Genomic DNA, 53,699 nt, shown 5'->3' on the forward strand with positions numbered 1-53,699 from the left:
GAGTCGTACTCCTTCTCGACGGCGGCGTCCCGGGCCGACTGCGAGGCCGAGGGCATCACGCCGACCCGGTAGGTCACGTGGGTCGGGAACGGGTGGCTGGCGCCGGCGGCGGTGGCAGTGGCGGGGGCCGCGCCGGCCAGGCCGAGGCCGAGCGTGGTGGTGGCGAGTGCGGAGCCGGCGGCCACGAGCCGGCGGATTCGAGGGGACGGTCGAGGGGACATCAGCTCTCCGGTGGGGAGGAGGGAGTTAGGAAAGTTTCTTAACTTAGCCAAGGGCATGTCAATACCCGTGCATGACCCCGCGCCGGACCCGACACGGCACCCCACGCGGCGCCGCGTGATCGATGATGGGAGCCGCGCGGGCCGTGGTGGTCCGTCAGGGACGCCCACCGGCAGATCGGGGCACGGTTATGACGGAGCATCTGGTGGTCATCGGCGCGGACGCGGCGGGCATGTCCGCGGCCTCCCAGGCCCGGCGGCGACGCGGGCTCGACCAGCTGCGGATCACCGCCTTCGAGCGCGGCACGTTCAGCTCGTACTCGGCCTGCGGCATCCCGTACTGGGTCGGTGGCGAGGTCCCCGGGCGCGACGCGCTGATCGCCCGGACACCCGCCGAGCACCGGTCCCGCGGCATCGACCTGCGGCTGGGCACCGAGGTGGTGGAGATCGACCCGGTCGGCCGCCGGGTGCGCGGTCGCGAGCTCGCCACCGGCGCCGAGCAGTGGACCGGGTACGACCACCTGCTCATCGCCACCGGCGCCGAGCCGGTCCGCCCGGACCGTCCCGGCTTCACCGCGCCCGGTGTGCACGGGGTGCAGACGCTGGACGAGGGTGCGGCGCTGCTGGACTCGCTACGACACGGGGTGCGGCAGGTGGTGGTGGTCGGCGGCGGCTACATCGGCGTGGAGGTGGCCGAGGCGATGCTGCGCCGTGGCCTGGAGGTCACCATGCTGCACCGCACGCCGGAGCCGATGCCCACCCTCGACCCGGACCTCGGCCGGCTGGTGCGCGAGGGGCTGGAGAGGCTCGGCGTCGCGGTGCTGCCCGGCACCGAGGCGCTGGAGGTGCTGCTCGGGCCGGACGGGCGGCCGCGCGCGGTGCGCAGCACGGCCGGCGAGCACCCGGCCGACCTGGTGGTGCTGGGGCTCGGGGTGCGGCCACGGACGGCGCTGGCCCGGGCGGCCGGCCTGCCGCTCGGCGTCTACGGCGGGCTGCGCACCGACGAGACGATGCGGGTGCTCGGCACCGAGGACGTCTGGGCCGGCGGGGACTGCGTCGAGGTGCTCAACCTGGTCTCCGGCCGTCACCAGCACGTCGCCCTGGGCACCCACGCCAACAAGCACGGGCTGGTGATCGGCACCAACCTGGGCGGTGGCCGGGCCGCCTTCCCCGGCGTGGTCGGCACCGCGGTGACCCGGGTGTGCGACCTGGAGATCGCCCGCACCGGGCTGACCGAGCGGCAGGCGACCGCGGCCGGCCTTCGCCACACCGTGGCGGTGGTGGAGTCGACCGCGCAGGCGGGCTACCTGCCCGGGGCGCCCCGGCTGACCGTCAAGATCCTGGCCGAGCACGGCACCGGGCGGCTGCTCGGAATGCAGATCGTCGGCGGACCGGGCGCCGCCAAGCGGATCGACGTCGCCGCGGTCGCGCTGGCCGGCCGGCTGACGGTGGAGCAGCTGGTCCACCAGGACCTTGGCTACGCGCCACCGTTCTCGCCGGTCTGGGACCCGGTGCTGGTGGCCGCCCGGAAGGCGGCCAACCAGCTCTGAACAAAGGTCAGTTGACGTAGATGCTGGGGCTTCCGGCCTGGCTGGTGTCGGTCACCGGGCCGTAGGCGGCGGTGAAGTACCCGGCCGAGAAGCAGGTGGCCGGGCCGCTGCTCAAGGTGAACGGCTGCGCGTTGAAGCTGATGCTCTGGTCGGTGTTGGAGGTGGTGCCGGAGAGGCTGCTCGGCGAGGCCTGGTAGCTGCAGGTGACCGTGCCGAGCAGGGTCTGCAGCACGATGTCGGTCTGGACCGGGCCCGTGGTCGGGTTCAGGGTGACCGGGCTGCCGGTCGCGTCGCTGACGTCGTTGCTGTAGCTGAGGTTGTCCACCGTCACGCTCTGCACGCCCATCACGCCCGGGATGTTGACCGCGCTGCAGTTGCCGAAGGTCTGGCTGGTCAGGGTCTCCACGGCGGTGCCCGGCGCGCTCGGGTTCGAGGCGACGGTGGCGGTGAAGCCGGAGGAGGCGCAGCTGACCCCGGTGCCGCCGGCGGCGGTGGAGTAGAGCGTCGCGGCGGTGTTGGGGCTGAGTGAGGCGGTGAGCGCGTCACCGACCGCGGCCGGGCTGCCGCCGGCCGAGCCGTAGGTCAGCACGGCGGGGCCGTCCGCCGAGGCGGGCAACGCGGGCAGCACGGCGGCGGCGAGGGCGGTCAGGGCCGCGCCGAGGTAGAGACGGTTGCGCACGGGAGTTCCTCGTTTCCACTGGGGTGGGGTGGGATGGGGAGGGAACGGGGGCCGAGGGGGCTCAGCGCTGGACCGTCGAGCTGCCGGCGGACGCGGCGAGGGCGCCGGTCAGGTCGCTCAGGCTGGTGTCCAGGGCGAGTGTGGTGTCGGTCTGCTGGAAGCTCACCGAGCCCTGGCCGGCGCCCGAGGGCAGGCCCATGACCAGGTCGATCACCGGGTCGAGGATGCCGCCCAGGCCGCAGCCGGTGGCGCCGGGCACGCTGAAGGTGTTGTCCACCAACTGGGCGCCGGTGAACGAGGCGATCAGGGAGTGGTGGCCGTTCGGGTCGCCGGCCACGCTGATCGTGCCGGGGCTGCCGGTCATCGGTTGGGCGGGAGGCGGAGGCGCGGTACGGCCGGTGGTCGGCCGCAGCACGATCGGCGAGGTGTCCGAACCGAGGTAGCAGTCGTCGCCGAAGAAGAGGTTGGACAGGTGGAGTTTCACCGGGAGTTGGAACACCGGATAGGACTCGCCGGCCGCCAACGGGGTGAAGTCAGTGACCGGACCGGCCAGTTCGACCTGGGCGAAGATACTCGTGATGCCGGGCAGGAAGTTGGTGATGCCGGGGATGGTGATCTGGGCGGGCTGCGCGTCGAGCAGCGCGGCGCCGGTGGGTGCGACGGTGCGGTACTGGTTGGCGGTGCTGCCGTCGGGGAACTTCACCACCGGGGCCGACTTGTCCCAGTAGACGCCGTACTGCAGCGTGATCGGCGAGGTGAGCGGCACCGTGGTGGTGCCGACGGTGAAGCTGCCGGCCTGGGTCACCGAGACCACGCAGCCGACCTGGAGGTTGGTCGGGTCGGTCATGGCCGGTGCGGTCACCGGACAGGCGCCCATCCCGGTGTACGGGCCACCGGGCGCGCCGCCGGCGGCGTGTGCCGGGACGGCACCGACCAGGAGGCCGGTGGCGGCAGCGGCGACGGCAGCGATCCGGCCAAGTGACCGAGGGGCTCGAGGCATGCGGGGGTACTCCTCACGGCACGGGGGTGAGCGGGAGCAACGGGACAGCCCCGCCGGGGAGTTCGGAGCAGTCCGCTCGGCGCCACGAGCGGGTGTACGGCCGGAGAGCCGGCGGGTCCGGACGGCTGCCACCGCGGCCCGCCTTCGCCATACTGGGGGCGTCACGAGTTCGCCGCGCCCTCCTCCGAACCCGCCCGGCGGGCTGCGGAAACCGGCACTGCCCCGAGGCCGGATAGCCCCCGAGGCCGGGAAGCAACAGTGCCGAAACATTGAAAACCTGTGAAGGTTCTAAACCTGACTCTTCGTCATCGTCAAGGGATGGCACACGAGTTGACAATAAATCTTGAATTCGCCACGCTGTCCGACGAGTCCGTGCTACCGGGCACTCGTAGTGGCCGGGATCCCGCCCGGTCGATCCGCCGTGGACCGAGCCGGTTGCCCCCCGAAGTGGTGGCGGCGACCCAGCGTGACCGGCTGCTGGACGGCGTGGTGCACACGGTGGCCCGGCACGGCTACGCGGGTGCCCGGGTGAGCGACATCTGCCAGGCCGCCGGGGTCACCCGGCCGGTCTTCTACGAGCAGTTCAGCGGCAAGGAGGAGGCCTACCTGGCCGCGCACCGGCACGGCACGGCAGTGGTGATCCGCCGGATGGAGGAGGCCTTCGCGGCGCAGTCGGACTGGTGCGCCGGGGTGCAGGCCGCGCTGCGGGCACTGCTGGCGATCCTCGCGGAGGTGCCGGCCTTCGCCACCATGGCGGTGGTCGAGCTGGACGCGCTCGGACCGGCCGGGCGGCTGGTGCGCGAGCGGCTGCTGACCAGGTTCCGCCGGCTCTTCGCCGAGTGTCCGGCGCCGCCGGACGGGGTGGCCGCCGAGCTGCTCACCGACACCGTGGTGGGCGGGCTGCACGCCAGCATCTACCGCTGCATAGCGGCCGACCGGCACGCCGAACTCCCCTACCTGCTACCGACCTTGGCGCAGTTCGCGCTGGCGCCCTTCCTCGGTCCGGTGGAGGCGGCCGAGCGGTTGGCCAGGGCCGAGGCGGCTGGGGCGCCGTGGCCCAAGCCGGTGCTCGCCTGCACCCTGGACCGGCCCGGGCGGTCCGCGGCCGCGGACCGGCGGGCGGCGCGGGCGCACCCGGAACCCCTTGACCCTCCGTCGACCGCGAGATAACTTCCAGTGAACTGCCACGGAGGTTGTCGCTATCATCAACTCCCCTGCCAGGGATGGTGGTTGGCTACTCCCGTGGACGCTGTCCGCGCCAGGACGACGTGTTGGTGAACCACCGGTCCACAACGACACCCTGGAGCACACATGGCCATGTCCGAAGCGTCCACGCCGGAGCCGGTGGCACCCGGCCCAGGTCGGAAGGGGCGGGTCCGGCTACGTCGAGCGGCGCTGATGGCGGTGCCGGCCGTCGCGGCCGGAGCCGTCCTGATGGGGCTCACCGCGCAGGGCGTGCTGGCCGCCCAGTTCTCCATCTCCGGCATGGCCTTCTCCGTCACCGCCGACCGGCTGGACGGCACCGGGTTCGAGCAGTTCGGCGCGATGGACCACATGATCCCGAACAGCCCCAACGCCGGGAAGACGGGCGGCCAGGTGCTGGTCGCGGTCTCCGCGGTCAAGCAGGCCACGCTGACCAACCTGTGCCAGAGCGTCAACCTGGGCGGCACCAATCTGAAGATCACCGCGGGCAACCAGGGCACCCCGGTGACCGCGAGCGAACTGACCACCGACTCCGACCTGCTCACCGGCGACGCCCAGTTCGGCAACATCCAGATCGGCGGGGACGCCAGCACCCTGAACGAGGCGGGGGTGGCGGGTCCGGCTGGGGTCTTCGGGCAGCAGTCGGACACCGTGACCATCCAGAACCTGCGGCAGGACAACTACGCCACCACGGCGGCGTCGTTCAAGCTGCCGGGGCTACGCCTCAGCTTCAGCAGCCAGGGTTGCTGAGGTGACGGACGAGCCGGAGCCGGAGGGGGCGGACCCCGGGATGAGGGCCGAGGTCGAGCCCGCCGTTCCGGAGGCCGCCGTGCCGGAGCCCGTCGCGTGGGAGGTCGCCGCCGCCGAGGTCGGGGCCCCTGAGGTGGAGGCGCCCGTCCCCGCGTCCGCCGTCGCCGCTCCCGTCGTCCCCGTCGCCCGGGTCCGGTCCTTCGCCGCCTGGCGGGGTCGCCGGCCGTTCTGGGGTGGCCTGCTGGTCACCCTGGCCGGTGCGGAGATCCTGGTCACCGAGAAGGCGCCGCTGCCCGTCATCCTGCACATCGGCATGCAGGGTCTGGCGGGCTACCTGGTGCCGATCCTGCTGCTGGTCACCGGCCTGTTGCTGCTCTTCAACCCGGCCCAGCGGCTGTTCTACTCGATCCTCGCCGTGCTGCTGACCCTGGGCACCTGGATCACCTCCAATCTCGGGGGCTTCCTGCTGGGCATGCTGCTCGGATTGATCGGCGGCTCGCTGGCCTTCGGATGGCTGCCCGAGCAACCGGCCCGGCGTCGCCTGTTGCGGCGCGGCCGGGGTGGCTCGGCGACCCCGGCCTGAGGCCGCCAGCCAGGCCGAGCGGCGTCGAAACTGAGAATCCTGCCCGATATCGGGCAGGATTCTTGGTTTATTCCGACCGTACGCCTAGGCTCGCTCTCCGTGTCCACCACTCCACCACCCCAGTACGGCGACCTGCTCGCCCACCTGACCCGCACCAGCGCGCTGGCCCCGGGCGAGGCCGCCCGGGTGGTCGCCGAGGTGCTCGCGTACTTCAACGAGACCACCGGCGAGTACGTCCAGCGCCGGCATGCCGAGCTGCAGGCGCGTGGACTGACCAACGAGCAGATCTTCACGCGGATCGCCGAGGAGCTGCCCGCCCGCCGGGTCGTGGCACCCGAGCTGTCGGCCCGCCAACTGCGCCGCATCGTCTACGGCTGAGCCGCCGAGCCCACCCGCCGGGCCCCGCCGTACCCCACCCGTCCCTCCCACCCTCAGGAGAGCCACCAGCCATGTGCGGAATCGTCGCCTACATCGGCCCCAAGGACGCCACCCCCTTCCTGCTCGAAGGCCTGCAGCGCCTGGAGTACCGCGGTTACGACTCGGCCGGGGTCGCCGTCACCGGCAAGGGCGCGGGCCTGAAGGTGCGCAAGACCAAGGGCCGGGTGGCCGACCTGGCCGCCGCCGTGCCGGCCCGCTTCAAGGGCTCCACCGGTATCGGCCACACCCGCTGGGCCACCCACGGCGAGCCCAGCGACGCCAACGCCCACCCGCACCTGGACAACGCCGAGCGCTTCGCGGTGGTGCACAACGGGATCATCGAGAACGCCGACCAGCTCCGCGAGAAGCTCACCGCCGAGGGCGCGGTGTTCCGCTCGGAGACCGACACCGAGGTGCTGGTCCACCTGGTCGCCGCGCACGCGGCGGAGGGCACCGAGCTGGAGGAGGCGGTCCGCTCCGCGCTCGCCCTGGTGGTCGGCACCTACGGCATCGCCGTGCTCGACGCCGAGCAGCCGGACCGGATCGTGGTGGCCCGCAACGGCAGCCCGATCGTGCTCGGCATCGGTGAGAAGGAGATGTTCGCCGCCTCCGACGTCGCCGCGCTGGTCCGCTACACCCGCCAGGTGGTGCACCTGGAGGACGGCGAGCTGGCCGTGGTGCGGGCCGACGGATTCCGCACCTTCACCGAGGACGCGCGCCCGACGAACCGTCAGCCCTCCACCGTGGACTGGGAGATCGACTCCTACGACACCGCCGGGCACTCGCACTACCTGGTCAAGGAGATCCACGAGCAGCCCGCCGCCGTCGAGCGCACGCTCAGCGGCCGGCTCGACGAGCGCTTCGCCACCGCGCACCTGGGCGGCCTGAACCTGGAGCCCCGGGAGCTGCGCGACATCCGCCGAGTGAAGATCATCGGCTGCGGATCGGCCTACTACGCCGGCCAGATGGGTGCCCAGCTGATCGAGGAGCTGGCCCGGATCCCCGCCGACAGCGAGCCGGCCTCGGAGTTCCGCTACCGCAACCCGGTGATCGAGGCGGACACCCTCTACGTCGCGGTCAGCCAGTCCGGCGAGACCTACGACACGCTGGCCGCCGTGCAGGAGGTCAAGCGCAAGGGCGGTCGGGTGCTGGGCGTGGTCAACACGGTCGGCAGCGCCATCGCCCGGGCCTGCGACGGCGGCATCTACCTGCACGCCGGGCCGGAGATCTCGGTCGCCTCCACCAAGGCCTTCACCTCCACCGTGGTCGCCTTCGCGCTGCTGGCACTCCACTTCGGCCGGATCCACGACCTCTCGCCGGCCGACGGCCGCCGGATCGTCGAGGGCCTGAAGGCACTGCCCGGCCAGATCCAGGAGATCCTGGAGCAGGAGAAGGAGATCGCCGCGCTGGCCGCCGAGTACGCCGACTGCCAGGGCATGATGTTCATCGGCCGGGTACGTGGTTACCCGGTGGCCCGGGAGGGTGCGCAGAAGCTGAAGGAGATCAGCTACGTGCACGCCGAGGCCTACCCGGCAAGCGAGTTGAAGCACGGCCCGCTGGCCCTGATCAGCCCCGAACTGCCCACCGTGGCGCTGGTTCCGGACGACGAGCTGCTCGACAAGAACCTCACCACGCTCGGTGAGATCCGGGCCCGGGCCGGTCGGGTGATCGCGGTCGGCCACCGCGTGCACGACCCGAAGCTGGCCAACCACAGCATCACCGTCCCCAAGAGCGAGCCGGAGCTGGACCCGCTGCTGCTCAACATCCCGCTGCAGCTGCTCTCCTACCACGCGGCGGTGGCCCTGGAGCGGGACGTCGACAAGCCGCGCAACCTGGCGAAGAGCGTGACGGTCGAGTAGGCGCCCGCCGGCCCGGCGCGGATCGCTCCGCGTCGGGGCCGGCGGTTGCGAGGGATGGCCCATTCATAGGATGATCCCCGTGCCTCTTGTCTATTCCTGTTCCGGAAGGGGTCCCAGATGCGGAGACCGCCATGGGTACCCGCGGGCATGGATCTTGACCGGCCGGCCGCGGCTCGGGTGTACGACTACTACCTCGGCGGCTCGCACAACTTCGCCGCGGACCGCGAGATGGCCCGGCAGGCGATGAAGCTCTGGCCCGACCTGCCGTTGATCATGCGCGCCAACCGGGCCTTCCTGCGCCGTTCGGTCCAGTTCCTGGCCGAGCGCGGCATCACCCGCTTCCTGGACATCGGCTCGGGCATCCCGACCTTCGGGCCGGTGCACGAGGTGGCCCGGGAGATCCATCCGGAAGCCCGGGTGGTCTACGTGGACAACGACCCGGTCGCCGTCGCGCACAGCCGCCTGCTGTTGCAGGACGACCCGCTGAGCCGGGTGGTGCAGGCGGACCTCACCGACCCGGCCGACCTGCTGGACCGCCCCGAGGTGGCCGAGCTGCTGGCCCCCGGTGAGCCGGTGGCGCTGCTGCTGGTCGCCGTCCTGCACTTCGTCGGCGACGAGCAGGACCCGGAGGGCATCGTCCGCACGCTGCGCGACGCCCTGCCGCCGGGCAGCGCGATGGCGCTCAGCCACGCCTCGCTGGAGGGCCGTCCCGACCAGGCCGACTCCCACCAGGACCTCTACGCCAGAACCCCCAACCCGCTGACCATGCGCGGGATCGAGCGGATCACCGGCCTCTTCGAGGGCTTCGAACCGGTCGAGCCCGGCGTGGTCTTCCTGCCGGAGTGGCGGCCGGAGGATCCGACCTCGGTGGGTTCGCATCCGGAGCGGATGACCGGCGTGGCCGGGGTGGGGCTGCGGACGTGACCACGGCCCGGGCGGCGGACGAGCGTGCCGTCGCCGCCTTCGCGGAGGACTGGGCACGGCTGCTGCGCAGCGGCCAGGGCGCCGCGATGCACCCCGTGGCACTGCGCCGGCTGGTCAAGCGGACCAGCGCGCTGCTGCACCAGGCCCAGCAGCACGAGGGACCGTTCGACACCGCCCCCGCCGCGGAGGCCGGCGCGCTGCTGGTGGACCACCACTTCACCGACCCCGACCTGCTGGCCCGGGCGGTCCAGCTGCTCCAGACCAGCGAGCTGTCCCCGGCGCTCTCCGGTGCCTTCGCGGCCGGGTGGGCGGCGGCGCTGCGTGAGCGCACCCTGCGCGAGCAGGAGGCCATCCGGCTGGCCGCCGACACCGCCCGTCGGGACGCCGAACGGGCACTGCGGGAGTCCGAGGCCCGGTTCCGGGCGCTCTTCGAGAGCGCGGCGATCGGGATCGGCATCGGCGACGTCGAGGGCAACATCCTGGCGGTGAACAAGGCGCTCCAGGAGATCTTCGGTGCCCGTCCGGAGGACATGCGCGGCCGCCGGGTCGACGACCTGGTGCACCCGGAGGACACCCCGGGGGTCTGGGAGGCCTACGAGGAGCTGGTCAGCGGCAAGCGCGAGCACTTCCAGTTCGACAAGCCGTACTACCGGGCGGACGGCGAGGTGGTCTGGACCCACCTGACCGTCTCGCTGATCCGTGACGACGAAGGCACCCCGGTGTACCAGGTGGCGATGTTGGAGGACATCACGGACCGCTACCGGCTCCAGGAGCGGCTGCGCCACCAGGCCACCCACGACCCGCTGACCGGGCTGCCGAACCGTTCGGCCTTCTTCGAGCGGCTGGAGGCGCTGTTCGAGTCACCCGAGCCGGGGGCCCGGTTCGGGCTCTGCTACGTCGACCTGGACGGCTTCAAGGTGGTCAACGACAGCCTGGGCCACGGGATGGGCGACCAACTGCTGGCCGCCGTGGCGCTGCGGCTGGAGACCGCGCTGCGCCCGCTCGGGCACCTGGTGGCCCGGCTGGGCGGCGACGAGTTCGTGGTGCTGCTGGAGGACTGCCGGGGCGAGCAGGAGGCGGTCGCGGCGGCCAAGACGGTGCTGGCGGCGCTCGCCAAACCGGTGCCGATCGACGGGCACCGGTTGGCGGTGGGTGCCAGCGTGGGCGTGCTGGAGCGGCCGGTCGCCGCGACCACGCCGCTGGCCGCGGTACGCGCCGCCGACCTGACGCTCTACCGGGCCAAGGAGGAGGGGCGAGGCCGCTGGACGCTCTTCGACCCGCAGCGCAACGCCCGCGCGGTGAGCCGGTACGCGGTCTCGGTGCGGATGCCGGTGGCGCTGGACCGCGGCGAGTTCTTCATCGACTACCAGCCGCTCTGCGACCTCGCGAGCGGCCGGCTCGCGGCGGTCGAGGCGCTGGTCCGCTGGCGGCACCCACAGCTGGGCGTGCTCGGCCCGGACGAGTTCATCGGCACCGCCGAGGAGACCGGGCTGATCATGCCGCTCGGCCGCTGGGTGCTGGAGCAGGCCTGCGGCCAGGCGGCGGACTGGGCGGCCCGGTTCGGCGACCGGGCGCCGCAGGTCAACGTCAACCTGGCGGTCCGGCAGGTCCGCAACGCGGGGCTGGTCGGCGACATCGACCGGATCCTGCGCTCCACCGGGCTGGACCCGGCCCGGCTGCAACTGGAGATCACCGAGAGTGCGGTGGTCGGCCCGGAGGACGAGTCGCTGCGGTCCCTGCACTCGCTGGTCGACCTGGGCGTCTCGCTCGCCGTCGACGACTTCGGGACCGGCTGGTCCAACCTGGCCTATCTGCGCGACCTACCGGTCTCCTGCCTGAAGATCGCCGGCTCGTTCGTCAGTGACCTGAAGGACTCCGGCAAGGAGCAGGTGCTCGGCTGGCGGATCGTGGGCGGTCTGGTCTCGCTCGCCCACACGCTCGGGCTGACCGTCACGGCGGAGGGCGTGGAGAACGCCGACCACGCCGGGCGGCTGCGCGAGATGGGCTGCGACCGGGCCCAGGGCTGGTACTTCGGTCGGCCGGCCCGGCCGGAGGAGATCGTCCGCCGGATCACCGGGACGGACGTTCGCTAGCGCCGGGTCGCTGGTCACCGCCGCTTTCTCTCTTGACAGTTGGGCATGTACGGGCCACCTTGGCGGGACCGACGACAAGGAGTCCCGCTGTGCAGAAGCCTCTTCTCGGCGCGCTCGCCGCCCTGCTGCTCGGTTCGGCCAGCGCGCTGGCCGGCGCGGTTCCGGCGCAGGCCGCCGTCCCGGTCGGGTCCACCGTCGCGCCCGCGACCACCGTGAGCTTCGCCGGGACGGTCGCCCTGAGCGACTGCTCCGGCTCGGTGGTGCGGATGCCCGACTCCGTTGCCACCGACCCGGCCCTGGTGCTGACCAACGGTCACTGCCTGGAGACCGGCATGCCCGACCCGGGGCAGGTGATCACCGACCAGCCGTCCAGTCGCAGCTTCACGCTGCTGAGCGCCTCCGGCGGCAGACTCGGAACCCTGCGGGCGAGCAAGGTCGTGTACGCCACCATGACCAACACCGACGTGACGCTCTACCAGCTCACCAGTAGCTACGCGGCGATCCAGCAGCGCTACGGCATCAGCCCGTTGACCGTCTCGCCGGACCATCCCACGGTGGGCGAGCCGATCGAGGTGGTCTCCGGGTACTGGCGGACCACCTACTCGTGTGGCATCGACGGCTTCGTGTACCAGCTGCACGAGGCGAACTGGGTCTGGGACGACTCGGTTCGCTACACCTCGACCTGCGACACCGTCGCGGGTACGTCGGGTTCGCCGGTGATCGACACCAACACCGGGTTGCTGGTCGCGGTCAACAACACCGGCAACGAGGACGGCGAGAGCTGTACCCTCGACAATCCCTGCGAGGTCGACCAGAACGGCAATGTGACGGTCCATCGGGGAACCGACTACGCCGAGGAGACCTATCTGTTGCCGGCCTGCTTCGCGCCCGGCAACCAGCTCGACCTGACGCTGCCCGGGTGCACGCTGCCCACCCCCTGACCGGTGTTCCCCGGGCGCCGGTCGGGACGTCCTCGGCCGGGTGCGCCCGCGCGACACCCGTGGCGCTGATCGCGGCCGCCGGGCCGCTCTCCGTGGTGCCGCGGCGGAGCCGGCCCGTGGCCCAGACGGCGGCGTGGGCTTGCCTGCCCGCGCCGCCGTCCGCGTCGGGCCGCCGTCCGCGTCCGGCTGCCACCCGCGTCGGGCCGCCGGCCCGGCGACCGTTACCGGGCGCCGACCATCCGCAGGACCAGGGTCGCGTAGCGGTCGCCGAGCTGTTCCGGGGTCTCGGTGCTGCGCTCGTTGTACCAGCGGGCGACGTCGATGCCGAGCGAGGTGACCGCGCGGGCGGTGGTGCGGGTGGTGGCCGGCGGGACGTCGAAGAGGCCGGCCGCGACGCCCGCCTCGATCACCCGCATCACGGTGTCCTCGATCCGTCGGCGCAGCTCGGCGACCACCTCGAAGTCCTCCGCCGGCAGTGCCCGCAGCTCGTAGTTGACGATCCGCCCGACGGTGTGGCCGCGGGCGTGCCAGGCGGTGAACGCCGCCACCAGTCGGCGCATCTGCTCGCGCGGGTCGGTGCTCTCCGCCACCGCCGCCTCGACCAGCGCGAGCGTGCCGGCGTGCCCGTTCCGGCTGATCTCGGCGAGCAGCGCGGCCTTGGAGGCGTAGTGGATGTAGAGCGCGGCCGGGCTCATTCCGGCGGCGGTGGCGATGTCGCGGGTGGTGGTGGCGTGGTAGCCGCGGGTGGCGAAGGCCTCGACGGCGGCGAGCAGCAGCCGCCGTGCGGCCTCGGGCCGGTCCCCGGGCCACAGGTCGGCGAGGTGCTGCGGTTCGGTCATGAGCGACATCCTCGCATGGGGCGGGTCACGGACGGTTGACAGTGTGGCCCGGGGACAACATGCTAAGCAAGCGCTTAGTTACCGCCGCGTAGGCCGGCCGCGGACGTTCGCGGCGGCAGGCGTCCGCGACGGACACCCCCGCAGCAGCATCCGAGTGAGGACGGCCATGACGCATTCGTTCAAGGGACAGGTAGCGCTGGTCACCGGCGCCAGCCGGGGAATCGGGCTCGGCATCGCCCGCGAGCTGGTGGAGCGCGGCGCCCAGGTCTGCGTCACCGCCCGGACGCCCGAGCCGCTCGCCGAGGCGGTGCGCGAGCTGGGCGGTGCGGAGCACGCGATCGCGGTGGCCGGCAAGGCCGACGACCCGGCCCACCAGCAGGACGCGGTCGCCCGCACCACGGAGGCCTTCGGCCGGCTCGACCTGCTGGTCAACAACACCGGGATCAACCCGGTGTTCGGGCCGGTGCTGGAGACCGATCCGGCCGCCGCGGCGAAGATCCTCACCGCGAACGTGCTCGGCCCGCTGGCCTGGACCCGGCTGGCGCACGCCGCCTGGATGCGCGAGCACGGCGGCGCGGTCGTCAACGTCTCCTCGGTCGCCGGGCTGCGCAATTCGCCCGGGATCGGCATGTACGGGGTCAGCAAGGCGGCGCTGTCCCGGCTCACCATGGAGCTGGCGGGCGAGCTGGGCCCGCGGATCCGGGTCAACGCGGTGGCGCCGGCGGTGGTCAAGACCCGCTTCGCCGAGGCGCTCTACCTGGACCGGGAGGAGGAGGTCGCGGTGGCGTACCCGCTGAAGCGGCTCGGCGTGCCGGCGGACGTCGCGGGAGCGGTGGCCTTCCTGCTGTCGGACGAGGCGGCCTGGATCACCGGGCAGACCCTGGTGGTGGACGGTGGCGTGACGCTGGGTGGCGGGTTTTGAGCGCGGGGGGAGTGGACGCCGGCTTCAGTGCAGTCGGGGCGCGGGTGGTGGTCACCGGTGCCGGGCGCGGGATCGGGGCCGCGCTGGCCACTGCCTTCGCGTCGGCGGGCGCCCGGGTGGTGGTCAACGACCTCGACCCGGAGGCGGCCGCCGGGACCGCGGCGGGGATCGGCGCACTCGCGGTGCCCGGCGACGCGGCGAGCCGGGCGGGCGTCGCCGCGCTGATCGAGGCGGCCCGGACCCAGTTGGGCGGGATCGACGTCTTCTGCGCCAACGCCGGGGTCGCACCCACCGGTGGCGCGGACGCCCCGGGGCGGGCCTGGGAGTCCGCCTGGGAGGTGAACGTGCTCGCCCACGTCCGGGCCGCCGAGCTGCTGCTGCCGGAGTGGTTGGAGCGCGGTGGCGGGCGGTTCGTGGCCACCGTGTCGGCGGCGGGGCTGCTCACCATGCTCGGCTCGGCGCCGTACGCGGTCACCAAGCACGGCGCGCTGGCCTTCGCCGAGTGGCTCTCCGCGACCTACCGGCACCGCGGTGTGCGTGTACACGCACTCTGTCCGCAGGGGGTGCGGACCCGGATCCTGGCGGAGTCCGGCGAGGTCGGCCAGGCCCTGCTGGCGGCGGACGCGCTGGAGCCGGAGGAGGTGGCGCGGTCGGTGCTGCGGGCGCTGGCGGAGGAACGGTTCCTGATCCTGCCGCACCCCGCGGTGGCCGACTACTACGCGGCCCGGGCCACCGACCCGGACCGCTGGCTCGGGGCGATGAACCACCTGCAGCAGAAGATCGTCGAGGCACGCGACGTCGAGGCACGGGACTGAGGACTGGTCGGTATGAAGGCTTGGCAGGTAGGCGAGTTGGGGTTGCCGCGGGACGTGATGCGGCTGGCCGAGGACGTCCCGGTGCCCGAGCCGGGGCCGGGGCAGCTGCTGGTCCGGGTGCGGGCGGCGGCGGTCAACTTCCCGGACGCGCTGATGTGTCTCGGCATGTACCAGGTGAAGCCGCCGCTGCCGTTCACCCCGGGCGTCGAGCTGTGCGGTGAAGTCCTCTCGGGGGAGGGGGTCCCCCCGGCCGGGGGCTGGGGGAGGGTGATCGGGAATCCGGTGCTGCCCGGCGGGGCGTTCGCCGAGTACGCGTTGCTGGACGCCGGCTCCGCCTTCCCGGCGCCCGCCGCCCTGGACGACGCCGAGGCCGCTGCGCTGCACATCGGTTACCAGACCGCCTGGTTCGGGCTGCACCGGCGGGCCGCGCTGCGGGCCGGGGAGACGCTGCTGGTGCACGCCGCGGCCGGCGGGGTGGGCAGCGCGGCCGTGCAGCTCGGCAGGGCGGCCGGGGCGCGGGTGATCGGTGTCGTGGGTGGTGCCGAGAAGGCCTCGGTGGCACGGGAGTTGGGTGCCGACGTGGTGATCGACCGGAAGTCGGAGGACTTCGTGGCGACGGTCAAGGAGGCCACGGGCGGACGCGGGGCGGATGTGGTCTTCGACCCGGTGGGTGGTGACGCCTATGCCGGTTCGACCCGGTGCGTCGCCTTCGAGGGGCGGATCGTGGTGGTCGGCTTCGCCAGTGGGACCATCCCGACGCCCGCGCTCGGGCATGCGCTGGTGAAGAACTACTCGGTACTGGGCCTGCACTGGGGCCTCTACAACACCAAGGACCCGCAGTCGGTGCGGACCGCCCACGAGGAGCTGAGCAAGCTGGCCGAGGCGGGCGTGATCCGGCCGCTGGTGAGCGAGCGACTGCCGTTCGACCAGGCGGCGGACGGTGTCCAGCGGGTCGCGGAGGGCGGCACGACGGGGCGGGTCGTGGTGCTCGTCTGACGGTCCGCCGGGCCCGAACGCCGTCCGCCTCCGCCGCCGCGTCGTCGTTCGGGCCGGCCGGGAGTGGATCGGCAGGCGCCTTGCCGGCCCCTGCTCCGAACGGTCGGGCCGGTCTGGCCGGTCTGGCCGGTCGGGCCGGTCTGGCTGGTCAGGCCGGGAGATCCGTCAACCCGGCGAGCAGGGACCGGTGGTGCCCCGGGGTGCCGAGGGCGAGCTGATCGGCCTTGGCACGCTTCAGGTAGAGGTGGGCCGGGTGCTCCCAGGTCATCCCGATCCCACCGTGCAGCTGGACGCACTCCTCGGCGGCCCGGACCGCCACCGCGCCGCAGTGTGCCTGGGCGACCGCCACGGCGATCGCGGTGTCGGGGGAGAGGACGGTGGCGGTGACGGTCTCGGCGGCCAGGGCGTCGGCCGCGTGGCGGGCCGCCGCGCGGGCGCCGGTCAGTTGCAGCCAGAGGTCGGCCAGCCGGTGCTTGAGCCCTTGGAACGAGCCGACCGGACGGTTGAACTGCCGGCGCTCGCGCAGGTATCCGACCGTTTCGGCCAGGCACCACTCGGCGATGCCCAGCTGTTCGGAGGCGAGCAGGCCGGCTCCGGCCTGTAGGGTGCGCTCCAACACGGCCGGTTCATCAGCCAGTTGGCGGGCCGGAGCGCGGTCCAGCAGCACATCGGCGAGTGGGCGGGTCAGGTCCAGCGAGCGGCGCGGTTCGATCGTGCAGCCGCCCGCCGCCGGCTCGACCACGAAGAGTGCGCCGCCCTCGGCGGGGACCACCAGCAGGTCGGCCGAGCGGGCGTCGGCCACCGAGGTGACCCGTCCGCTCAGCGTGCCGTCCGGGTCCCGCCGCACCGACGGGGTGAACGGGCGCCCCGGCGCGGTGGAGAGCGGGACGGCCAGACTGCCGGTCCGTGTCCCGTCGGCGAGGTCGGCCACCGCCGGATCACCCGCCGCCAGCAGCGCGGTGGTGGCCAGCACGGCACTGCCGAGGAACGGCACCGGCGCCACCGAGCGCCCCAACTCCTCCAGCACCACGGCGGTCTCGCGCACCGAGGCGCCCGCGCCACCGAGCGCCTCGGGCACCGGCAGCCCGGCCGTGCCGAGGTCGGCCGCCAGGGTCCGCCAGAGCGCCGGGTCGTGAACGTCCGGTGCCTCGATCCGGGCCAGCGTCACGGCGGCCGGGCTGTGGTCGGCGAGCAGTGCGCGCACACTGGCCCGCAGTTCCTCCTCGACCTCCGAGTAGAGCAGGTTCATCGCGCCAGATCCTTCCAGGGGACGTCCTTGTCGGTGCGCGGCTCGGGTGGGAGGCCCAGCACCCGCTCGGCGATGATGTTGCGCAGGATCTCCGAGCTGCCGCCCTCGATGGAGTTCCCCTTGGCCCGCAGGTAGCGGTAGCCGGCCTCGCGGCCGTTGAAGTCCACCAGTTCGGGCCGGACCATCGTCCAGTCATCGTAGGAGAGGCCCTCCTCACCGCTGAGTTCGACCTCGAAACCGGTCAACTCCTGGGCCAGCCGAGCGAATCCGAGCTTGGTGCCGGCGCCCTCCGGGCCCGGCTGGCCGGCCGCCAGCTGCTGGCGCAGCCGCTCGCCGGTCAGCCGCAGCACCTCGGCGTCCACCCAGTGCTGGAGCAGCCGCTGGTGGAGTTCGGGGGTGCGCAACTCGGGGCGCTCGCGCCAGGTTTCGGCGACGATGCCGATCAGGCCACCCTCGCGGGGCGTCCGCTGGCCGCCGATGGAGACCCGTTCGTTGTTGAGCGTGGTCTGCGCGACCTGCCAGCCCTCGCCGACCGGGCCCAGCCGGTCGCCGTCGGGGATCCGCACGCCGGTCAGGAAGACCTCGTTGAACTCGGCCTCGCCGGTGATCTGGCGCAGTGGGCGGACCTCGACCCCGGGGTCGGTCATGTCGCAGACGAAGTAGGTGATGCCCCGGTGCTTGGGGACGGTGGGGTCGGTGCGGGCGATCAGGATGGCCCAGCGGGCGGTGTGGGCGGAGGAGGTCCACACCTTCTGGCCGTCCACCGTCCAGACGTCGTCGGGGCCGAGGGCCGCGCGGGTGGCCAGGGCGGCGAGGTCGGAGCCGGCGCCGGGCTCGCTGAAGAGCTGGCACCAGACCTCCTCGCCGGTCCAGAGCGGGCGCAGCAGGCGGAACTTCTGCTCCTCGGTGCCGTAGCGCAGGATGGTCGGCGCGGCCATGCCGAGGCCGATACCGATCCGGCGCGGGTCGTTGTCGGGCGCACCGGCCGCGGCCAGTTGGGCGTCCACGACGGCTTGCAGCGCGCGTGGGGCGCCGAGGCCGCCGAGCCCGACAGGGAAGTGCACCCAGGCCAGGCCGGCGTCGAAGCGGGCGCGCAGGAAGTCGAGGGGCGCGGTGCTCGCGGGCGGGTGGGCCGAGAGCAGTGCTCGCGTTCGAGAGCGGAGCTCTTCGACGCTGGGAGGGGCGGTGGGGGCGGCAGTCGAGGAGAGCGGTGCTCGTGTTTGTGAGCGGTGCTCTCGAGCGAGGGCGGAGGCCTCCTGAGAGAGTGGTGCTTCTTTTTGAGAGCGGTGCTCTCCCGCAGCGGCCGGGTCGGTGCTCACCCGCGCACCCCCTCGTACTTGCGCAGTTCGCGGCGGGCCAGTGAGCGGCGGTGTACCTCGTCGGGGCCGTCGGCCAGCCGGAGGGTGCGGTTGCCGGCCCAGAGGTGGGCGAGCGGGGTGTCCTGGCTGACCCCCGCCGCGCCGTGCGCCTGGACGGCCTTGTCGAGGATCCACTCGACGGTCTGCGGGACCACGATCTTGATGGCCTGGATCTCGGTGTGCGCTCCGCGGTTGCCCACGGTGTCCATCAGCCACGCGGTCTTCAGCACCAGCAGCCGCGCCTGCTCGATCCGCACCCGGGACTCGGCGATCCAGTCCCGCACCACGCCCTGCGCGGCCAACGGCTTGCCGAAGGCGACCCGCTCGGTCGCCCGCCGGCACATCAGCTCCAGTGCCCGCTCGGCGATCCCGATCGCCCGCATGCAGTGGTGGATCCGTCCCGGTCCCAGCCGGGCCTGGGCGATGGCGAAACCGGAGCCCTCCGCGCCGATCAGGTTCGCGGCCGGCACCCGGACGTCCTCGAAGAGCACCTCGGCGTGGCCCCCGTGGTCCCGGTCGTCGTAGCCGAAGACGGTCATGCCGCGCTCGACGGTCACCCCCGGAGCGTCCCGCGGCACCAGGACCATCGACTGCTGGCGGCGCGGGTCGGCGGTCGGGTCGGTCTTGCCCATCACGATGAAGATCCGGCAGTTCGGGTTCATCGCCCCGGTGATGTACCACTTGCGGCCGTTGACGACGTACTCGTCGCCGACGCGCTCGATCCGGGTCTCGATGTTGCTCGCGTCCGAGGAGGCGACGTCGGGTTCGGTCATCGCGAAGGCCGAGCGGATCTCACCCGCGAGCAGCGGCTCCAGCCACTGCTTGCGCTGCGCCTCGTCGCCGAACTCGGCGAGCAGCTCCATGTTCCCGCTGTCCGGGGCCGCGCAGTTGACCGCCGCGGGGGCCAACTGGATGCTCCGGCCGGTGAGTTCGGCGAGCGGGGCGTACTGGAGGTTGGTCAGGCCGGCGCCCAGGTCCCCGGGGAGGAAGAGGTTCCACAGGCCCTGTCGCCGGGCCTCCTGCTGGAGTTCGCCGATGATCGGCGGGGTCGCCCACCGCTCCCGCGCGGGGTCGGCGAGTTGGGCGTCCAGCACCGGCTCGGCCGGGTGGACGTGCTGCTCCAGGAAGGCGGTGAGCTGTTCGCGCAGCCGCTCGGTGCGGGCGTCGTAACCGAAGTCCATCTCTCTCAGCTCTCCTTGAGGGCGGTCAGGCCGTGCTCGACGAAGCGCGGGACCAGCTCGCCGACCCGGTCGAAGCCGGCGCCGACGGTACGGCCCTGGCTGTAGCGGAAGTGGATCCCCTCCAGCACCACGGCGAGCTTGAACGAGGCGAACGCGACGTACCAGGGCACCGCCGAGACGTCCCGGCCGGAGCCCCGCGCGTAGCGGTCGACCAGTCCGGCGCTGGACGGGAAGCCCGGCGCGAGCGCCACGCCCGGGATCACCCCGGCGAAGCGGCCGGCCAGCTGGGTGTACATCACCAGCAGGCCGAGGTCGGTGAGCGGGTCGCCGAGGGTGGACATCTCCCAGTCCAGCACGGCGGTGATCCGGTCGTCCGGACCGATCAGCACGTTGTCCAGCCGGTAGTCGCCGTGGAGCAGGGTCGGGGCGGGGGATTCCGGCAGGGTGGCGGCCAACTGGGCGGCCAGCTCGTCGATCCCCGGCACCTCCCGGCTCCGGGAGGCCGCCAACTGCTTGCCCCAGCGCTGGACCTGGCGGGCGAGGAAGCCCTCGGGGCGCCCGAAGTCGGCCAGCTCGACCTCCCGCGGGTCGATGGCGTGCAGCGCGACCAGGGTGTCCACCAGGTGGTCGGCCAGCGCCCGGACCCGTTCCGGTCCGAGCGCCGCCAGCTCCGCGCTGCTGCGGTGCGCGGTGCCGGGCACGAACTCCATCAGGTAGAACGGCGCGCCGATCACCTCGGAGTCGGTCACCAGCCGCACCGTGCGCGGGACCGGGACCGACGAGCCGTGCAGCGCCGTGAGCACCCGGTACTCGCGGGTCATGTCGTGCGCGGTGGCCAGCACGTGTCCCAGTGGGGGCCGGCGCAGCACCCACCGCTCGGTGCCGTCGGTGAGCCGGTAGGTCAGGTTGGAGCGGCCGCCCTCGATCAACTCGGCCCGGAGCGGGCCGGCCCCCAGGTGGTCGGCGAGTCGCTGGAGGTCGAGCCCGGGGGGATTGTCGGTCATGGTGTCCTCACGAAGAGTGCCCGCACGAAGATGACTAAGCGCTTGCTTAGCTTCATGCCGGCGAGGCGGGATGTCAACGGGCGGCACGAACGCGCGAGCCGCGGCCGCCTGGGTGGCGGACGCGGCCCGGAGCGGGCGGGAGGAGGCTCAGTGGCCGTCGGAGCGGCGGCGGTGCAGCACGAAGCTCTCCAGTGGGCTGATCGTCCCGTCCGGCTGGGCGACCGTGTAGTACGTGACGTGGATGCTGGTGGTCGCGCCCGGCCCGCTGCCCGGGTCCACGGTGAACGCCGCGAAGCCGTACGAGTGGTCCAGGTCGCGTACGCCCACCCAGGGCGCGTCCTCGTACACGTACACCGGCGGCCGCTTGCCGCCCGCGGCCACCGGACCGACCCCGGTGATCACCTTGGCCCTGGCCGGGGCGAAGAACTTGCCGTTGGTCGGCGAGGAGGTGCCGCCACCGCCGAGCACCATGTGCACGGTGCCCTGCGAGGTGTCGATCAGGTCGGTCGCGCCGGAGACCGGCGCCGGGGTGAGCGTCTCGGAGCCGGCGACCGTGCCGCGCACCGCCAGCGAGCGCTCGTAGTTGTGCTCGTGCCCGCAGACCACCAGGTCGACCTGGTAGCGGTCGAAGAGCGGGCCCCACTGCTCGCGCACGCCCCGGTCGGCGCCGTTGGCGTCCGAGGAGCTCACCACCACCTGGTGCATGCAGACCACCACCCAGTCGATCGACCGGTCGGCCCGGGCCCTGCGCAGGTCCTGCTCCAGCCAGGCCCGTTGGGCGCCGCCGCTGTAGCCGTGCACGTAGGCGTCGCCGCCGTCCTGGTAGGCGACGTCGTCGTTCTGCAGCACCACCACATGCACCGAGCCGACCGTGAACGAGTACCAGAGCCCGGCGAACTCGCTGTCGCCGCCGTTGTCGGGCAGGTCGAAACGGGTCTGGAAGGCGGAGAAACCGATCGGTCCGTTGGCCTTCTCGTTCTCGTGGTTGCCCGCGGCCGGCATCCACGGGCGGTAGCGGGCCGAGCGGGTGTTGTTGGCGAAGAAGCCCTGCCAGGTGCGCAGTCGGTCCGGGCTGATGTTGGCGTAGCAGAGGTCGCCGTTCAGCAGGTGGAAGAGCGGGTCCAGCTGCTCGATCCCGGCCACGATGTCCGCCGAGGCGGGGGAGGCGATCCCGCTGGGCACCACCGTGAAGTCGCCCTTGCCGTCCGGCTGCCAGGTGGTGTCCGGCACCGCCTGGTCGCCGAAGCTGGTGAAGGTGAAGGCCTGCCGGCCCTGGGTCGCGGTGCGGAAGGTGCCGGCGTCCGGGCGGCCGCCGTCGTGCAGCGCCGCGTAGGTGTAGTAGCTGCCGGGGTGGAGGTTCCGCATCCGGGCGTGGTGGGTGTAGACGGTCCGGTTGCTGACGCCGTCGGTGTAGGTGCGGGTCTCGGCGGCCACGGTCCGGCCGAAGCCGCCGTCCAGCGAGCCGAGTCGGAGTCGGGGGTTGCGCACCGGGCCGTCGGTGGTCCAGGAGGCGGTCATCTCCCGGGACGGGTCGGCGCCGAAGGTCAGGTGCAGCCCCTCGACGGCGGGGGCACCGAGTGCCTCCGGCCGGGTGAGCAGCAGTGGCGAGCCCTGGCCACCGGCGCCGTCCGCCGCGTCCGCCGGGCCGGCGGTCAGCAGCGGCGCCGCGGTCAGCGCGCCGCCCACCCCGGCCAGCCGCAGCGCGGTGCGACGGCTCACGCCGTTCGCGTCACTCCCCTGGTCGGCACCGCCGTTGATGGCACTGTCCACGCGGAATCTCCTCACAGCTCTGGTGATATGACGGCCGCTCAGGCTAGGGGTGCCGCCCGCCGAACCGGTGAACGGTGTCGGACGCCGTCCTGAACGGTTACAGTGGGACCCATGCGCACTCTGCTGCTCCCGCTCAGCTGGTGGCCGTCCTAGGACGGCTGCGCATTTCCCATGCCCTGGGCCGTCCGGTTGGACGGCCCTCTTGCTTGCTCCACTGCACGGGTCCGCCGGACGGCCGACCCACACCGGAGGAGAAGCCCCGATGACGCTGCCCAACCCGGCCCCGTCGCACGCCACCCGCGCCGCCCGGACCGCCCTCGCCCGTCCCGCCGTGCCCCGGACCGCCGCGGAGCTGCCCCGGGTGCTGACCGGCGACCGCCCGACCGGTCCCCTCCATCTCGGCCACTACTTCGGCAGCCTGCTGAACCGCCTGCGGCTGCAGTCCGAGGGTGCCGAGCTGTTCATCGTGATCCCGGACTACCAGGTGCTCACCGACCGCGACACGGCCGATCAACTACCTTTCTTCGTCGAGGAGTTGATGGTCGACTACCTGGCCCTCGGGCTGGATCCGGAACGTACCGTGATCTTCCGGCACAGTGCGGTGCCCGCCCTCAACCAGCTGCTGCTGCCCTTCCTCAGCCTGGTCAGCGTGGCCGAACTGCACCGCAATCCGACGGTCAAGGACGAGATCGCGCACTCCCGACAGGCCGGCGTGAGCGGCCTGATGCTCACCTACCCGGTGCACCAGGCCGCCGACATCCTGTTCTGCAAGGCCGGGATCGTCCCGGTCGGCCAGGATCAGCTGCCCCACCTGGAGGCCACCCGGACCATCGCCCGCCGCTTCAACGCCCGCTACGGCAACGGCGGTCCACCGGTCTTCCCGATCCCGGAGGCGCTCCTCTCGGCCGCCCCGCTGCTGCTCGGCACGGACGGCGGCAAGATGAGCAAGAGCCGTGGCAACGCCATCGCGCTCGGCGCGGACGAGGACGAGACCGCCCGGCTGCTGCGCGGCGCCAAGACCGACGCCGACCGCCGGATCCGCTACGACCCGGCCGGTCGCCCGGAGGTGTCCAGGCTGCTGCTGCTGGCCGCGCTCTGTCAGGGCCGCGACCCGCACACGGTGGCCGCCGAGATCGGCGACGCGGGGGCCAGTCGGCTTAAGGCGGTGGTCACCGAGGCGGTCAACGAGCACCTGCGCCCGTTCCGGGCCCGCCGTGCCGCGCTCGCCGCCGACCGCGCCCACCTGCGTGCCGTCCTCTCCCGCGGGAACGAGCGGGCCCGCGAGATCGCCGACGCCACGCTGGCCGAGGTCAACGCCGCGATGGGGATGGCCTAGCGGAGGGCGGCCCGCTCGGCGGCCTCGTCCGCCGGCTCGTCCGCCGGGCTTGGACGAAGCTCCAAGGGTGTAGCGGTCTACAGATTGTGGAACCGGATCTCTTGACGAGGGGAGGCGGGGTTTCTAGATTTCCTGCAACACGAAATTGTTGTTCCGAGATGCGGAATCCCCTGTGCCCGGATGGCAAGGTCGTGCGCACAGCAGCACCCAGCAGCAGCCCAGCAGGAGCTCATGGACCGGACCCGTTCGCCGCGGGTGCCGGAGGTGGGCGGCCCCCACCGCCGCCCACCAGGGTCGTCCCAGCGTCACCGTGCACCGTCCCAGCACTTCGGTCGTCGTGCCCGGACCCGAAGCCGCCAGCGGTGGGCTGCCCCGGTCGGCCGGGCCGGCCCGCCGTCCGCCCGACGCCGTCTCAGTGCCGAGGTGGCGTCAGATGTGGAGGACCACCCATGCGCCGTCACGACCCGGAGCAGCCCGCGCACCCGGTCGACCAGCTGCTGCCACCCGGCCGGATGGCCGCGGTCGCGCTGCAGCACGTGGCCAGCATGTACGCCGGGGTCGCCGCGCCACCGCTGATCATCGGCGGTGCGGCCGGCCTGACGCCCGCCCAGCTGACCACGCTGCTCGCCGCCACCCTCTTCGTCGCGGGCATCGCCACGTTGCTGCAGACCCTGGGGTTCTGGCGGGTCGGGTCGCGGCTGCCGTTCGTCAACGGCGTCTCGTTCGCGACCGTCTCGCCGATCCTGGCCGTGCTGGCGGCCCGCAAGGGCGCCGCGCTGCCGCTGATCCTCGGCTCGACCATGGTCGCCGGGGTCTGCTGCTTCCTGCTGGCACCGGCCTTCTGCCGGTTGGTCAGGTTCTTCCCGCCGGTGGTCAGCGGGACGGTGATCACGCTGATCGGGGTCTCGCTGCTTCCGGTGGCGGGCAACTGGGCGCAGGGCGGTGACGCGACCTCGAAGAGCTACGGTTCGCCGGTCAACCTCGGGCTGGCCGCCTTCACGCTGCTCACCGTGCTCTTGCTGAACCGCTTCCTGACCGGATTCCTGCAGCGGATCTCGATCCTGATCGGCCTGCTGCTCGGCACGCTGGTGGCGATCCCGCTGGGCCGGGTGGACTTCCACACCCTGCGCAGCCTGCCGGTCTTCGAGCTGCCGCACCCGTTCGCCTTCGGCGCCCCGCGGTTCGAGGTCTCCTCGATCGTCGCCATGCTGGTGGTGATGGTGGTGTCGATGACCGAGTCCACCGCCGACATGATCGCGCTCGGCGAGGTGGTGGAGCGCCCGGCCGACGCCCGGACGATCGCCGGCGGCCTGCGGGCCGACGGCCTGGCCAGCGCGCTCGGCGGGGTCTTCGGCACCTTCATCTGCTCGGCCTTCGCGCAGAACATCGGCCTGGTGGCGCTGACCCGGATCCGCAGCCGGTTCGTGGTCGCGCTCGGCGGCGGGCTGCTGGTCGTGATGGGTCTGCTGCCGGTGGTCGGTGGTCTGGTCGCGCTGGTTCCGCAACCGGTGCTGGGCGGGGCCGGAGTGGTGCTCTTCGGCACGGTGGCGGTGGCCGGCATCCGGACGCTGGGCCGGGCCGACCTGAGCGTCGGCTCGAACGCGGTGATCGTCGCGGTGAGCCTGGCCTTCGGGATCTTCCCGATCGCCTACCCGGGCATCTACCACGCCCTGCCGCAGCAGGTCGCCACCATCCTCAGCTCGGGCATCTCGGCCGGCTGCCTGCTGGCGGTGACGCTGAACCTGCTCTTCAACCACGTCGGCCGGGGGCGGGAGGTGCCACCGGCGTACGTCCCGCAGGCCCAGATCGAGGCGCTGGGCCGGGTCGGACGGCTGGGCGAGCCGGCTGCCTGAGCCCGCCCCGGGTCACGGCCGGCCGGTCCCGCGGAACCGGCCGGCCTTGGGCCGACCGTCAGGCGTCCTCGCGGTCCCGGTCCATCGGGAAGCGGACGTTCATCCGCGCCGGGCCGCCGCCTCCGCGCGGAGCTGCTTGAGACGGGTCACGTCGGAGCGGTGGCCGAAGCCGGGGGCCGCGCTGCGGTCCGGGGTCTCCAGGATCAGCGGGACGCCCGCGGTGGCGGGGTGGGCGAAGAGGTCGCGGAACGGGTCGGCGCCGATGTGGCCGTCGCCGATGTTGGCGTGCCGGTCCTTGCGGGCGCCGACCACGTCCTTGGAGTCGTTGGCGTGGATCAGCCGCAGCCGGCCCGGGCCGATCGCGGTCTCCAGCAGGTCCAGCGCCTCGGCCACCCCGCCGGGCGCGGCCAGGTCGTGGCCGGCGGCGAAGGCGTGGCAGGTGTCCAGGCAGACCCCGACCCGGGGGTGGTGGTCCAGCGCCTCGGCGTACTCGGCGAGTTGCTCCAGCCGGGAGCAGAGCGAGCGGCCCTGGCCGGCGGTGGGCTCCAGCAGCAGCCAGGGCACGTCGTCGCCGAGCCGGTCCAGCTCCTCCAGCAGCGGCCGGACGTCGGCGCGCACCTGGGCCATCGCCTCGGCGTAACGGGAGCCGCCGTCCGGCGCGGTGCCGACCGCCGAGCCGGTGTGCACCACCACGCCCAGCGCGCCGATCGCGTGCCCGCGCAGCAGCGAATGGCGCAGCGAGTCGGTGGAGCGCCGGCGGGTCTCGGCGTTGTCCGAGCCGAAGTTGATCAGGTACGGCGCGTGCACGTAGGCCGGGACCGCCCGCTCGGCGCAGGCCGCCCGGAACGCGGCGTCCTGGGCCGGGTCACCGGGCGGGGTGGCCCAGCCGCGCGGGTTGGCGGTGAAGACCTGGACCGCCTCGCCGCCGATCCGCTCCGCGTACGCCAGCCCGGTGCCGACCAGCCCGCGCCCGGCGACCGGCACGTGCGCGCCGATCGGGTTGCGGCGGGCGGGGGAGAGCGGGGGGTCGGCGTCGTTCATGCCCACGAGCATAGGCAGCGCCCGGAAAAGCGACCGAGGCCGCCCCAAGCGGGGCGGCCTCGGCGCGGTGCGACGGCGGGCGTCAGCTCACGGTGTAGCTGTACGGGATCGCCGCCAGAACGGAACCGGTGGTACCGATCTGGTTGTTCGCGGTGACCACACCACCGGGCGCGGAGACCAGGTACAGCACGCCGGAGACGGTGCTGCCCTTGGCGCCGGTCGGGGTGATGGTGACCTGCAGTGAGCCGGTGGCACCCGGCTGGACGGTCACCGGGGTGACGGCCGGCGCGGTGGCGTTGAACGCCGCGGCGAACGGGTCACCGGTGCTGGAGGTCAGCGCCGGGTCGAACGCCAGGGTGTGCGCGGTCGCGGTGATGGTGGAGGTGCCGGCCGGCGCGCCCGAGTTCGGGAACGGGCCGATCTGCTGCACGTAGGTGCTCCAGAAGCCCGACACGATCGGCTGGCCGCCCGCGTTGGAGTCCTGCGCGACCGAGATGGTCGAGCCGTTCTGGGCCTGCTTCAGGTTGCCGAAGAGGTCGGGCGAACCGGCCGTGCCGTTGATCTCCAGCTGCGCCGGGGTGCTCGACGCGGCGACCGCGGTCAGCTTGTCGGTGCCCGGGGGCACGATGAAGCTGGGGACGGTCGAGGTCGGGCTGAGCGGCAGGTTGACCGTCCCGGAGGCGCCCTGCGGCACCAGCGGCAGGTCGACCTTGCTGTTCAGCCGGCCGTCGGCCTGGACCACCTGGGTCGCGCCGGTGTTGTTGGTGTAGGACACCGTCACCGTGGTCGCCTTGCCGGCGGCCAGCTTGGTCTTGCTGCTGTTCGGCAGGCCGGGGGCCGCGGCGCGGTCCTGGTCCAGGCCGATGGTGCCGTTGAACGGCTGGCTCAGCTCGGCGCCGCTGACCGGGTTGACGACCACCAGCACGAAGCGCCAGCGGCCGGCCGCCGGGTTGATCGCGGTGGCCGAGACGCCGGCCGCGGTGCCGGTGAGCGCGCCCTGCGCGTTGAGCAGCGCGTTGCTCTCGATGTCGACCGGGGTGCCGTCCGGGCTGATCAGCGAGCCCTGCAGCAGCACGTTCGAGTCCTGGCCGAGGGTCAGGCCGACCCGGAGGTCCTTGTGGCCCTTCGGCACGTCGAAGGCGTAGGTGAAGCTCTGCGCGGGGGAGGAGTCACGGGCGTTGCCGCCGGTGATGGTGCCGGTGAAGCTGCCGGTGTCACCGGAGACCGGAACCAGGGTGCGCAGGATGACCGGCACGCTGGTGGTGCGGCCGTTCGAGCTGGCGATGGTGACCGACTCGGAGCTGTCGCCGCTGGTGGTCGGGGTGGTCAGCTGCACGTGCAGGGTCTTGCTCTGACCCGGCGCCAGCGTGGTGACCTGCGGGCTCACCGCACCGGCCGGGACCGCCCGCTGGAACGAGGTGTCGAACAGGACCGGGCCGGTGAAGCCGTCGGTGCCGGCCGGGGTGTAGAAGATCGCCTTCCACTGGCCGGCGACCGGGTGCGGGACGTCCACGATGCCGAAGTTGGCCGAGACCGCGCCGCCCTGCGGACGGGTGTTGGTCTCGAACTTGCCGGACGGGTCGAGCAGGGTGAGCCGGACCACCGGGGTGACCGTGTTGCTGCCCGACTGCTGCGCCTTGCCCTGCCACGCTATCGACGCGGCGAGCCGGTCGGCGCCGGCCGGGACGGTGAACGTGACGTCGTGGTGCACCCAGGGCGCGCCGTTGGTCGCGTACGGGAACTGCGGGTCGGTGGACGAGTTCAGCGGCACGGTCTGCTGCGCGTCCGACAGCGGGGCGAAGGTGCGGGTGGCACCGCTGACGGTCTGCGGGCTGCTGCTGGTGTTGGCCACCGTGACGTCCGCGGTGTGGGTCGAGCCCGGCGTGCCGGTGATGTCCACCTGGCCGCTGGTGACCGCGACGGTGGAGCTGTTCTGGGCCGGGGCCTGGTAGCCACGGGCGGCCTCGACGGCGGCCCGGACGTCCAGCAGACCGGCGCCCTGCTCCTGGGCGGGCAGGCCGAGGTCGGTGGCGGTGCCGGTGAGGAACGCCTTGACCAGGGCCGGGGTCGGCGAGGCGCCGTGGTGCCCGTCACGGTAGGCCTGGATCACGTCGGCCGCCGCACCCGCGGTCAGCGGCGCGGCCTGGCTGGTACCGCCGAAGGGCTGGATCGGGCTGCCCTGGCCGTTGAAGTTGGTGCACTCGGTGTAGATGCTGATGTCCGCCGAGCAGAGCGCCCAGTCGGACTCACCCGGGGCCACCAGGTCGACGGTCTTGCCGCCCTGGGTGAAGCCGCCCGAGGAGAGCGCCGAGATGCGGTTGTTGTCCCAGGTCCCGTTGGAGAACTGGGCGGCCGCGTAACCGGTCTGGGCGTACGACTGGTTGTCGGTCGAGGCGCCGGCCGAGATCACCTTGGGGTCGGTGGACGGGGTGCCGATGGTCCCGTTGATACCCGCGTCGCCGCTGGAGACCGTGACGGTCACGCCGGCCGCGACGGCCTCGTCGTTGAAGAGCGAGATGGTGTCGTGCGCGCCGCTGTCCGGGGTCACGTTGCTGCCGAACGACTCGTTCAGCACGTCGACGTGGGCCACCGAGACGGCGTAGTCGATCGACTGCAGGATCGCCGAGTTCGGGAAGGTGGTGCCACCGGCCTTCAGCGCGACCAGCGAGGCGTCCGGCGAGATGCCCTGGATCCGGATGTTGCAGCCGGCCGGCAGCGGGTGGGTCGGGTTGACGAACTTCGACAGGTCGTAGCTCTCCCGGCCCTGCGCGATCATCGCCGAGGCGTCGCCGAAGGCCTCCGCCGCGCCGCTCGGCGCGAAGAAGCCGTCACCCGAGAAGTCCTTGTAGTCGACGACCGCGTGCGAGCCGTCGGGCCGGATGAAGTCCGGGTCGTTGGGGTCGAGGCCGTCCGCGATGTAGGCGACCTTGACGCCCTTGCCGGTGGCGATCTGGTCCGCGCCGGGGGAGGCCGCGGTGCTCGCGTCGTGCGTCGAGTAGAGCGCCTCGGGCTCCAGCAGGGGCTTGGAGGGGTCGCTCGGGCAGATCGCGCCCGGGTCCTGGGCGTCGTCCGCCTTCTTGGCGTCGGCGGGGGCGGCGGCGGCCTTGGCGCCGGCCGCCGGACCGGTGGCGGTGGTGGTGCCGGAGCTCGGCGGGGTCACGGTGACCGTCTGGTCCGGGACCACCTGGGCGACCGCCGGGTCGGCGGCGAGCTGGGCACGCAGCGCCGGGCTGACGGTCGCCGAGAAGGCGTTGCCGACCACGAAGCTCTTGACGTTGGTGCCACCGTTGGCCTTGACCTTGGCCAGCAGCGGGGCCTGCGAGGAGGCGGCCTGCTGCTTGCGCGCGTTCAGGTGTCCGGCGTCGGCCGGCGCGCTGGGGAGCTGGTTCTTCATAATCACGATCACCGCGCTCGGAGCGCCGCTGTCCGTGGCCGCGAGGGGCCCCGGGGCGGGGAGCGGAGCGCCGTTGGCACTGGTCCCGAAGGCCAGGACCAGGGAGGCGGCGGTGAGGGTGACGGCTGCTAGCTGCGGTTTGCGCCAGCCGATCATGAACATCCCTTCGTCTGATAAGACGTCAGGGGGCGTGTCAGAGCACACGTGCCGGGGTCGGACGCATGCATGCCTCTGGAACACCCGTCCCGACAAGCTCCCGCATTTCAGCGCATGGACGGGTGTTTGGACAAGGGGGTACGGGGCACGCGCGCGGGCGATTGCCCCGGAAGAGTGTCCGATATTCGGTCAAGTGCAGTTCAGGCCGGGTGTGGCGGATCTTCACAAAGGTGTGCGTGATCTTCAGCGCACCTGTGGAGCAGGCGACCTGACGGAGAGACAAAAACGGACAGAGGACCCAGAGCGGGTTCAGACGGTACCGAGCGGGAGTTCCAGCTCGAACCAGACGACCTTGCCCTTCCGGGTGCCGCGGCTGCCCCAGCGGTGCGCCAGCTCGTTGACCAGCTGCATGCCGCGGCCACCCTCGTCGTCCTCCAGCGCCCGGCGCATCCGCGGCGCGTGGCTGTCCGCGTCGGCGACCTCGACGGTGAGCACCCGGTTGCGGAACAGCCGTAGCCGGGTGGGGGCGCCGGCGTGCACCAGGGCGTTGGTGATCAGCTCGCTGGTGAGCAGCTCGGTCTGGTCGGTGAGCGGCGACAGGCCCCAGCCGGCCAGGACCCGGCGGACGAACCGGCGGGCATGGCCGACCAGCGCGCGGTCCCCGCTGAGCGCGAGGGTGGCGATGACGTCGGGGCCGAGCGGGCGGGTCCGCGCCATGATCACCGCGATGTCGTCCTCCCGGGTGCCGGTGACCAGGTCGGCGAGCACGGCGTCGCAGGCCTCCTCCAGGGTGCCGCGCCGGTCGGCCACGGTACGCCGGAGCAGCTCCAGGCCGGCGTCCAGGTCGCGGTCGCGCCGCTCCACCAGGCCGTCCGTGCAGAGCACCAGCAGGCCGTCCTCGGGGAGGGTGAACTCCACGTTCTCGAACGGCACTCCGCCCACCCCGAGCGGCACGCCCGAGGGCAGGTCGAGCAGTTCGACGCCGCCACCCGCGGTGCTCGCGATCGGCGGGAGGTGACCGGCACAGGCCGCTGTGCAGACCCGTTCCACCGGGTCGAGCACCACGCAGACGCAGGTGGCGAACTGGCCTTCGCCGGCCGTCGCCGCGGCCTCGTCCAGCCGCCGCAGGACCCGTGCCGGCTCCATCTCAAGAGTGATCAACGTTCGTGCCACGGTGCGCAGTTGACCCATGGTCGCGGCAGCCCGGATACCGTGCCCGGTGACGTCGCCGACCACCAGTGCGACCCGCCCGCAGGAGAGCGGCACCACGTCGAACCAGTCGCCGCCGACCTCGCTGAGCACGCTGCTCGGCAGGTAGCGGTAGGCGATCTCCAGACCGGGCGAGTGGTGCACGTCCTGCGGCAGCAGGCTGCGCTGCAGGGTCAGCGCGGTGTCCCGCTCGCGGCGGTAGAGCCGGGCGTTGTCCATGCAGACCGCGGCCCGCGCGGCCAGCTCCTCGGCCAGTGCCAGGTCGGCGGCGTCGAACGGCTCCGGCGTGGAGATCCGGATGAACTCCGCGCCACCCAGTACCCGGCCGCGGGCCACCAACGGGACCATCAGGTACGAGTGCATCCCGGCGTCCAGGGCCGGCCGCACCCGGTCGGGGGTGGCCACGATCCGACGCAGCGACTCCTCGTCCACCTCGGCGACCAGGATCGAGCGGCCGGTGCGCAGGCTCTCCGCGTACAGCTGGGCGGACTGGCTGGTGCCGCCGACCTCGTCGGCCGCGCCGGTCAGCACCCCGCCCGGGGCCGCCTCGCCGACCGCCACCGCGCGGAGCGTCGCCGAGCCGGACGCCGGCACGGTCGGCATCTCCTCGCCCTCCAGCACCGCCTCCAGCAGGTCCACCGTGACGAAGTCGGCGAACCGCGGGATCACCACCTCCACCAGCTCCTCGGCGGTGCGGGCCAGGTCCAGGGTGGTGCCGAGCCGGGTGCTGGCCTCGTTCAGCAGCGCGAGGCGCTGCTGCGCGGAGTGGGCCTCCTCCAGCGCCCGCTGGCGGGCCTTGGCGGCGTCCCGTTCCAGGGTGTAGAGGCGGGCGTTGTCGATCGCCACCGCGGCCCGCGAGGCCAGCTCCTCGCCGAGCGTGATGTCCTCCTCGACGAAGGGCTCGCGCCCGCCGTGCCGGGCGTAGACCACCATGCCGAGTACGGTGCCGCGGGCCACCAGCGGGGTGATCCGCACCGAGCGGGAGCGACGACCCCAGAAGGTGCGCAGCGCCGGACCGGTCAGGCCGGTGGTCAGCGGCGGCAGCTCCCAGGACGGCACCACCACGGTCTGTCCGGCCGCCATCGCCCGGGCGTACGGGGTGTTGGACCTGAGGTCGTAGACGCCGTCCACCGGCAGGTGCTCCAGCGGGTAGAGCGGGTCGGCGCTGACCACGGCGAGCCGCCGCACCCGCACCGTGTCACCCGGCCGGCCGCCGTCCCGCGCACCGCCGTCCTGCTCGCCGCTGACCAGCCGCTCCACCGCGAACACCCCGGCCACGTCGGCCAGCCGGGGCACCAGCGCGTCGGCCAGCTCCCGGGCGGTGCGCCGCAGGTCGAGGGTGGTCCCGATGGAGGCGGTGGCGTCCGCCAGCAGAGCGAGCCGCTCGCTGGCCCTGGCCGCCCGCGACTCGGCCCGAAACCGCTCGCTGACGTCGACGATGGTCGAGCTGACCCCGTGCACCACACCCGGCGGGTCCTCCAGCCGGAAGTACGAGGCGGACCAGGCGTGGTCGCGGGTCGGGTCACCGGGCGTGCGGCCGTGGGAGCGGGCGTCGACCACCGGCTCGCCGGTCTCCAGCACGTGCCGCATCACCGCCTCGATCTCCGCGCCGTTGATCCCCGGCAGCACCTCGCTGAGCCGACGGCCCAGGTGGGCGGCGATCGACAGTCCGTTGATCCTGGCCAGCGCCTCGTTGAGCCGAACGAACCGCAGGTCGTTGTCGTAGACCGCCATGCCCACCGGGGCCTGGGTGAAGAAACCGTCCAGCAGGGCGAGGTCGGACTGGATCCGGCGGACCGACGTGACGTCGGAGGCCAGCGCGAGCACCAGCGGGTGGCCGTCGGGGCCGATCACCGGGTGGGTGCGGAACTCCAGGTTGACGTGGTGGCCGGACCGGTGGCGGACCGGGAAGACCCCCGACCAGGCCCGCCCGCGCAGGATCTGGTCGAAGAGCTCCAGCACCTGCGGGCGCTGCTCCGGGGCGATCAGCAGCTGCGCGGCCTGGCGGCCGATCGCCTGGTCCGCGGAGTAGCCGAGGAGCTCCTCGGCGTCGGCGCTCCAGTGCAGGATGCGCCCGTCGCGCTCGATCAGGGCGGTGGCGATCGGGATCCGCAGCAGGCCGTCGCCGCGTCGGGCCGGGGACTCGGGAGCGGCACGGCCGGGCCAGGCGTCCGCCGCGCCGCGACGGGCGTCCAGGCTGTCCTCGTGCCGTTCGTCTGCCTGCATGGCTAGGGAACCCGCTCGGAGGAGAGATCACCCCGCCCAGCCATCTTCGCACGCGCGGCGGGTGCCGTCCGGACCACCCGGTCCGGACGGCACCCGCCGCCCTAGAGCTGGTCCGGGGCGTACCGCTCGGCGCCCGCGGGCCGGGGCACCGCGCCCGGACGGTAGGCGCCCGGGCGCCCACCGCGCGGGTGGCGGGTGAGCGTGAAGCCGCCCACGCCGGCCAGCGCGGCCAGCACCCCGCCGGCCAGGGTCCAGCCCCAGCGGCTGTTCCACTGCGAGAACCAGTCGGAGTACCAGTGCGCCACCCGGCCCGCCGGGGTGGCGGCCACCGCACCGGTACCCGGGCTCGGCGTGGCGCTCGGCAGCGCGGTCGCGTCCGGCGCCAGGGTCACTCCGGCGTGCACCGGCGGGACCAGCGGTGCCTTCAGCGCGCCGCCCTCCGGCTGGGCGTCGTCCGCGTCGCCGGTGCTGCTGATGTGCAGCTGCGCGGTGGTGGGCAGGCCGAGGTCCTGCTGCGGCGCGTCGGTGGCGGACAGCTTGACGTAGTACGTGCCCGGCAGCGGGTCGCCGGACCAGGGCTCGGCCCAGGACCGGATCTGCCGCAGCGTGCAGCTGACCGTGACGCTCGGCGCGGTGGGCGCGGCGGTGGCGATCTGGGTGCCCGCGGTGCAGGCCTGGCGACGGCGCAGGCCGTCGAGCAGCTCGACCGTCCAGGTCTGCGGGCCGTGCCGGTCGGCGGCGGGCGGCAGGGTGACCGTCAGGGTGGCGGTCGGGGTCTGCCCCTCGGAGGCGCCGAAGCCCCAGTAGAGGTAGTCGCCGGTGGAGGCGGCGACCGTGGCGTCCTGGCCGGGGGCCAGGTTGGTGGCGGTCAGGAAGGACGTCCCCGCGGTGGTCGCCGGAGCGATGCCGCCGGCCGAGGGGGAGGGGGATGCGGAAGGGGCCGCGTCGGCCCAGGCCGCGGTGGCCGGGCCGAGCGTCAGCAGGCCGCCGGCGAGCGCGGTCAGGCCGGTACGGAGGTGCCGGTGCATGGTCAGTCCTCCTGCCAGACGGCGATCCGCCAGCGTGCGATCCAGCCGAACAGCAGCCCGGCCAGCAGGCCGGCGCCGGTCAGTACCAGCAGCAGCACCCAGCCGCGGCCCAGACCCAGCGCGGGGCCGGCGGGGGCGGGCGAGGCCTTGGTGACGTCCACGGTCAGCTCCAGCGGCAGCCCGGGGTCGGTCGCCACGCCCGGTTGGGGGGAGAGCGAGCTGCTGACCACCAGGCAGACGTCACCACCGGTCGTGGCCGCAGCGGTGGGCGCGCCGTTCGCGGCCCAGCGCAGGCCGGTGGAGATCACGTCGGTGCGCCCGCTGCCGGCGTCCGTCCCGCGCACCAGCTCCTGGCCGGTGGGGTCGGTGGCCTGCAGCAGCACGCCGTAGTCGGGCGCCACCGCGCGGTCCAGCGAGACGCTCACCGAGGCGCGCAGCTCCTGGCCCGGCCTGACCGGCACCCGGTAGTACCGGTGCTCGGAGAACTTCTCCCGGTCGTCGTAGACGCCGGGGGCGAGCAGCGGCGCGGTGGCGCACTGGTCGGTGCCGGTGGCCAGGGCCGGGGTGTCCTGGTAAGTGGTGGTGGCCCGGCCGACGATCTGCTTCAGTCGCTGGCTGAGCTGGTCCTGGGTGTAGACGTCGGTGTAGGTGCCGCCGGTCGCGTTGGCGATGCAGAGCAGCTGGTCGCGGACCTGGTCGTCGTGGGCCAGGCCGAGCGTGTCGATCACCAGGTGGATGCCCTGGGCGGCCAGCTGGCGGGCCACGTCACAGGGGTCGGGCGGGGCGCAGTCGTCCTCGCCGTCGGTGATCAGCACGATCCGGCGGGTGGTCTGCCCGGGGCCGAGGTCCTGGGCGGCGTCGCGCAGCGCCAGGCCGATCGGTGTCCAGCCGGTCGGCCGCAGGGTGGCCACCGCGGTCTTCGCCTGGACCTTGTCGGTGTGGCCGACCGGGTAGAGCGCCTGGGTGTCCTGGCAGCCGATGCTCTTGTCGTTGCCGGGGTAGGTGGCGCCGAGCACCCGGATGCCGAACTCGGTCTGGTCCGGTAGGGCGTCCACCACCTCGTCCAGCGACTGCTGGGCGACCGAGATCCGGCTGCGGCCCTGGACGTCGGCGGTCCGCATGGACCCGCTGTCGTCCAGGATCAGGTCGACCTTGGGGGGTTCGGAGGAGGCGGCGGGCGGTGGGCCACCGGCTGGTTCGTCGGCCAGCGCCGGATACCCGCCGAGCAGCGAGGCACCGGTGACCGCCAGGGCGGCGAGCAGCCGGGAGAGCCGCAGTGCCGTTCGTCGGTTGATGATCACGGCCCGCATCTTATGGATCATCAGATCAGCTGCGCCAACTCGCCGGAAAGCCGCCGGGGTCGGTCGGCCGGCGGCGGCCGGGCCCGGGATACTGGAGGCATGGCGGCAACGGCGAACTCCTTCGAACTCGGCACGGACGGCCCGACCACCATCGTGGTCGCGGTGGACGGCACGGTCACCTCACTGCGCGCCTGCGCGTACGCGGCCGGGCTGGCCCGCCGGCAGGGCAGCCGGCTGCTGGCGGTGTACGTGGCGACCGTCGGCGTGCTGGCGGGGGCCAGCGCGGCGGCCGTGGTCGCGGTCCGGGAGGGCACCGAGCAGACCACCGCGGAGCTGCGGGAGCTGATCGACCAGTCGGCCCGGGAGCGCGGGATGGCGATCACCTTCGTGACCCGCACGGGCGACCCGTACACCGAGATCACCCGGTTCGCCGACGAGGTGCGGGCGGACGCGCTGGTGGTCGGCGCCTCCGAGCAGCGCGGGCACCGGCTGGTCGGCTCGCTCGCGGTGCGGCTGGTCCGGGCCGGGCGGTGGCCGGTCACCGTGGTGCCGTAGGGGCCGTTCGTTCGGGGAGGGAATGTCGCGTTCGGCCTTGGTTGTATAGTGCATCTAGATAGGTTGTATTTAGCAACCTAGCGCGAAAGGACCACCCGCACCATGACCGCCGACCAGGGATCCGCGCCCGAGCTGCGCCACGCGCTCCGGCACATCGCCGTCCATCTGCTCACCCCGCTGCTGATGTGCCTGGGCATGGCGCTCGCCTACCAGGGCGCGTTCCACCAGCCCACCCCGCACCACCTCAAGGTCGCCGTGGTCGGCACCACGCCGCAGGCACGCGGCCTGGCCGAGGCCGTCCAGGCCAAGGCCGGCTCGGCGCTGGACGTCGGCGAACTGTCCGACCGGGACGCCGCCGCCCAGCAGCTGCGCGACCGCGACCTGGTCGGCGCCTTCGTGCCGGACGCCCGGCACCCGGAGCTGCTGGTCGCCACGGCCGGGTCCAGCACCTCGGCCGCCGCCGCCGAGCAGGCCTTCCGGATGGTCACCGACCAGCAGGGCGTGCCGCTGGAGGTCACCGACCTGGCGCCTCCGGTTCCCGGTGACCCGACCGGCCAGGGGCTCTTCTTCCTGCTGGTGGCGTTGAGCATCGGCTCGTACGGCAGTGTCGCGGTGATCGGCACGGCCGGCGCGGTGGTCGGCGTCCGGGTGCGGGCGCTGGTGGGCCTGGCCACCTCGCTGGTGGTCAGCGTGATCGGCATCGTGACGGCCGGCCCGGTCTTCCACGTGGTCGACCACCATCGGGTGGCGATCTGGGCGCTGGCCTGGCTCTACTCGGCGGGCATCATCGCGATCGGGACCGGGCTGCACACCTTCCTCAAGCGGTGGACCACGCTGACCCTGATGGTGCTCTTCGTGATGCTCAACTTCACCAGCTCGGGCGGGGTCTTCCGGCCCGATCTGCAGAACGGTTTCTTCGGTGCGCTGCACGGGTTCTGGAATGGTGCCGGCTTCGTCGAGGGCGCCCGCGACATCCTCTACTTCGGGGGCGGGGCCGGGCTCGGCGGTCGGGTGGTCGCGCTGCTGCTCTGGCTGGTGGTGGGCGTCCTGGCACTCGGTGCGGCCGGTTGGTACGAGCGGCCGCGGCGGACTCCGGCGCACGCGGCCGGGCACCGGTGGACGGCCGAGCGGGCCGACGAGGCCGGGCGGGCCCGGGCCGAGGCGGCCGAGGAGGAGGAGCTGGGCGAGACGGTGGGGGCCTGAGGGCGGTGGCCCGGTCCGGTCAGCCCTGCCAGGGTGCGTGCGAGTGGACCGGGTCGACGGTCTCGGCCTGGCCGGTGGGCAGCGGCAGCAGGTGGCGTTCGGTGAGGTGGCCGACCCAGTGCCGGTGGCACTCGGGGCAGGCGGGGGCGCCGTCCGTCGAGTACGGGGAGGAGGCGGGGATGCCGGCCCGGGAGTAGTTCTCCCAGTCCCTGCCGTCCTCGTCTCGGTAGTGCTGCACGTCGTAGTCGGCGGCCCACTGGTGCCAGCAGTGCCCGCAGGTGAACTCGACGTGCTCGACGGCCAGTTCAGTGATCATGGTGGTGCACCCTTCCGCCCTGGGCGGTCGGTGGGCGGGCCGCGCGGGCTCCGCTGCCGGGAGGCGACCGTGCCGCTCCGCCGGGCCGCACTTATCCATCCATTAGGGCCATATAACCCATTTCGTCCAGCCTTGACAAGGGCAGCGGACCACGGACGGCTGACAATGAGCAGTTGGGGCAACTAGGATGAACGGCACGGAAAAGACAGTCCACGCGTGCTAGGTGCGAGGCGTCGGGGTAGGGAGGTGCGACATGGCGGAGCCGGAGGCCGCGGCGTCCACGCTGGCGGAGAAGATCGACGGGCTGTTCCGCGTCGTGCGCCGGCCCAACCGCGACCAGTACAGCCACGAGGAGGTCGCCAAGGCCTGCCGGGAGGCGACCGGCGAGACCTTCTCGGCCACCTACCTGTGGCAGCTGCGCACCGGACGGCGGGACAATCCGACCAAGCGTCACCTGGAGGCGCTGGCACAGTTCTTCCAGGTCCCGGTCGCCTACTTCTTCGACGACGAGCAGGGTGCCGCGATCACCCAGGAGCTCGAGCTGCTCGGCGCGCTGCGCGACGCCGGGGTGCGCAGCATGGCGCTGCGCGCGGTCAACCTCTCGCCGGAGGGGGTCGGCACGGTCAGCGACCTGATCGACGTGATCGCCCGGCGGGAGAACGGCGGCACCCCGCCGCCCACGAACGGCTGATCACCTCCCCGGGTGGCTGCGGGCGCTCGCCGGCAACCGGCCCGGGCGACGGCGGGAGGGACTCGGGTGCGGCGCGACGGTGACGGCGGCTCTGGCGGGGGCACCGAGCGGGAGCGACGGCGGCTCTGGCGGCGATGTCGGCGGATCGTCGACGCCCTCGATCTGCCGCACCCCTTCGACGCCGCGGTGTTCGTGGCCCGGCTCGCCGAACGGCGCGGCCGGCCGATCCGGTTGATCCCGGTGACCGCCCGGCCGAACATCCCGTGCGGGCTGCTGGTCACCACCGACGAGGCCGACTGCATCCTCTACTCCGCCGACACCACGGCGCTGCACCAGCAGCACATCCTGCTGCACGAGGCCGCCCACCTGGTCTGCGGGCACCACGAGACCTCGGCGGCGGCCTCGGCGGCGGCCGAGGTGCTGCTGCCCCACCTGCCGGCCGCGCTGATGCGACGGGTGCTGGGCCGCGCCGTCTACACCGAACCCCAGGAGCGGGAGGCCGAGTTGGTGGCCTCGCTGATCCTCTCCGACGCCACCCGGCGGGCCGCGCCGGGAGCGGGTGGACCGGCGCCGCGGTCCTGGATGGAGTCGGTGTTCGGGGTTTCCGGTGGGGCGCGTGACGGGGGCGCGGGGCGTGGCTGACCTCGCCGGGTACCTCGCCGCCGCGGTCTTCCTCGGCTTCGCGCTGCACCGCTTCCGGGCCGTCCGGACCCACCAGGCCGACCGGGTGCAGCGCTACGCCACCGCGGCCGCGCTCGGCCTGGGCGTCTGGCTGGTGATGCTGACGCCCGCCACGCTGGCCGCGGTGAGTCGTCTCGGTGCCGGCCGCGAGCTCGCCATGCTGCTCGGCGACGGCGTGCGGATCGGGGCGCTCGGCATGCTCCTGCTGCTGGTCTCCGCGCTGCGGGAGTCCGACGAGCGCCTGCTGCTGCGCCCGGCCCTGATCGAGGCGGTCGTGGTGCAGCTGGCCTGCGGGCTGCTCTTCGCGGCGGCCCACCCGGTCCTGGTGGGCTCCTTCACGGTCGCGCCGGGGGCTCGGCGCTGGCCGCTGGGGGGATATGACGTGCTGTTCGTCGGCTACTCGCTGCGCTGCGTGCTGGCGTTCGGCGCGGTGCTGACCGAGCGGATCCGCCGGGCCGCGCCCGGGCTGCTGCGGGCCGGACTGGTGCTGATGCTGCTGGCGGACCTGGTCGCGGTGGCGTGGACGCTGTGGGGGCTGGACGACGTCCTGGACATGCTGCGCGCCGGCCGACAGGGCAGCGGCGAGGACCTGCCGTCCACCGCACTCGGCGCGCTCTGCGCCGCGCTGGCGGTCGGCGGCGCCACGGTGAGCGCCTGGGGCGGGGCGGCCTGGGCCGGTCCGCTGACCGCGCCGGTCCGCTGGCTGCGGGCCCGGCGGCGCCACCGGGCGTTGGAGCCGCTCTGGTCGGCGCTGCGCCGGGCGGTGCCGGAGATCGAGCTGGCCGAGCCGGACGGCGGGCGGGGGCCGGAGCTGCGCCGGGCGGAGTTCGCGTTGTACCGGCGGATCATCGAGATCCGGGACGCGCATCTGGCGCTGCGGCCGTGCTTCCACCCGGCGGTTCCCGGATGGGTGGCCGAACTGGCGGGTGGCGGCGGGGCGTCCGGCGCGACGTCGCACGGTGCGGTGTCGTACGACGCGCTGGAGGAGGCCGCGCTGTTGGCGGCGGCGTTGGAGGCACGGGGCAGCGGACGGCGCCGGCTCGGCGGGCGGGCCGGGGGCGGCGCGCCGCGGCCGGTGCCGGGGACGGTGGACGCCGAGGCGGACTGGCTGCTCACGGTGACCGAGGCGTTCACCCGCTCGCCGGAGGTCGCCGAGATCCGCCGCCGGGTCCGCGCGGAGTTCGCGACGGATCCGGCGCCGGCGGGCTGAGGGCTCAGCCCTTGCCGCCGAGGGCCCAGGCGATGCCGGACAGGGTGGCCATCGAGACCAGCGTCGAGATCAGCACCGAGTCGCGGGCCAGCGCGGTGTCCAGGCGGTACTGCTGGGCGTAGATGTAGACGTTCTGCGCGGTCGGCAGGGCCGAACAGATCACCACCGCGAGCAACTGGTGCGTGGGCAGCCCGAGCAGCAGCGCGCCGACGGCGTACGCGACCAGCGGCTGGACCAGCGTCTTGAGGACTACCTGCAGGCCCACCTCGGCGCGCCCGTTGGTGCCGGTGGCGGGTCGCCGGCCGTGCAGCGACAGGCCCAGGGTGACCAGGGCGGTGGGCACGGCGGCGCCGCCGAGCAACTGGCAGGAGTGGTCCAGCGCGCCGGGCAGCCGGAAGCCGGTGGCCGAGGCCAGGCAGCCGAGCGCCGCCGCCATGATGATCGGGTTGCGCACCGGCAGCAGCACCATCCGGCCGAGGGCGGTGCGTGCTCCGCCGCCGCTCGTGGCGGTGGCGGAGTCCAGGACGGCGAGCACGGCCGGGCTCACCAGCAGCACCTGGAAGAGCAGCACCGGCACGATGAACGACGCGTCGCCGAGCACCTGGACCGCCACCGGGATGCCCAGGTTGGCGGAGTTGACGTAGCCGGCGGCCATCGCGGCGATCGCCTGGTCGGCGGGTCCACGCCCGAACAGCCGCCGCGCGGCCAGCGCGCCCAGCAGCGAGGTCAGCGCCGTGCCCGCCGCGAAGGCGATCATCGAGCTGTTCCCGAAGGCGCCCAGCGGGGACTCCTCCAGCATCGCGAAGAGCGAGGCGGGCATGGCGACGTGGAAGACGAAGCGGCCGAGCACCGCCTCCGCCTGTTCGCCGAGCAACCCGGCGCGGCCGACCAGGTAGCCGGCCGCGGTGAGCACCCAGATCGGTATGAAGCCGGAGAACAGGGAGTGCATGGGACCCTCGCGGTGTGATCGTCGTTGATCGGCGGCCGGCCCGGGGTCCGGACCGGCCGCCGATCATGATTCACCCGAGCGCCGCGCCGCCCGCGTCCGGGGGGCAGGGCGCTTTCGAGGGTGCTGGGCATACGAGGGGAAGGGCGTCTCCCAGCTTGCAGCTGCGACTGAAGAGATGATCTCAGGCTGGCAGCTGCGTGTGGCCTCACGGCGCCCGGGTACCACCTTCCCGGGCCGCAGGGCGCGGGCCGGGAGGAGCGCGACGATGAGACCACCCGCCACCCCTGCCACCGTCCGCCTGCACGGAGACCTCGCCGCGCCCGCCGAGTTGACGGTGCCGCAGCTGCGCGAGCTGCCGGCGGAGCGAGTGGCGGTGACCTTCGACTGCCTCAGTCAGGGCGCGCAGCACCACGGCTTCGAGGGTCCGCTGCTGTGGGCCGTGCTGCGCGCGGCACGGCCGCGGATCGACTTCGCGGGACGCAAGCGGCGGCTCGGCCACCTGCTCGCCGTCACCGGGGCGGACGGACACCGGGCGGTGCTCTCCTGGGCCGAGATCGACCCGGACTTCGGCGGGCAGCGGATCCCGCTCGCCACCAGCATCGACGGCCGGCCGCTGGACGAGGCGGGGCCGCAGCTGGTGGTGCCGGCGGACGGCTGCGGGGCACGCTACATCAGCGCCGTGACGGCGGTGTGGCTCGGGCCGCTGCCCGCCGAGGTGGGTGTGGTGTCGCGTCAGGGGTGTGCGGCGGCCGTCGCCTCCCCGGTGGGCTCCGACAACTCGGCTTCCTCGCTGGGCAGTTCGCCGCGCGGGGGGCGGGCCGCCAGCGCCGAACCCACCGGCAGCAGCACCACGGTGATCGCCACCAGGAAGAACCGGTAGTCCACGTGGGCGATCAGCAGCGCGCCCACCGCCACCGACGCGGTCTGCGAGCCGCCGACCAGCAGTTCGCCGGCGGAGAAGACCCGGCCCAACAGCCGCCCCGGAGCGTACCGTTGGATCGCGGTCGAGTAGGAGACCCCGATCAGCGGCAGGCTCAGCCCCATCACGACGAAGCCGACCAGGACCACGGGCAGCGAACGGACCAGCAGCAGCGCGGTGGCCAGTGCCATCAGGCCGATCCCGGCCGCCAGCGCGCGCGGTTCGCCGAGCCGCGCCATCGCCCTGGCCACCGCGAACCCGCCGGCCACCGCACCCACTCCCTGCACGCAGGTGAGCACGCCGAACAGCGAGGGCTTGCCGTGCAGCCCGTCGATCAGCGCGAACGGGAGGCTCTCGTAGAGCCCGAGCACCAGGAAGGCGAGCGCGGCGGCGCCGATCATCCGGGACAGCACCGGCGAGCGGCGGACGTATCCGAAGCCGGCCGTGACCTCCTGGCGGAACGAGCCCGTGCGCGGCTCGGGCGGGGTCTCGTCCACCCTGATGAACGCGAGGCAGAGAACGGCGGCGACGAAGGTCAGCACGTCCAGCAGGACCACGGCGTGCGCGCCGACCAGGGTGAACAGCCCGGCGCCGGTCAGCGGGGCGAGCAGGCGCAGGCTGGTCGCGGTGGTCTGCATCCCGGCGTTGGCGTGCCCCAGCGCCTCGTCGTCGACCGGATCGGTCAGCAGGGCGGACTTGGCGCCGCCGATCATGTTCATCGAGCCGCCGTAGAGCAGGGTGACGGCGAAGAGCAGCCAGGCCTGGCCGGCGCTGTGGACCAGGAAGAGCGCCGAGACCACCAGCCCGGTCAGTACGTTGACGACGATCAGCACCCGGTGCCGGGAGAGTCGGTCGACCAGCACGCCGCTCAGCGGGTCGGCGAGGGAGGCCAGGCCGACCAGGCTCGCGGTGTCCGGCTGCTGCCCGACCGCCGCGGCGGCGTAGGCGCGCAGCTCGGTGACCCCGTCCGGCCCGGGGGCGGTCAGCGCGACCGCCCGCTGGACCTCCGGCGAGCGCTCCAACGCGGCCTCGATCTCGCCGAGTTCGATCCGGTAGCCGCGCACTTTGACCATGTGGTCGACCCGGCCGAGGAACTCCACATGGCCGTCGACCGACCAGCGGCCGCGGTCGCCGGTGCGGTAGAGCCGGGTGCCCGGCGCGTACGGGTGCGGGGCGAAGCGGTCGGCGGTCAGCTCGGGGTTGCCGAGGTAGCCGCGGGCCAGGCACGGGCCGGCCACGTGCAGCTCGCCGGGGGTGCCCAGCGGGACCGGCAGCCCACGCTCGTCCAGCACCAGGACCTCGGTGTTGGCCAGTGGCTCGCCGAGCGGCAGTGGGCCGTCGGGCAGCGTGTCGCGGGTGGCAGCGTGTCGCGGGTGTAGGTCCCGCAGACCGAGAAGGTGGTGGTCTCGGTCGGCCCCCAGCAGTTCACCACTTCCAACTCCGGGTGGCGGGACAGGATTTCGGCGGTGTGCCGGGGCGAGACGGTCTCCGATCCGGTGAGCAGCCGGCGCAGGCCCTCGAAGAGCCGCGGCTCGTGCTCCACCAGCAGGGCGAAGAGCGAGGCGGTGGCGTGCAGCACGGTCACCCCGTACCGGGCTACCCGGCCGGCGAGGTCGCCCGGCGTGTACTGGACGGGCGGCGCGACCACCAGCCGGGCCCCGGCGGCCAGCGGCGCCCACAGCTCGTAGGTGGAGACGTCGAAGGAGATCAGCGCGATGTGCAGCAGCGTGTCGTCCGGGCGCAGCGCCAGGCAGTCGCCGCCGTGGAGGAGTTCGGTGACGTTGCGGTGCCGGGCGACCACGCCCTTGGGCCGGCCGGTGGAGCCGGAGGTGAAGATGACGTAGCAGGCGTTGTCGGGACCGGCCAGCGGCTCGGGATCCTTCTCGGGCCAGCCGGACCAGGAGTCGTCGAGGTTGAGCGCCTGCCAGGGGCCGGCCGGCATCCGCTCGGAGGTGCCGTCCCCGGTCAGCAGCAGTCGGGCACCGGTCTCCCGGAGCATGAACTCCAGTCGCTCGGTCGGGAACGAGGCGTCCATCGGGACGTAGGCGGCGCCCGACTTGAGCACCGCGAGCAGCCCGACCACCAGCTCCACCGAGCGTTCCAGGCAGACGCCCACGAACTCCTCGGGTCTGGCGCCGAGTTCGCGCAGGCGGTGGGCCAACCGGTTGGCCCGGGCGTTGAGTTCGCGGTAGCTGACCGACTGGTCGGCGAGGAGCACGGCGACGGCGTCCGGCGTCTCGGCGGCACGCCGCTCGATCAGCTGGTGGACCGGGACGGCCGGAACCACGGTCGGGTTGTCGTTCCAGGAGGCCAGCAGGGCCTGTTCGGCCGCGCCCAGCAGCGACGCCTCGCGGTGGCGGGCCTGCGGGTCGGTCGCGATGGCGGTCAGCGCGCGCAGGTAGTAACCGCGCAGCAGGGTCACCTGCTCGGCGCTCAACTCACGGGCGTCGTATTCGAGTTCGAGTCGCAGTCCGGCCCCTCCGGGCTCCCGGCTGATCGCGGTGACCAGCGGGAAGTGGGTCCGGGACACCCCGCCCAGCGGCTCGGACCCCGACCCGCCGAGGGAGAGTGTGCCGTCCTCGGCGAGGTCGGCGAACTGGTGGAAGTAAGGCGTCGGCGTGCTCGATCATCAGCCGCTTGCGCTCGAACATGTCGTCGGTGAGGTGCAGCTCCCGATCCGGTGCGGCGATGGCGAGTTCACGCTCGTAGAGGAAGCGCGGGGTGTACCCGGTGATCGGCGCGCCGCTCTTGGCGGCGGCCCAGGCGACCTCGCCCATCAGCCCGGAGCCGCCCCCGCCGTACACCAACCGGTGCCCGCGCTCCCCGATCAGCCGCCCGACCTCCCGGGCCGCCTCGGTGATCCCGGCCCGCTCCCCGGACCGGGCTCCGCAGAACACACAGATCCGCAATCCCCTCGCCCCCACCGGAGGCCCCGCATCCTGCGTCACGCCATTCCTCCCGTCCCACCGCCCGGCCGCGCCGGCCCGGTGCGTACGTGCGTACGTGGTCGGGGAGAATCTGCCGCGCTCGCCTTTCGCCCCGATATCCGCCCGCATTCCCCGCACTATTCGTCGGTGCCGGGAGTGCGGACGAGCAAGGAGGGGTGTCCGGGTCAGCGCCGCAGGCGGCGCCAGAGGGGGCGGGGGATCAGGCGCAGCGCCTGGGCCAGGAGGGCGAGGCGACGGGGGATCCAGACCACCGATGCCGTGCTGGACAGGGCGGCGGCGACGACCGCGCCCACCGCCGGGGGTGTGGTGGCGGCCGGGGCCGGGGGCATGCCAGCCGTCATCCGGCCGATCACGAAGCCCGGGCGGACCAGGAGGACCCGGACGCCACTGCCGTGCAGGGCGTCGGAGAGGCCGCGGGCGAAGGCGTCCAGGCCGGCCTTGGCCGCGCCGTAGACGTAGTTGGCGCGGCGCGGGCGGACGGCGGCCACCGCGGAGAGGATCACGACCGTGCCGTGGCCCTGGGCACGCAGGTGGCGGGCCGCGGCCAGCAGGGCGGTCACCTGGCCGGTCAGGTTGGTGTCGAGCAGCTGGGCGGCCTGCAGCGGGTCCTCGTCGAGGAGCTCCTGCGGGACCAGGATCCCGGCCGCCGAGATCACCAGGTCGATCGGCCCGTCGGCGAACAGCTCGTCCACGATGGCCTGGTGGGTGTCCACTTCGACGGCGTCGAAGTGGCTGGTCCGCACCCGGTAGGGGAGCGCCGCGGCGGCTCGGGTGGTGCGCTGCTCGTCCCGGCCGGCCAGGACCACCTCGGTGTCGCTCGGGGCCCGGAGGGCGAGCAGGATCTCCAGGCCGATCTCGCTGGTCCCGCCGAGGAGGAGGATCCGCGCGGGGCGCCCCGGCGGGGTGGGGAACTTCGTCTTCTTCAGCACAGGCCCAGTCTCCGTCCCAGGTCCGACCGGATCAGCCCGGCCGGGTCGAGTCGCGCGCGGGTCGACCGCCACTCCTCCAACGAGCCGTACATCGCCTCGAACGCGGTCCGGCCCAGCCGGGCGTCCTTGGCCAGGTAGACCCGCCCGCCGGCCTCCGCGACCCGCTGGTCGAGGTCGTCGAGCACGCCGCCGAGCCCGGGGCTGTCGGCCGGCATGTCCACCGCGAGCGACCAGCCGGGCATCGGGAACGAGAGCGGGCCGCCGCTCGCCGGGCCGAAGCGCTCCAGCGTCCCCAGGAACGGCGCGGCGCCGGCCCGGCGGAGCGCCTGCAACACCTCGGCGACCACGCCGTGCGCCGCCGGTGGCACCACGAACTGGTACTGCAGGAACCCGGCCGGCCCGAGCGCCCGGTTCCAGTCCCGTACGGCGTCCAGCCGGTGGAAGAAGGTCGACAGGTCCTGCAGGGTCTGGGCCTGGCGGGGCGCGCGGTGGTACCAGAGCCCATTGAAGGCGCGCGCGGTCAGCGGGCTGACCACGCCGACCGGCAGCCGGGGTGCCCGCGGGCCGCGCGGTGATGCGTAGCGCGGGCCGTCCGGCTCGGCGGCCGGGTCGGGGGCGGGTCGGTGGTCGGCGAGGTCGACGATGCCGCGCCCGAGCGCCCGCCCGCCGGCCGTGGTGTCCACCCGGGCGACCGCGTAGCGGTTCGGTGCCGGGTCGAGCAGGGCGAGCACGGCGTCCAGGTCGGCCGCGCGGTGCGAGCCGACCTCGACCAGCGCGCTGCGGACCCGGACCAGCCGCAGCGTGGCGGCCGTGATCACCCCGGTCAGGCCCATCCCGCCGACCGTGGCGTCGAAGGCCGGCGTGTCGCGATCCGCCCTGATCTCCAGCAACTCGCCATCACTGCAGAGCAGTTCGATGGAGTCGAGCCAGCGGGCCAGGGTGCCGTCGGTGCGCTGGTTCCTGCCGTGCACATCGGCCGCGATGGCGCCGCCCAGGGTCAGCCGGCTGGTGCCGGGCAGTACCGGGAGCAGCAGACCGTGCGGCACCAGCGCGGCGAGCAGCTGGGCGAAGGTGGTCGAGGCGGCGGCCCGGACCGTGCCGGCGGCCGGGTCCACCGCGATGTGCGGCGAGATCGCGGGGGCCAGCACCAGGCCGCCGGTGTTGTGCGCGGCGTCGCCGTAGCTGCGCCCGGCGCCCCGGGCGAGCAACCCGCCCTCCGGTCGGCGGGCGACCAGCGCGCGCAGCGCGTCCGGCTCCAGCGGGCCGAGCACCCGCGAACGTCCGGTCGTGGTCCGGCCCCAGCCCTGGAGCAGGCGGTCCGTGGAGGTCATGCCGTCGGGTTCCTCTCCTGTGCCGTCGCCGATCAGCTCGTCCGCTCTCCTCCCGGTCTCCGTCCGTCGTCCGTCCGGTGGCACCGGCGGCGGGGCGCGGCGCCCCGGCCCCGACCGGCAAGTTCCGCGCAGCGCTTGGCGATTGCCGTCAGCAGCGCTCCCGGGCCGCAGGTCGGCACGGACCAGGCGGCCGGGTACGAGGTGTGCTGCGCGTCCGGTCGCAGGGCGGCGGGCACGCCGCGGACGCCGCCGGGCACCTGCCGACCGTCCTCACCGGACGGCGGCGAGCCGGCCGGTGTGGTCAGCGGGGCAGGGATCACCGGCATGACGCCGGGGCTCGCCGCTCCCTGCCCCGCTCCAGTCCCGCCGGCCGCCACGGAGGCGGGAACCGCCCCAGGCAGGCCGATCGGGACGCTCGGGGTACCGCCGACCTCCGGCGGGTTCATCTTGTGCCGCGCGGTTCCCAGGAGGGTCACGACTAGTCCGAGGCGGTGGTCGCGCCCCCGCTCGGCGGGCGCCGACGGCGCGGCCCCGCGGTCGCGCACGGCCTCGCCGTCGCGCGCGGGCGCGGGCCCGGTTCCCGTAGACGGTGTCACGTCACTGTCCGTCACGCCGTTGTCTCCCTCTCGCCGCCGCACGTGCGGGCGGGCGTTCTCGCACGGCGCCGCGGTCCACCGGTAGGGGACCGGGCCACCCGCGAAGGGTCGCTGACCCGGCCATGCTCACCCGCTGCGACGTGCTCGGCCACACCGCGCGAGCGTCGCGAGGACGGGTCGCGCACCGCCCGGGCGGGACCGCGAGCGGCAACGGCTCAAAGCTGTCGGCTCCCTGACGGAAGCTCACGGGCGGCATCCCGCGCCGGGCCGGTTGCGCCATTCGGGAGTCCCGGGCCGAGCGGCGAACCGCCCCGTCACGGTGGGTTCACCTGCTCGTCAGCACAGCTCAGCCGGGGTGGGACCGGGATCTTCGTGATGATCATCTGTGGTTAGGATGACGCCCGTCGGTTCCGCTCGGGGCCGGCCCCGGAGCGGTATCGGGCCGCTTCCGGACGGGGGATTCAGGGCATCCGGGGGAGCGCCAGCGCGCCCGCACGGCCGTCGGCCGGTGCGGTCCCACGGGTGACGAAAGGTTCCCCCTCGCCACCCGTGGGACCCAGGGAGACATCGCAGTGACGCTGAGAATCCGCAGAGGTATCGCCGGTGCGGCCGTGGTCGCGAGCCTGGTGGTGGGCGGCGTCCCCGCGCTTGCCGGCCAGGCCTTCGCCGACACCACCACCGGCGCCGCCACCGGCACGTCGACGCAGATCGACGCCGACATTCCGTCCCCCGGCGACGTGCTGCGCGGCATCGAGGTCGACTACGCCGCCGCCCACTGGAACTGGACCGCCTGGAACGACAGCACTCCGGTCACCTCCGGGGCCGACCAGGACAACTACCAGTGCGCCGAGTTCGTGGCCCGCTCGCTGGCCGCCGCGGGCCTGGTCCCCGGCCTGGGCCCGGACGACGCGCAGACCGACTACTTCGACTACACCGCGCCCAACGGCAAGACCTACGACCTGCTGCTGATCAGCGACCTGCCGCAGTACCACAACCTGTACGACTACCTGATGGACAGCGGCCTGGGCGAGGACGTCGGCGACCACCCCGAGCTGGCCCGCCCCGGTGACGTCGTGGTCACCTACGCCGGCCCGGGTGGCACCAAGAGCCACACCGGCGTGGTCTCGCACGCCGCCACCGCGACCTCGGAGCCGCTGGTCGACGCCCACAACCGGGCCCGGCTCGACTACGGCTACCACTTCTACGCGCCCTCGCACCTGGTCCGGATCAACCCGCTCGGTCTGCTGACCGGCTTCGGCGCCGCCGCCACCGCACCGGCCACCGAGAACCTGATGGTCCGCCCGGCCCAGCCGCGCACCGCCGCCCCGGCCGCGCCCACCGCCCCGGCCGCGCCCACCGACATCCCGCGCGACCCGGCCGGCCCGCAGGTCTGACCCGCGCCGTCGCTCGCCCGCACGGCGGGGCCCACCCCGGGCCCCGCCGTGTCGCTTCCCCTCCCGGGCCCGGGAAGTCGGCGGGGTCGACGTCTCGATCGGTATCGCATCGGGCCGGGCCGAGCGCTGGGCCGAACGGGCGCTCCGGGGGAAATGATCCTATTCTCGTCTGGACAGTGAAAGTGACGAGGATCACGCCCACCTCGGTCCGCCGTCTCCCCCTACCAGCCGTGCCGGCTGTGCTCGGCGGCGCCGGACCGCCCGCGCGTAGGAGGCATCGTGGTCACCACCGACCCCCGTCCCGCGTCCCCCCGTCCTGCGCAGCTGCCCCTTCCCCGCACCCTGGACGACGTTCCCGGCTGGTTCTGGCCGCTCGACCAGCAGCTCTTCGGGTGGCTGCTGAAGCGCCAGACCGCCACCGGGCTCCGCGGTGACCTGCTGGAGCTGGGCAGCTACCTCGGGCGCAGCGCCATCCTGATGGGACGCCACCTCCAGCCGGGCGAGGTCTTCACGATCTGCGACCTCTTCGACTCCGACGCGCCCGACGGCGACAACGCCGCCGAGATGACCAGGTCCTACCGGCAGACCCTGACCCGGGCCGCCTTCGAGCACAACTACCTGGCGTTCCACCCGGCCCTGCCCACCATCGTCCAGGCGCCCACCTCGGTGCTCGCGGACGGCCGGATCGCGACGAGCAGCTGTCGTTTCGTGCACATCGACGCCTCGCACCTGTACGAGCATGTCGCGTTCGACATCCGGACCGCCGGCAAGGTGCTGGCCGAGCACGGCATCGTGGTGCTGGACGACTTCCGCTCCCCGCACACCCCCGGTGTGGCCGCCGCCACCTGGGAGGCGGTCTTCGAACACGACCTGCACCCGCTCTGCGTCACCCCGGAGAAGCTCTACGGCACCTGGGCCGACCCCGAGCCGCTGCAGGAGGAGCTGCTGGGGCTCAACGGCGACGCCGAGAACTGCTACCTGGACGTCGACGTGATCGCCGGGCAGCGCCTGGTGCGGTTCTCCGGGCGCGGTGTCGCGAAGCTGCTGCCCGCCGGCCGGCCGCCGCGGGACCGCCCGCCCGAGGCCCCGCCGCGGCTGCCCGAGCCCGCCCGTACCGAGCGCCGGCCGCGCTCGGCCGTGCGGACGACGGCCCGCCGGCTGGCGCTCGACCTGCTGCCGCCGGTGGCCACCCGGGCGGTCCGCCAGCACCGTCAGGCCGCCCGGGACCGCCAGGGCTGAGACCGACCAGGACCGGCCGTCAGGCGTTCGTCCGGCGGTCGGTCAGGGTCGCGCCGACACTTGCCGCGACCACGCAGGCGATCCCCAACAGCTGTGCTCCGCCCAGTAGTTGACCCAGAACCAGCAGGCCGGCCAGGGCGCTGACGGCCGGCTCCAGGCTGACCAGCACGCTGAACACCCGCTGTGGCATCCGCCGCAGCGCGGTCATCTCCAGCGTGTACGGGATCACCGGCAGCAGCAGTGCCACTCCGGCCACACCGAGCAGCAGGCTCGCGGGGGAGGAGGAGGCGGCCAGCCCGTGCCAGGCCTGCCCGAGCCCGAACGGGGCGAGCGTCAGCGCGCCCACGGTGATCGACACCGCCAGGCCCTCGAAGCCCTCGAACGCCGCGCCCACCTTGTTGGTGAGCAGGATGTACCCGGCGTAACAGGTCGCGGCGCCGAAGGCGAACCCCAGCCCGACCGGGTCGAGCCGCGACCCGCCGGTCCCCTCGCCGAGCAGGGTCAGCAGCATCACCCCGGTCCCCGCGAGCAGCGCCCAGGCCAGCTGGCTGAGCCGCCGGGAAAGCCCGAGCGCGACCGAGAGCGGTCCGAGGAACTCGATGGTCGCCGCCGTCCCCATCGGCAGCCGGTCCACCGCGCCGGCGAACAGCAGGGTCATCCCGGCCGAGGCCATCCCGAGCAGTACCGCCGACGCCAGGTCGCGCACGCCCCGCCCGCGCAGCCGCGGCCGGGTGAGCGCGAGCAGCAGCAGTGCGGCGAAACCCAGGCGTAGGAAGGTCGCCCCGGCCACGCCGAGCGGCCCGAACAGCGGCTTGCTCAGCGCTATGCCGACCTGGAGGGTGCACATGGCCACCACACACAGAAGCGGCGCCGGGAGGCTTCCCAGGCGCCGCAACTGGTGTCCGATCCCTCGACCGGACGGTGGTCCGGGCGGGGGGCCTCCCGCGGCAGCGCCGTCCGCGCGTCGTCGCCAGCTCCCGCGCTCACCGGCCGGCTCGCCCTTGGCGGACGGCGGCATGGCAAGGGCCTCGGCACTCCCGGCGAGCGCGCCGGTCGGCGCCGAGACCAAGGGCTCGGAATGGCTGGAAACGGACATGCGCTCGAGTCTGACGTAAGGACCACCTCCCCGGCAAACCGGTTACCGCGATGTGGACGCCGCAGCCGCGCACCGCGGTGACCGGCGGACCGCCAGGCGGTCGTCCGCCGGTCACCCGCCTGGTCGTCCGCCGGTCACCCGCCCCGAACTCGCGGCCGGCTCGGCGACCACGGACGACCGGCGCAGCCGCAGCCGCCCCCGAAGAGCCCCGACCCGGACGCCACCGCCCCGACGGGTGGCCGAGAAGGTCGGCCCCTCCTCGCGCCACCGCCGCGCCAGCTCGGTGACCACCTGCGCCGCCTGCTGGTGCTCGGGCAGCGGCGGCAGGTAGACCCGGCCGCGGGCGGCCTGCCGGGCGAGCGCCTCGGCCAGCCGGGCGGAGTCGCGCGGCCAGGGGGCGAGCCCGGCCCGAGCCAGGGTGGCCGCGTTCGCGCGCCCGTGGCCGGACAGCACCTGGTAGCTCACCGCCGGCAGTCCGGCGACCATCGCCTCGGTCAGCGAGAGCCCGCCCGCGTTGTGCACGAGCACGTCGGCGGCGGCCATCAGCGCCGGCACGTCGGTGCGCCAGCCGAGCGCCACCACGCCGGACAGCCCGGCGAGCCGCTGCTGCAAACGCTCGTTTCGGCCACAGAGCACGACGGGCACCGTGCCGTCCGCCGCCCGCAGCGCGTTGACGCCGGTCAGCACGTCTCCCAGTCCCAGCGAGCCGCTCATCAGCAGCGCCATCCGCTGGTCCGCCGGCACGCCCAGCTCCGCGCGCAGCGCCGACCGGGCGGCGGCGTCGGCCGGTTCGGCGAACGCGGCGGGGGTGAGCGGGCCGGCGACCGCCATCGGCACGCCGTAGCGCGCGCTGCCCTCGGCGGCCGTGGCCCGGGTGACGGTCAGGTGCGCGTCGATCCGGGGGTGCACCCAGAGGCGGTGCGGCGCGGGATCGGTGAGGTAGCAGACCACGGGTGCGGTCAGCGCGCCGTCCTCCTTCAGCATCCCCAGGCTCTGCGCGGCGAACGGGAAGGTGGTGACCACCACGTCGTAACCCGCGCCCTCGCCGACCCAGCGCGCCAGCTCCCGGCCGGCCAGCCGGCACAGGTACAGGGTGAGCGAGCGCACCACCGAGTCGTGCTCCTCGCTGCGGAACAGCCAGTCGAACACCTGTGGCGTGCGCCCGGCGCTGAACTCGTAGCCGTCCCGCAACAGCCGCTGGTACCGGCGCGGCAGCGCGTCGAGGTAGTCCCGGCAGCTCGCCTCGACGCCGCGCGCCCGCAGTCGGCGCACCAGCTCGAACGCGGCCCCGTTGTGGCCGGCACCGACGCTCCCGGTGATCACCAGCGCCCGGAGCGGCCGCTCCAGCGCGCATCCGGCGGTGTCGGGGGGTGAGGCCTGCTGGAGAACGTGCATGGATCTTCCGCTCGACGAGGGGATTCCGACCTCCGCACGGCCGGAGACTCACCAGCACCCGCGACCCGGCCGCCGGCGCCTTCCCCCGCACCCTAGGAGACCCCGACGCCCCCGCCGAGCCGCCGCGGATGAGCACTACACGGCAACTCGGTGAACTCCAGCCCCACCCGCCCCGCCACCGTCGGGTCCGACGGCGGGGACGGGCCCGGGGGGGGGGGGGGGGGAGGGGGGGGGGGGGGGAGGGGGAGGGGGGGGGGGGGGGGGGGGGGTGGGAGGGGGGGGGGGGGGGGGGGGGGGGGGGTTTTTTTTTTTTTTTTTTTTGTGCTCCTGGCGGGGGAGGGGTGAAGGGGGA

Annotated in this window: 43 protein-coding genes and 1 pseudogene; 21 read left to right on the forward strand and 23 right to left on the reverse strand. The window is 73.6% G+C overall.

All coding sequences use genetic code 11. The annotated features are described in order from the left end of the window. Positions 1 to 221 (reverse strand): annotated as a pseudogene (locus ACZ38L_RS15690) (glycosyl hydrolase family 8); the annotation flags it as partial. 188 nt (positions 222 to 409) lie between these two features. Between ACZ38L_RS15690 and ACZ38L_RS15695 the strand changes: the two are divergent. After that, entirely contained in the window at positions 410 to 1,768 is a 1,359-nt protein-coding gene (locus ACZ38L_RS15695; RefSeq protein ID WP_465693200.1) for an FAD-dependent oxidoreductase, read from the forward strand. 7 nt (positions 1,769 to 1,775) lie between these two features. On the opposite strand, the gene ACZ38L_RS15700 is transcribed toward ACZ38L_RS15695, so the two are convergent. Both ACZ38L_RS15700 and ACZ38L_RS15705 read right to left on the reverse strand, forming a co-directional pair. Then, the gene (locus ACZ38L_RS15700; protein WP_465693202.1) at positions 1,776 to 2,447 is read right to left on the reverse strand and encodes a Tat pathway signal sequence domain protein; all 672 of its coding nucleotides are present in this window, start codon (positions 2,445 to 2,447) and stop codon (positions 1,776 to 1,778) included. Positions 2,448 to 2,508: 61 nt separating this feature from the next. Beyond that, the gene (locus ACZ38L_RS15705; RefSeq protein WP_465693204.1) at positions 2,509 to 3,447 is read right to left on the reverse strand and encodes a hypothetical protein; all 939 of its coding nucleotides are present in this window, start codon (positions 3,445 to 3,447) and stop codon (positions 2,509 to 2,511) included. A gap of 435 nt (positions 3,448 to 3,882) precedes the next feature. Here ACZ38L_RS15705 and ACZ38L_RS15710 point away from each other — a divergent pair, with 435 nt between their 5' ends. The 8 genes from ACZ38L_RS15710 to ACZ38L_RS15745 all read left to right on the forward strand — a co-directional run bounded on the left by ACZ38L_RS15710 (position 3,883) and on the right by ACZ38L_RS15745 (position 12,217). Further along, complete coding sequence (locus ACZ38L_RS15710; protein ID WP_465693207.1) at positions 3,883 to 4,617, forward strand: TetR/AcrR family transcriptional regulator; 735 nt, start codon at positions 3,883 to 3,885, stop codon at positions 4,615 to 4,617. A 141-nt stretch (positions 4,618 to 4,758) separates the two neighbouring features. Next, positions 4,759 to 5,400 (forward strand): DUF6230 family protein, encoded by a 642-nt coding sequence (locus tag ACZ38L_RS15715; protein WP_465693209.1) that lies wholly within the window; start codon positions 4,759 to 4,761, stop codon positions 5,398 to 5,400. A 1-nt stretch (position 5,401) separates the two neighbouring features. Beyond that, positions 5,402 to 5,983, forward strand: coding sequence for a DUF6114 domain-containing protein (locus ACZ38L_RS15720; protein WP_465693211.1), 582 nt, complete (start codon positions 5,402 to 5,404; stop codon positions 5,981 to 5,983). Between the two features lie 99 nt (positions 5,984 to 6,082). Further along, positions 6,083 to 6,361 (forward strand): hypothetical protein, encoded by a 279-nt coding sequence (locus ACZ38L_RS15725; RefSeq protein WP_465693213.1) that lies wholly within the window; start codon positions 6,083 to 6,085, stop codon positions 6,359 to 6,361. A 71-nt stretch (positions 6,362 to 6,432) separates the two neighbouring features. After that, complete coding sequence (gene glmS / locus ACZ38L_RS15730; RefSeq protein ID WP_465693215.1) at positions 6,433 to 8,259, forward strand: glutamine--fructose-6-phosphate transaminase (isomerizing); 1,827 nt, start codon at positions 6,433 to 6,435, stop codon at positions 8,257 to 8,259. Positions 8,260 to 8,376: 117 nt separating this feature from the next. After that, entirely contained in the window at positions 8,377 to 9,183 is an 807-nt protein-coding gene (locus tag ACZ38L_RS15735) for an SAM-dependent methyltransferase (protein ID WP_465693217.1), read from the forward strand. Next, positions 9,180 to 11,276 (forward strand): putative bifunctional diguanylate cyclase/phosphodiesterase, encoded by a 2,097-nt coding sequence (locus ACZ38L_RS15740; RefSeq protein ID WP_465693219.1) that lies wholly within the window; start codon positions 9,180 to 9,182, stop codon positions 11,274 to 11,276. Before ACZ38L_RS15735 ends, ACZ38L_RS15740 begins: the two co-directional genes overlap by 4 nt. Positions 11,277 to 11,365: 89 nt before the next feature. Then, the gene (locus tag ACZ38L_RS15745; RefSeq protein ID WP_465693221.1) at positions 11,366 to 12,217 is read left to right on the forward strand and encodes a trypsin-like serine peptidase; all 852 of its coding nucleotides are present in this window, start codon (positions 11,366 to 11,368) and stop codon (positions 12,215 to 12,217) included. Between the two features lie 221 nt (positions 12,218 to 12,438). Here the strand turns inward: ACZ38L_RS15745 and ACZ38L_RS15750 are convergent, their stop codons facing one another. Further along, entirely contained in the window at positions 12,439 to 13,056 is a 618-nt protein-coding gene (locus tag ACZ38L_RS15750) for a TetR/AcrR family transcriptional regulator (protein ID WP_465693223.1), read from the reverse strand. 166 nt (positions 13,057 to 13,222) lie between these two features. Here ACZ38L_RS15750 and ACZ38L_RS15755 point away from each other — a divergent pair, with 166 nt between their 5' ends. Genes ACZ38L_RS15755 through ACZ38L_RS15765 form a run of 3 tightly spaced genes read left to right on the forward strand, consistent with a single transcriptional unit; the run spans position 13,223 to position 15,789 of the window. Then, entirely contained in the window at positions 13,223 to 13,978 is a 756-nt protein-coding gene (locus tag ACZ38L_RS15755; RefSeq protein WP_465693225.1) for an SDR family oxidoreductase, read from the forward strand. Continuing rightward, the gene (locus ACZ38L_RS15760; protein WP_465693227.1) at positions 13,975 to 14,793 is read left to right on the forward strand and encodes an SDR family oxidoreductase; all 819 of its coding nucleotides are present in this window, start codon (positions 13,975 to 13,977) and stop codon (positions 14,791 to 14,793) included. Before ACZ38L_RS15755 ends, ACZ38L_RS15760 begins: the two co-directional genes overlap by 4 nt. Positions 14,794 to 14,805: 12 nt before the next feature. Further along, a complete protein-coding gene (locus ACZ38L_RS15765; protein ID WP_465693229.1) occupies positions 14,806 to 15,789 on the forward strand; it encodes an NADPH:quinone oxidoreductase family protein in 984 nt (327 codons plus the stop codon). A gap of 148 nt (positions 15,790 to 15,937) precedes the next feature. Here ACZ38L_RS15765 and ACZ38L_RS15770 read toward each other — a convergent pair whose 3' ends face one another. The 5 genes from ACZ38L_RS15770 to ACZ38L_RS15790 form a co-directional block, all read right to left on the reverse strand. Beyond that, complete coding sequence (locus tag ACZ38L_RS15770) at positions 15,938 to 17,038, reverse strand: acyl-CoA dehydrogenase family protein (protein WP_465693231.1); 1,101 nt, start codon at positions 17,036 to 17,038, stop codon at positions 15,938 to 15,940. After that, positions 17,035 to 18,180, reverse strand: coding sequence for an acyl-CoA dehydrogenase family protein (locus ACZ38L_RS15775; protein WP_465693362.1), 1,146 nt, complete (start codon positions 18,178 to 18,180; stop codon positions 17,035 to 17,037). Before ACZ38L_RS15775 ends, ACZ38L_RS15770 begins: the two co-directional genes overlap by 4 nt. 173 nt (positions 18,181 to 18,353) lie before the next feature. Further along, on the reverse strand, positions 18,354 to 19,577 hold the full coding sequence (locus tag ACZ38L_RS15780; RefSeq protein WP_465693233.1) for an acyl-CoA dehydrogenase family protein: 1,224 nt from the start codon (positions 19,575 to 19,577) through the stop codon (positions 18,354 to 18,356). A 5-nt stretch (positions 19,578 to 19,582) separates the two neighbouring features. Then, positions 19,583 to 20,581, reverse strand: coding sequence for a phosphotransferase family protein (locus ACZ38L_RS15785; protein WP_465693235.1), 999 nt, complete (start codon positions 20,579 to 20,581; stop codon positions 19,583 to 19,585). Between the two features lie 147 nt (positions 20,582 to 20,728). Continuing rightward, positions 20,729 to 22,351, reverse strand: coding sequence for a purple acid phosphatase family protein (locus tag ACZ38L_RS15790; protein WP_465693238.1), 1,623 nt, complete (start codon positions 22,349 to 22,351; stop codon positions 20,729 to 20,731). A gap of 262 nt (positions 22,352 to 22,613) precedes the next feature. On the opposite strand from ACZ38L_RS15790, the gene trpS reads away from it, so the two are divergent. Together trpS and ACZ38L_RS15800 are read left to right on the forward strand one after the other, a co-directional pair. Further along, positions 22,614 to 23,687: a tryptophan--tRNA ligase gene (gene trpS / locus ACZ38L_RS15795; RefSeq protein WP_465693240.1), complete on the forward strand. Its 1,074-nt coding sequence runs from the start codon at positions 22,614 to 22,616 to the stop codon at positions 23,685 to 23,687. Between the two features lie 449 nt (positions 23,688 to 24,136). Then, positions 24,137 to 25,540, forward strand: a complete 1,404-nt coding sequence (locus ACZ38L_RS15800; protein ID WP_465693242.1) for a nucleobase:cation symporter-2 family protein — start codon at positions 24,137 to 24,139, stop codon at positions 25,538 to 25,540. Between the two features lie 99 nt (positions 25,541 to 25,639). On the opposite strand, the gene ACZ38L_RS15805 is transcribed toward ACZ38L_RS15800, so the two are convergent. From ACZ38L_RS15805 to ACZ38L_RS15825, 5 genes are all read right to left on the reverse strand, one after another. Further along, positions 25,640 to 26,581 (reverse strand): deoxyribonuclease IV, encoded by a 942-nt coding sequence (locus ACZ38L_RS15805; protein ID WP_465693244.1) that lies wholly within the window; start codon positions 26,579 to 26,581, stop codon positions 25,640 to 25,642. A gap of 82 nt (positions 26,582 to 26,663) precedes the next feature. Continuing rightward, positions 26,664 to 30,137, reverse strand: coding sequence for a S8 family serine peptidase (locus ACZ38L_RS15810; protein WP_465693246.1), 3,474 nt, complete (start codon positions 30,135 to 30,137; stop codon positions 26,664 to 26,666). Positions 30,138 to 30,440: 303 nt separating this feature from the next. Further along, entirely contained in the window at positions 30,441 to 33,566 is a 3,126-nt protein-coding gene (locus tag ACZ38L_RS15815) for a SpoIIE family protein phosphatase (RefSeq protein WP_465693248.1), read from the reverse strand. A gap of 101 nt (positions 33,567 to 33,667) precedes the next feature. Further along, positions 33,668 to 34,594: a peptidase gene (locus ACZ38L_RS15820; RefSeq protein WP_465693250.1), complete on the reverse strand. Its 927-nt coding sequence runs from the start codon at positions 34,592 to 34,594 to the stop codon at positions 33,668 to 33,670. A gap of 2 nt (positions 34,595 to 34,596) precedes the next feature. Further along, complete coding sequence (locus ACZ38L_RS15825; protein ID WP_465693366.1) at positions 34,597 to 35,895, reverse strand: VWA domain-containing protein; 1,299 nt, start codon at positions 35,893 to 35,895, stop codon at positions 34,597 to 34,599. A gap of 99 nt (positions 35,896 to 35,994) precedes the next feature. On the opposite strand from ACZ38L_RS15825, the gene ACZ38L_RS15830 reads away from it, so the two are divergent. Beyond that, complete coding sequence (locus ACZ38L_RS15830) at positions 35,995 to 36,450, forward strand: universal stress protein (protein WP_396559015.1); 456 nt, start codon at positions 35,995 to 35,997, stop codon at positions 36,448 to 36,450. A 102-nt stretch (positions 36,451 to 36,552) separates the two neighbouring features. Continuing rightward, positions 36,553 to 37,653, forward strand: a complete 1,101-nt coding sequence (locus tag ACZ38L_RS15835; protein ID WP_465693253.1) for a hypothetical protein — start codon at positions 36,553 to 36,555, stop codon at positions 37,651 to 37,653. Positions 37,654 to 37,672: 19 nt separating this feature from the next. On the opposite strand, the gene ACZ38L_RS15840 is transcribed toward ACZ38L_RS15835, so the two are convergent. Next, entirely contained in the window at positions 37,673 to 37,969 is a 297-nt protein-coding gene (locus ACZ38L_RS15840; protein ID WP_396559011.1) for a hypothetical protein, read from the reverse strand. Between the two features lie 253 nt (positions 37,970 to 38,222). Here ACZ38L_RS15840 and ACZ38L_RS15845 point away from each other — a divergent pair, with 253 nt between their 5' ends. The 3 genes from ACZ38L_RS15845 to ACZ38L_RS15855 all read left to right on the forward strand — a co-directional run bounded on the left by ACZ38L_RS15845 (position 38,223) and on the right by ACZ38L_RS15855 (position 40,551). Next, positions 38,223 to 38,660, forward strand: a complete 438-nt coding sequence (locus ACZ38L_RS15845; protein WP_396559009.1) for an XRE family transcriptional regulator — start codon at positions 38,223 to 38,225, stop codon at positions 38,658 to 38,660. Between the two features lie 66 nt (positions 38,661 to 38,726). Further along, positions 38,727 to 39,302, forward strand: a complete 576-nt coding sequence (locus tag ACZ38L_RS15850; RefSeq protein WP_465693256.1) for a ParH-like protein — start codon at positions 38,727 to 38,729, stop codon at positions 39,300 to 39,302. Then, on the forward strand, positions 39,295 to 40,551 hold the full coding sequence (locus tag ACZ38L_RS15855) for an MAB_1171c family putative transporter (protein WP_465693258.1): 1,257 nt from the start codon (positions 39,295 to 39,297) through the stop codon (positions 40,549 to 40,551). The genes ACZ38L_RS15850 and ACZ38L_RS15855 overlap by 8 nt, the downstream gene beginning before the upstream one ends. A gap of 4 nt (positions 40,552 to 40,555) precedes the next feature. Here the strand turns inward: ACZ38L_RS15855 and ACZ38L_RS15860 are convergent, their stop codons facing one another. The 6 genes from ACZ38L_RS15860 to ACZ38L_RS15885 all read right to left on the reverse strand — a co-directional run bounded on the left by ACZ38L_RS15860 (position 40,556) and on the right by ACZ38L_RS15885 (position 47,953). Next, entirely contained in the window at positions 40,556 to 41,500 is a 945-nt protein-coding gene (locus ACZ38L_RS15860) for an AEC family transporter (RefSeq protein ID WP_465693260.1), read from the reverse strand. Between the two features lie 732 nt (positions 41,501 to 42,232). After that, positions 42,233 to 43,711, reverse strand: coding sequence for an MFS transporter (locus ACZ38L_RS15865; RefSeq protein WP_465693262.1), 1,479 nt, complete (start codon positions 43,709 to 43,711; stop codon positions 42,233 to 42,235). Next, entirely contained in the window at positions 43,609 to 44,949 is a 1,341-nt protein-coding gene (locus ACZ38L_RS15870) for an AMP-binding protein (RefSeq protein ID WP_465693264.1), read from the reverse strand. The genes ACZ38L_RS15865 and ACZ38L_RS15870 overlap by 103 nt, the downstream gene beginning before the upstream one ends. Before the next feature lie 582 nt (positions 44,950 to 45,531). Further along, positions 45,532 to 46,296, reverse strand: coding sequence for an SDR family NAD(P)-dependent oxidoreductase (locus tag ACZ38L_RS15875; RefSeq protein WP_465693266.1), 765 nt, complete (start codon positions 46,294 to 46,296; stop codon positions 45,532 to 45,534). Next, positions 46,290 to 47,627: an FAD-binding oxidoreductase gene (locus tag ACZ38L_RS15880; protein WP_465693268.1), complete on the reverse strand. Its 1,338-nt coding sequence runs from the start codon at positions 47,625 to 47,627 to the stop codon at positions 46,290 to 46,292. Before ACZ38L_RS15880 ends, ACZ38L_RS15875 begins: the two co-directional genes overlap by 7 nt. A 32-nt stretch (positions 47,628 to 47,659) precedes the next feature. Continuing rightward, the gene (locus tag ACZ38L_RS15885; protein ID WP_465693270.1) at positions 47,660 to 47,953 is read right to left on the reverse strand and encodes a hypothetical protein; all 294 of its coding nucleotides are present in this window, start codon (positions 47,951 to 47,953) and stop codon (positions 47,660 to 47,662) included. 842 nt (positions 47,954 to 48,795) lie between these two features. On the opposite strand from ACZ38L_RS15885, the gene ACZ38L_RS15890 reads away from it, so the two are divergent. Beyond that, positions 48,796 to 49,617, forward strand: a complete 822-nt coding sequence (locus ACZ38L_RS15890; protein ID WP_465693272.1) for an amidase domain-containing protein — start codon at positions 48,796 to 48,798, stop codon at positions 49,615 to 49,617. A 279-nt stretch (positions 49,618 to 49,896) separates the two neighbouring features. Further along, positions 49,897 to 50,856, forward strand: coding sequence for a class I SAM-dependent methyltransferase (locus tag ACZ38L_RS15895; RefSeq protein ID WP_465693274.1), 960 nt, complete (start codon positions 49,897 to 49,899; stop codon positions 50,854 to 50,856). A 19-nt stretch (positions 50,857 to 50,875) separates the two neighbouring features. Here ACZ38L_RS15895 and ACZ38L_RS15900 read toward each other — a convergent pair whose 3' ends face one another. Both ACZ38L_RS15900 and ACZ38L_RS15905 read right to left on the reverse strand, forming a co-directional pair. Then, positions 50,876 to 51,703: an EamA family transporter gene (locus ACZ38L_RS15900; RefSeq protein ID WP_465693276.1), complete on the reverse strand. Its 828-nt coding sequence runs from the start codon at positions 51,701 to 51,703 to the stop codon at positions 50,876 to 50,878. Positions 51,704 to 52,063: 360 nt separating this feature from the next. Next, a complete protein-coding gene (locus ACZ38L_RS15905; protein WP_465693278.1) occupies positions 52,064 to 53,347 on the reverse strand; it encodes a glycosyltransferase in 1,284 nt (427 codons plus the stop codon). Positions 53,348 to 53,699: the final 352 nt, after the last annotated feature.

The sequence above is a fragment of the Kitasatospora sp. NPDC024654 genome, from assembly GCF_055559155.1.

What these genes read in the sequence shown, in the direction of transcription:
- ACZ38L_RS15695 (WP_465693200.1), top strand. Translation starts at nt 410, where the DNA reads ATGACGGAGCATCTGGTGGTCATCGGCGCGGACGCGGCGGGCATGTCC.
- ACZ38L_RS15705 (WP_465693204.1), bottom strand. Translation starts at nt 3,447, where the DNA reads ATGCCTCGAGCCCCTCGGTCACTTGGCCGGATCGCTGCCGTCGCCGCT.
- ACZ38L_RS15715 (WP_465693209.1), top strand. Translation starts at nt 4,759, where the DNA reads ATGGCCATGTCCGAAGCGTCCACGCCGGAGCCGGTGGCACCCGGCCCA.
- glmS (WP_465693215.1), top strand. Translation starts at nt 6,433, where the DNA reads ATGTGCGGAATCGTCGCCTACATCGGCCCCAAGGACGCCACCCCCTTC.
- ACZ38L_RS15735 (WP_465693217.1), top strand. Translation starts at nt 8,377, where the DNA reads ATGCGGAGACCGCCATGGGTACCCGCGGGCATGGATCTTGACCGGCCG.
- ACZ38L_RS15750 (WP_465693223.1), bottom strand. Translation starts at nt 13,056, where the DNA reads ATGACCGAACCGCAGCACCTCGCCGACCTGTGGCCCGGGGACCGGCCC.
- ACZ38L_RS15755 (WP_465693225.1), top strand. Translation starts at nt 13,223, where the DNA reads ATGACGCATTCGTTCAAGGGACAGGTAGCGCTGGTCACCGGCGCCAGC.
- ACZ38L_RS15765 (WP_465693229.1), top strand. Translation starts at nt 14,806, where the DNA reads ATGAAGGCTTGGCAGGTAGGCGAGTTGGGGTTGCCGCGGGACGTGATG.
- ACZ38L_RS15770 (WP_465693231.1), bottom strand. Translation starts at nt 17,038, where the DNA reads ATGAACCTGCTCTACTCGGAGGTCGAGGAGGAACTGCGGGCCAGTGTG.
- ACZ38L_RS15780 (WP_465693233.1), bottom strand. Translation starts at nt 19,577, where the DNA reads ATGGACTTCGGTTACGACGCCCGCACCGAGCGGCTGCGCGAACAGCTC.
- ACZ38L_RS15785 (WP_465693235.1), bottom strand. Translation starts at nt 20,581, where the DNA reads ATGACCGACAATCCCCCCGGGCTCGACCTCCAGCGACTCGCCGACCAC.
- trpS (WP_465693240.1), top strand. Translation starts at nt 22,614, where the DNA reads ATGACGCTGCCCAACCCGGCCCCGTCGCACGCCACCCGCGCCGCCCGG.
- ACZ38L_RS15800 (WP_465693242.1), top strand. Translation starts at nt 24,137, where the DNA reads ATGCGCCGTCACGACCCGGAGCAGCCCGCGCACCCGGTCGACCAGCTG.
- ACZ38L_RS15805 (WP_465693244.1), bottom strand. Translation starts at nt 26,581, where the DNA reads ATGAACGACGCCGACCCCCCGCTCTCCCCCGCCCGCCGCAACCCGATC.
- ACZ38L_RS15810 (WP_465693246.1), bottom strand. Translation starts at nt 30,137, where the DNA reads ATGTTCATGATCGGCTGGCGCAAACCGCAGCTAGCAGCCGTCACCCTC.
- ACZ38L_RS15815 (WP_465693248.1), bottom strand. Translation starts at nt 33,566, where the DNA reads ATGCAGGCAGACGAACGGCACGAGGACAGCCTGGACGCCCGTCGCGGC.
- ACZ38L_RS15820 (WP_465693250.1), bottom strand. Translation starts at nt 34,594, where the DNA reads ATGCACCGGCACCTCCGTACCGGCCTGACCGCGCTCGCCGGCGGCCTG.
- ACZ38L_RS15830 (WP_396559015.1), top strand. Translation starts at nt 35,995, where the DNA reads ATGGCGGCAACGGCGAACTCCTTCGAACTCGGCACGGACGGCCCGACC.
- ACZ38L_RS15835 (WP_465693253.1), top strand. Translation starts at nt 36,553, where the DNA reads ATGACCGCCGACCAGGGATCCGCGCCCGAGCTGCGCCACGCGCTCCGG.
- ACZ38L_RS15840 (WP_396559011.1), bottom strand. Translation starts at nt 37,969, where the DNA reads ATGATCACTGAACTGGCCGTCGAGCACGTCGAGTTCACCTGCGGGCAC.
- ACZ38L_RS15845 (WP_396559009.1), top strand. Translation starts at nt 38,223, where the DNA reads ATGGCGGAGCCGGAGGCCGCGGCGTCCACGCTGGCGGAGAAGATCGAC.
- ACZ38L_RS15860 (WP_465693260.1), bottom strand. Translation starts at nt 41,500, where the DNA reads ATGCACTCCCTGTTCTCCGGCTTCATACCGATCTGGGTGCTCACCGCG.
- ACZ38L_RS15880 (WP_465693268.1), bottom strand. Translation starts at nt 47,627, where the DNA reads ATGACCTCCACGGACCGCCTGCTCCAGGGCTGGGGCCGGACCACGACC.
- ACZ38L_RS15885 (WP_465693270.1), bottom strand. Translation starts at nt 47,953, where the DNA reads ATGCCGGTGATCCCTGCCCCGCTGACCACACCGGCCGGCTCGCCGCCG.
- ACZ38L_RS15900 (WP_465693276.1), bottom strand. Translation starts at nt 51,703, where the DNA reads ATGTGCACCCTCCAGGTCGGCATAGCGCTGAGCAAGCCGCTGTTCGGG.
- ACZ38L_RS15905 (WP_465693278.1), bottom strand. Translation starts at nt 53,347, where the DNA reads ATGCACGTTCTCCAGCAGGCCTCACCCCCCGACACCGCCGGATGCGCG.